Origin of the sequence: Enterococcus sp. DIV2449a (genome assembly GCF_051711225.1) — a bacterium.
GTDB classification, from domain to species: Bacteria; Bacillota; Bacilli; order Lactobacillales; family Enterococcaceae; genus Enterococcus_D; species Enterococcus_D casseliflavus.
Genome location: NZ_JBIOME010000001.1, coordinates 1,426,709 through 1,484,379, shown reverse-complemented (window position 1 = coordinate 1,484,379; position 57,671 = coordinate 1,426,709). Strand labels below are relative to the sequence as shown.

At 41.9% G+C, this 57,671-nt stretch carries 50 protein-coding genes (2 of these 50 running past the window's edge); 9 read left to right on the top strand and 41 right to left on the bottom strand.

Annotated features, from left to right (window positions below; genetic code table 11):
- From IGI76_RS06940 to IGI76_RS06925, 4 genes are all read right to left on the bottom strand, one after another.
- Positions 1-612 carry the 5' portion of a PhoH family protein gene (locus IGI76_RS06940; protein WP_005225842.1) on the bottom strand. 363 nt of this gene lie to the left of the window's left edge, so only the first 612 of its 975 coding nucleotides appear in the window; it begins with the start codon at positions 610-612; its stop codon lies off the left edge, out of view.
- A gap of 170 nt (positions 613-782) precedes the next feature.
- On the bottom strand, positions 783-1,232 hold the full coding sequence (locus tag IGI76_RS06935) for a GatB/YqeY domain-containing protein (protein WP_005225841.1): 450 nt from the start codon (positions 1,230-1,232) through the stop codon (positions 783-785).
- A gap of 33 nt (positions 1,233-1,265) precedes the next feature.
- A complete protein-coding gene (gene rpsU / locus IGI76_RS06930; RefSeq protein WP_002356740.1) occupies positions 1,266-1,442 on the bottom strand; it encodes a 30S ribosomal protein S21 in 177 nt (58 codons plus the stop codon).
- 160 nt (positions 1,443-1,602) lie between these two features.
- Positions 1,603-2,034, bottom strand: coding sequence for a Fur family transcriptional regulator (locus IGI76_RS06925; protein WP_005225833.1), 432 nt, complete (start codon positions 2,032-2,034; stop codon positions 1,603-1,605).
- A 95-nt stretch (positions 2,035-2,129) separates the two neighbouring features.
- Between IGI76_RS06925 and IGI76_RS06920 the strand changes: the two genes are divergently transcribed.
- Positions 2,130-3,017: a pyruvate, water dikinase regulatory protein gene (locus IGI76_RS06920; RefSeq protein WP_010748043.1), complete on the top strand. Its 888-nt coding sequence runs from the start codon at positions 2,130-2,132 to the stop codon at positions 3,015-3,017.
- A gap of 81 nt (positions 3,018-3,098) precedes the next feature.
- Here the strand turns inward: IGI76_RS06920 and thrB are convergent, their stop codons facing one another.
- From thrB to trxB, 6 genes are all read right to left on the bottom strand, one after another.
- Complete coding sequence (thrB, locus tag IGI76_RS06915; RefSeq protein WP_005225831.1) at positions 3,099-3,968, bottom strand: homoserine kinase; 870 nt, start codon at positions 3,966-3,968, stop codon at positions 3,099-3,101.
- Positions 3,965-5,023, bottom strand: coding sequence for a threonine synthase (thrC, locus tag IGI76_RS06910; protein ID WP_005225830.1), 1,059 nt, complete (start codon positions 5,021-5,023; stop codon positions 3,965-3,967). Before thrC ends, thrB begins: the two co-directional genes overlap by 4 nt.
- Positions 5,024-5,025: 2 nt before the next feature.
- Positions 5,026-6,276 carry a homoserine dehydrogenase gene (locus IGI76_RS06905; protein WP_194192897.1) on the bottom strand — a complete coding sequence of 417 codons (1,251 nt, stop codon included), beginning with the start codon at positions 6,274-6,276 and terminating at the stop codon, positions 5,026-5,028.
- 116 nt (positions 6,277-6,392) lie between these two features.
- Positions 6,393-6,686, bottom strand: a complete 294-nt coding sequence (locus IGI76_RS06900; protein WP_005225828.1) for an ArsR/SmtB family transcription factor — start codon at positions 6,684-6,686, stop codon at positions 6,393-6,395.
- Between the two features lie 245 nt (positions 6,687-6,931).
- A complete protein-coding gene (locus tag IGI76_RS06895; protein WP_086332447.1) occupies positions 6,932-8,659 on the bottom strand; it encodes a phospho-sugar mutase in 1,728 nt (575 codons plus the stop codon).
- 147 nt (positions 8,660-8,806) lie between these two features.
- Positions 8,807-9,739, bottom strand: coding sequence for a thioredoxin-disulfide reductase (gene trxB / locus IGI76_RS06890; RefSeq protein WP_015509534.1), 933 nt, complete (start codon positions 9,737-9,739; stop codon positions 8,807-8,809).
- A gap of 185 nt (positions 9,740-9,924) precedes the next feature.
- Here trxB and IGI76_RS06885 point away from each other — a divergent pair, with 185 nt between their 5' ends.
- Both IGI76_RS06885 and IGI76_RS06880 read left to right on the top strand, forming a co-directional pair.
- Entirely contained in the window at positions 9,925-11,310 is a 1,386-nt protein-coding gene (locus IGI76_RS06885; RefSeq protein ID WP_194192898.1) for an MATE family efflux transporter, read from the top strand.
- Positions 11,311-11,462: 152 nt separating this feature from the next.
- On the top strand, positions 11,463-11,933 hold the full coding sequence (locus tag IGI76_RS06880; protein WP_005225824.1) for a glutathione peroxidase: 471 nt from the start codon (positions 11,463-11,465) through the stop codon (positions 11,931-11,933).
- Positions 11,934-12,168: 235 nt separating this feature from the next.
- Here the strand turns inward: IGI76_RS06880 and IGI76_RS06875 are convergent, their stop codons facing one another.
- Both IGI76_RS06875 and IGI76_RS06870 read right to left on the bottom strand, forming a co-directional pair.
- On the bottom strand, positions 12,169-13,602 hold the full coding sequence (locus IGI76_RS06875; protein ID WP_008378424.1) for a 6-phospho-beta-glucosidase: 1,434 nt from the start codon (positions 13,600-13,602) through the stop codon (positions 12,169-12,171).
- Between the two features lie 20 nt (positions 13,603-13,622).
- Positions 13,623-15,014: a 6-phospho-beta-glucosidase gene (locus tag IGI76_RS06870; RefSeq protein WP_005225822.1), complete on the bottom strand. Its 1,392-nt coding sequence runs from the start codon at positions 15,012-15,014 to the stop codon at positions 13,623-13,625.
- A gap of 260 nt (positions 15,015-15,274) precedes the next feature.
- Here IGI76_RS06870 and IGI76_RS06865 point away from each other — a divergent pair, with 260 nt between their 5' ends.
- Entirely contained in the window at positions 15,275-16,195 is a 921-nt protein-coding gene (locus IGI76_RS06865) for a MurR/RpiR family transcriptional regulator (RefSeq protein WP_438781255.1), read from the top strand.
- Between the two features lie 79 nt (positions 16,196-16,274).
- Here IGI76_RS06865 and IGI76_RS06860 read toward each other — a convergent pair whose 3' ends face one another.
- The 9 genes from IGI76_RS06860 to IGI76_RS06820 form a co-directional block, all read right to left on the bottom strand.
- Positions 16,275-18,194 carry a beta-glucoside-specific PTS transporter subunit IIABC gene (locus tag IGI76_RS06860; RefSeq protein WP_194192899.1) on the bottom strand — a complete coding sequence of 640 codons (1,920 nt, stop codon included), beginning with the start codon at positions 18,192-18,194 and terminating at the stop codon, positions 16,275-16,277.
- Between the two features lie 196 nt (positions 18,195-18,390).
- Positions 18,391-19,233: a BglG family transcription antiterminator LicT gene (gene licT / locus IGI76_RS06855; RefSeq protein ID WP_194192900.1), complete on the bottom strand. Its 843-nt coding sequence runs from the start codon at positions 19,231-19,233 to the stop codon at positions 18,391-18,393.
- A gap of 305 nt (positions 19,234-19,538) precedes the next feature.
- On the bottom strand, positions 19,539-21,314 hold the full coding sequence (locus IGI76_RS06850; RefSeq protein ID WP_010748035.1) for an ABC transporter ATP-binding protein: 1,776 nt from the start codon (positions 21,312-21,314) through the stop codon (positions 19,539-19,541).
- Positions 21,314-23,062, bottom strand: coding sequence for an ABC transporter ATP-binding protein (locus tag IGI76_RS06845; protein ID WP_060792801.1), 1,749 nt, complete (start codon positions 23,060-23,062; stop codon positions 21,314-21,316). The genes IGI76_RS06850 and IGI76_RS06845 overlap by 1 nt, the downstream gene beginning before the upstream one ends.
- 200 nt (positions 23,063-23,262) lie before the next feature.
- Positions 23,263-23,484, bottom strand: coding sequence for a YneF family protein (locus IGI76_RS06840; protein ID WP_005225816.1), 222 nt, complete (start codon positions 23,482-23,484; stop codon positions 23,263-23,265).
- A 107-nt stretch (positions 23,485-23,591) separates the two neighbouring features.
- A complete protein-coding gene (locus IGI76_RS06835; RefSeq protein ID WP_010748033.1) occupies positions 23,592-24,395 on the bottom strand; it encodes an ABC transporter permease in 804 nt (267 codons plus the stop codon).
- A 2-nt stretch (positions 24,396-24,397) separates the two neighbouring features.
- The gene (locus IGI76_RS06830; RefSeq protein WP_194192901.1) at positions 24,398-25,306 is read right to left on the bottom strand and encodes an ABC transporter ATP-binding protein; all 909 of its coding nucleotides are present in this window, start codon (positions 25,304-25,306) and stop codon (positions 24,398-24,400) included.
- Positions 25,307-25,546: 240 nt separating this feature from the next.
- Positions 25,547-27,070, bottom strand: coding sequence for a helix-turn-helix domain-containing protein (locus tag IGI76_RS06825; RefSeq protein WP_194192902.1), 1,524 nt, complete (start codon positions 27,068-27,070; stop codon positions 25,547-25,549).
- 297 nt (positions 27,071-27,367) lie between these two features.
- On the bottom strand, positions 27,368-28,420 hold the full coding sequence (locus IGI76_RS06820) for an LPXTG cell wall anchor domain-containing protein (protein WP_194192903.1): 1,053 nt from the start codon (positions 28,418-28,420) through the stop codon (positions 27,368-27,370).
- A 303-nt stretch (positions 28,421-28,723) separates the two neighbouring features.
- Here IGI76_RS06820 and IGI76_RS06815 point away from each other — a divergent pair, with 303 nt between their 5' ends.
- The gene (locus tag IGI76_RS06815) at positions 28,724-29,851 is read left to right on the top strand and encodes a CdaR family transcriptional regulator (protein WP_194192904.1); all 1,128 of its coding nucleotides are present in this window, start codon (positions 28,724-28,726) and stop codon (positions 29,849-29,851) included.
- Between the two features lie 320 nt (positions 29,852-30,171).
- Here the strand turns inward: IGI76_RS06815 and garR are convergent, their stop codons facing one another.
- The 11 genes from garR to IGI76_RS06760 form a co-directional block, all read right to left on the bottom strand.
- Complete coding sequence (gene garR, locus IGI76_RS06810; protein ID WP_194192905.1) at positions 30,172-31,056, bottom strand: 2-hydroxy-3-oxopropionate reductase; 885 nt, start codon at positions 31,054-31,056, stop codon at positions 30,172-30,174.
- 12 nt (positions 31,057-31,068) lie between these two features.
- Positions 31,069-32,214 (bottom strand): glycerate kinase, encoded by a 1,146-nt coding sequence (locus IGI76_RS06805; protein WP_194192906.1) that lies wholly within the window; start codon positions 32,212-32,214, stop codon positions 31,069-31,071.
- A gap of 32 nt (positions 32,215-32,246) precedes the next feature.
- Positions 32,247-33,143, bottom strand: coding sequence for a dihydrodipicolinate synthase family protein (locus tag IGI76_RS06800; protein ID WP_194192907.1), 897 nt, complete (start codon positions 33,141-33,143; stop codon positions 32,247-32,249).
- 49 nt (positions 33,144-33,192) lie between these two features.
- On the bottom strand, positions 33,193-34,521 hold the full coding sequence (locus tag IGI76_RS06795; RefSeq protein WP_194192908.1) for an enolase C-terminal domain-like protein: 1,329 nt from the start codon (positions 34,519-34,521) through the stop codon (positions 33,193-33,195).
- A 120-nt stretch (positions 34,522-34,641) separates the two neighbouring features.
- Positions 34,642-35,952, bottom strand: a complete 1,311-nt coding sequence (locus tag IGI76_RS06790) for an SLC13 family permease (RefSeq protein ID WP_194192909.1) — start codon at positions 35,950-35,952, stop codon at positions 34,642-34,644.
- Between the two features lie 109 nt (positions 35,953-36,061).
- Entirely contained in the window at positions 36,062-37,414 is a 1,353-nt protein-coding gene (locus tag IGI76_RS06785; RefSeq protein WP_087627337.1) for an enolase C-terminal domain-like protein, read from the bottom strand.
- 689 nt (positions 37,415-38,103) lie between these two features.
- On the bottom strand, positions 38,104-39,705 hold the full coding sequence (locus IGI76_RS06780; protein WP_438781249.1) for an Ig-like domain-containing protein: 1,602 nt from the start codon (positions 39,703-39,705) through the stop codon (positions 38,104-38,106).
- Between the two features lie 305 nt (positions 39,706-40,010).
- The gene (locus tag IGI76_RS06775; RefSeq protein ID WP_194192911.1) at positions 40,011-42,098 is read right to left on the bottom strand and encodes an ABC transporter permease; all 2,088 of its coding nucleotides are present in this window, start codon (positions 42,096-42,098) and stop codon (positions 40,011-40,013) included.
- Positions 42,070-42,846, bottom strand: a complete 777-nt coding sequence (locus IGI76_RS06770; RefSeq protein WP_194192912.1) for an ABC transporter ATP-binding protein — start codon at positions 42,844-42,846, stop codon at positions 42,070-42,072. Before IGI76_RS06770 ends, IGI76_RS06775 begins: the two co-directional genes overlap by 29 nt.
- 89 nt (positions 42,847-42,935) lie before the next feature.
- Positions 42,936-43,883: a sensor histidine kinase gene (locus tag IGI76_RS06765; RefSeq protein WP_060792808.1), complete on the bottom strand. Its 948-nt coding sequence runs from the start codon at positions 43,881-43,883 to the stop codon at positions 42,936-42,938.
- Complete coding sequence (locus IGI76_RS06760) at positions 43,880-44,575, bottom strand: response regulator transcription factor (RefSeq protein ID WP_005225805.1); 696 nt, start codon at positions 44,573-44,575, stop codon at positions 43,880-43,882. The genes IGI76_RS06765 and IGI76_RS06760 overlap by 4 nt, the downstream gene beginning before the upstream one ends.
- 162 nt (positions 44,576-44,737) lie before the next feature.
- Between IGI76_RS06760 and IGI76_RS06755 the strand changes: the two genes are divergently transcribed.
- Positions 44,738-45,355: an FMN-dependent NADH-azoreductase gene (locus IGI76_RS06755; protein ID WP_005225804.1), complete on the top strand. Its 618-nt coding sequence runs from the start codon at positions 44,738-44,740 to the stop codon at positions 45,353-45,355.
- Between the two features lie 135 nt (positions 45,356-45,490).
- Here IGI76_RS06755 and IGI76_RS06750 read toward each other — a convergent pair whose 3' ends face one another.
- The 4 genes from IGI76_RS06750 to tyrS form a co-directional block, all read right to left on the bottom strand.
- Positions 45,491-45,877 carry a cytidine deaminase family protein gene (locus IGI76_RS06750; RefSeq protein WP_194192913.1) on the bottom strand — a complete coding sequence of 129 codons (387 nt, stop codon included), beginning with the start codon at positions 45,875-45,877 and terminating at the stop codon, positions 45,491-45,493.
- A 45-nt stretch (positions 45,878-45,922) separates the two neighbouring features.
- A complete protein-coding gene (locus IGI76_RS06745; RefSeq protein ID WP_194192914.1) occupies positions 45,923-46,816 on the bottom strand; it encodes a deoxyribonuclease IV in 894 nt (297 codons plus the stop codon).
- Positions 46,817-46,904: 88 nt separating this feature from the next.
- Positions 46,905-47,816: an AEC family transporter gene (locus tag IGI76_RS06740; protein WP_074535700.1), complete on the bottom strand. Its 912-nt coding sequence runs from the start codon at positions 47,814-47,816 to the stop codon at positions 46,905-46,907.
- A 69-nt stretch (positions 47,817-47,885) separates the two neighbouring features.
- Positions 47,886-49,148, bottom strand: a complete 1,263-nt coding sequence (gene tyrS / locus IGI76_RS06735; RefSeq protein WP_010748012.1) for a tyrosine--tRNA ligase — start codon at positions 49,146-49,148, stop codon at positions 47,886-47,888.
- Positions 49,149-49,410: 262 nt separating this feature from the next.
- Here tyrS and IGI76_RS06730 point away from each other — a divergent pair, with 262 nt between their 5' ends.
- Positions 49,411-51,855, top strand: coding sequence for a transglycosylase domain-containing protein (locus IGI76_RS06730; protein ID WP_074535699.1), 2,445 nt, complete (start codon positions 49,411-49,413; stop codon positions 51,853-51,855).
- Between the two features lie 144 nt (positions 51,856-51,999).
- Here IGI76_RS06730 and ccpA read toward each other — a convergent pair whose 3' ends face one another.
- Positions 52,000-52,998 carry a catabolite control protein A gene (gene ccpA, locus IGI76_RS06725; protein ID WP_005225798.1) on the bottom strand — a complete coding sequence of 333 codons (999 nt, stop codon included), beginning with the start codon at positions 52,996-52,998 and terminating at the stop codon, positions 52,000-52,002.
- A gap of 194 nt (positions 52,999-53,192) precedes the next feature.
- On the opposite strand from ccpA, the gene IGI76_RS06720 reads away from it, so the two are divergent.
- Both IGI76_RS06720 and IGI76_RS06715 read left to right on the top strand, forming a co-directional pair.
- Positions 53,193-54,293, top strand: coding sequence for a M24 family metallopeptidase (locus tag IGI76_RS06720; RefSeq protein WP_005225797.1), 1,101 nt, complete (start codon positions 53,193-53,195; stop codon positions 54,291-54,293).
- Between the two features lie 54 nt (positions 54,294-54,347).
- Positions 54,348-55,226 (top strand): NAD-dependent epimerase/dehydratase family protein, encoded by an 879-nt coding sequence (locus tag IGI76_RS06715; RefSeq protein WP_438781244.1) that lies wholly within the window; start codon positions 54,348-54,350, stop codon positions 55,224-55,226.
- 83 nt (positions 55,227-55,309) lie between these two features.
- Here the strand turns inward: IGI76_RS06715 and IGI76_RS06710 are convergent, their stop codons facing one another.
- The 4 genes from IGI76_RS06710 to IGI76_RS06695 form a co-directional block, all read right to left on the bottom strand.
- Positions 55,310-55,990, bottom strand: a complete 681-nt coding sequence (locus tag IGI76_RS06710; protein ID WP_194192917.1) for a YtxH domain-containing protein — start codon at positions 55,988-55,990, stop codon at positions 55,310-55,312.
- A 14-nt stretch (positions 55,991-56,004) separates the two neighbouring features.
- Positions 56,005-56,430, bottom strand: a complete 426-nt coding sequence (locus IGI76_RS06705; protein WP_005235398.1) for a DUF948 domain-containing protein — start codon at positions 56,428-56,430, stop codon at positions 56,005-56,007.
- Positions 56,431-56,590: 160 nt separating this feature from the next.
- Positions 56,591-57,508: a UTP--glucose-1-phosphate uridylyltransferase GalU gene (galU, locus tag IGI76_RS06700; protein WP_005225793.1), complete on the bottom strand. Its 918-nt coding sequence runs from the start codon at positions 57,506-57,508 to the stop codon at positions 56,591-56,593.
- A 17-nt stretch (positions 57,509-57,525) separates the two neighbouring features.
- On the bottom strand, positions 57,526-57,671 hold the 3' portion of the coding sequence (locus tag IGI76_RS06695; protein WP_194192918.1) for an NAD(P)H-dependent glycerol-3-phosphate dehydrogenase. 883 nt of this gene lie beyond the right edge of the window; 146 of the gene's 1,029 nt are visible here — the last part of the coding sequence; its start codon lies off the right edge, out of view; the stop codon is at positions 57,526-57,528.

Below are 57,671 nucleotides of genomic sequence, written 5' to 3'. Positions count from 1 at the left end.
CATCCCAAAAATTTGATACAACGCATCATAAACGGGGCGTAAGTAAGGATCGACTTTTTCTTTCAAGTCTCCTGGTAGGAAACCAAGATTTTCTCCTGCTTCAACCGCGGGCCGTGTCAAAATGATTTTTTGCACTTGGCCTTTCTTTAAAGCTGCAATTGCCATTACGACTGCTAAGAAGGTCTTTCCGGTTCCAGCGGGGCCGACACCAAAGACTACATCATGTTTACGGACGGCTTCGATATATTTTTTTTGCCCAGCATTTTTCGCTCGGATCGGTTTGCCGTTACGGTCTTTGATGATCTCTTCTTCATACATATCTTTGAAATAATCAAGACTGCCCTTATTCACCATATTCAACGCGGTGATCACATCGGGGGTACTGATATTGATGCCTCGTTTGATCAACTCTTGCAAAGCCCGAATCACGGATTGTGCCTTTTCAGCGGCTTCGGTTTCTCCTACGATTTGGATCAGCTCACCACGAGTGTGAATGACCGTTCCTGTGGAGTCTTCAATAATTTTGATGTTCTTATCGTGGGCACCTAATAATAAACGAACGTCATCGTTTTCACTAAGTGTTATCTCGATCGTTATTGTTTTGTCTGTCAAATATGTTACAGCTCCTTTTTTGGCGTTCTTATTAATAATAACATAAGATGGAAAAAAGAAAAATTACTTATCAAGTACAATAGTCGTTTCCCCTTGTCCTTATGCTTTTTTTAAGTTTTCGAAATCAGAAAAAAAGCCGCAAGCATGTCATCCATACTTGCGGCGTGAGCTTACATTTGATCCAATAATTCTTTAACGATCGCATTGACTTGATTGCCGTCTGCTTTGCCTTTAACTTGTGGCATTACAGCACCCATCACTTTTCCAAATTCTTTGGAAGAAGAAGCACCAGTCTTTTCAATCGCTCCAGCGACGATTTGGCGGATTTCCGCTTCATCGAGTTGTGCTGGCAAATATTTTTCAACAACTGCAATTTCAACTTTGACTTTCTCTGCTAGATCATTTCGGTCAGCTTTCTCAAACTCATTTAAAGAATCACGACGCTGTTTCATCTCACGAGACAAAACGGTCAACTCTTCTTCTTCATTCAAGTCAGAACCTTTTTTGATCTGCTCATTTTGAATTGATGCTTTCAACATGCGGATCACCTGCAAGGTTTCCTTGTCTTTGGCTTTCATCGCTGTCTTCATGTCATCATTCAGTGTACTTAGTAGTGTCACACTACCAGCTCCAATTCTCAAAACAGTAGAAAATTAGAATTTTTTGCGTTTTCTAGCTGCTTCAGATTTTTTCTTACGCTTTACGCTAGGTTTTTCGTAAAATTCACGTTTACGAGATTCCTGTAAAGTACCCGCTTTTGACACGGAACGTTTGAAGCGACGAAGAGCATCGTCAAGTGATTCGTTTTTGCGAACGACTGTTTTTGACATGTAAATTCCCTCCCTCCGAGCTTAAAAAGTAACCGTAGTTGTTATTGAAATAAAATCCCAAAAAACACGACTGTCCTTTAAAAATTATAGCTAACCCCTGAAAAAGTGTCAAGGCATTCTGTTAAAAAAGTCTTCGATCCCATCAAGTTTGTTTGGGTTTTCATTGACATTCTTCACAACGGCCCAAAATCTCGAAGCGATGTCCCTCGATCAAGCAGCCAGGAAGCTGTTCTTGGAAGAAGTCCATCGGGCAAATATGTAGTTCTTTTGTTTTGCCACAAACCGTGCAAATAAAGTGATGGTGATGATGGTCCTCTAATTCTGCACAGCAGTTATAGCGAAACTTCATCTCCCCGTTCAGCTCTGTTTCTTCTAAAATACCGATCTCAGAAAAATCATGCAGATTACGGTAGATCGTATCATAGCTCAAGCCAGGATACTTTTCTGACATGTATTCATGAATTTCCTTGGCTGGCAAATAGCGATTGCGTTTCACTAAATAGGTGATGATCGCTTCTCTTTTTTTGGTGTATTTAAAGCCATTTTCTTTCAATGTGGTCATGGCATGCTCAATAAGCGTTTGATTTTTCATCGTAGGCCCTCCTGATAAATCAAAATCATTCCGATTCTATCGATCTTAAGTATGGTATAATGAAATCAATAAAAAAGCAAGAGAGGATTTTTCTTATGAAGCCAACTGAACCTGAACAACCAGACTTGCAAGAAAAATTGCAAACCAGTGCCGCAGTGACGATGTTCGTGTTGTCGGACTCTGCCGGCGAAACGGCATCGAAGCTTGCACAAGCGACAATGGCCCAATACCCCAGCGTCGAATTCAACCTTTTTAGACGCACGTTCATCCACACAAAAGAGCATTTGATCAAAGCTTTGTCTGATGCAAAAAAACACAACGCCATTATTCTTCATACCTTGATCAAAGAAGAACTTGTGGATTTGACGAATCATTTTTGTGAAGAAGCTGACCTTTACCATTTCGACGTATTGACCCCTCCAGTAAGTGAAGTAGAACGACGAACTGGCGTAGCACCTTCACGAGAGCCAGGGGCTTTGCACCACTTGAACGAAAATTATTTCAAACGCATCAAAGCCATGGAATTTGCGGTTATGTACGATGATGGGAAAGACCCTCGTGGCTTCTTGGAAGCAGATGTCGTGTTACTAGGGGTTTCTCGGACGTCAAAAACGCCTTTGAGTCTATTTCTAGCAAACAAAAATTTAAAAGTTGCTAACCTGCCTTTAGTACCGCAAGCCCACATCCCAAAACAGCTCTGGGAAATCGATCCGAAAAAAATCGTCGGGCTAACAAACGATCCGAATGTGTTAAACAGTATTCGTAAAGAACGGATGCGCTCCTACGGCTTGAACCCAGATTCTGCGTATTCCGATATAGAAAAAATCAAAGCGGAGCTGACGTTTGCCAATGATCTTTATGAGAAATTAGGTTGTGTCGTGATCAATGTCGCTTCTCTTTCCATCGAAGAAACCGCCTCTATGATTTTAAATGCATTAAACTTAGAAGATCATAGTTATTACACGTCAGAAACGAAAGACTAACCTCGATGAAGCAATGAAAAACGGTGAGCAGAAAATCTTCTGCTCACCGTTTTTGGTCTTTGGCTCATTTATTATTCTCTTTTAAAACACTTGCAGCCCTTCACGATCGATTTGTAATTGTTCGATATACGCATTGCTCTCCAAGGCATGCAAAAGTTTTGAGATTCGTTCTGCCCGTTCCTCTGGGACGATCGCTAAGACCGTAGGACCTGCGCCGCTTAAGAAACAGCCATAGCCGCCTTCTTCTTCGCAGATTTGGCGAATGGTCGACAAGTGCGGCACAAGCTTTTCCCGATAGGCTTCATGAAAACGATCCTGTTGCATCAATTTTCCTGCAAGTGGCAGATTGCCATTGATGACCGCTGCGATCATCACGTTGGCGATCGCACTGGCTTCGACAGCTTGCTCGTGCGAAAGGGTCTGCGGCAAGACTTGACGACTTGCTTCAGTCAACAGTTCTTCATGAGGAATATAGGCAATGATCTCGCACTCTGGAAAATGATGCTTGACTAAATACGTATGCTTGTGCTGATGGTCGTAAGCAGCAACCGCAAAATCTCCATAAATCGCTGGTCCGACGTTGTCAGGATGCCCTTCGATGGCAGTTGCGATCTCAAGCTTTTGTGCTGCACTCAGATTCATGTGGGCCATGCGGTTGGCTAGTTCAATCCCGGCGACGATCACTGAGGAACTGCTGCCTAAGCCTCGTGCCAAAGGAATGTCCGAACTCATTCGGATTTTCAAAGGCTTCATGTTTGGTGCTAATTTCAATGCCACACGCAAAAGCAAGTTGGTTTCATCCGTTGGGATCTCTGAACCTAGCTCATGGATGATTTCCCACGTATCGTTTTCTTTTAAAACTTCAATGAACAAATACTTTGACAGGGCAATCCCGCAGGAATCAAAACCAGGCCCTAAGTTCGCACTGGTTGCAGGAACGCGGATCTTCATAGATTGGCAACTCCTTCACGAAGATGCTGACGCATTTCTTCTAAATCACTCATTTTATTGATCGTAACTTCCGTTGCTTTAATTGCTGTATCAGGATCTTTCAGCCCGTTTCCAGTAAAGACGGCAACGACAGTTTCACCTGGTTTGATTTTCCCTGCTTTCACGTGCTGGATGACACCAGCAAGCGATGCAGCAGAGCCTGGTTCAATAAACACACCATCTTGCGCAGCAATTTTACGGTAAGCATTCAAAATTTCCTCATCGGTTACTGCATCGATGTGTCCATTTGATTCATCACGAGCGGCTTCTGCCAACTGCCAGCTGGCTGGATTGCCGATCCGAATCGCTGTAGCGATCGTTTCTGGCTGTTCGATGACTTCCCCACGGACGATCGCAGCAGCACCTTCAGCTTCAAACCCATGCATTCTTGGCAACGCGGTGCCTTTTTTCTCATGCCATTCTTTGAACCCTTTCCAATATGCCGAGATATTCCCTGCATTACCGACAGGAATCGCAAGAACATCTGGTGCTTGTCCTAATTGTTCGCATACTTCAAAGGCAGCTGTTTTTTGTCCTTCTAAACGATAAGGATTGACTGAGTTTACTAGCGCCACGGCTTCGGTTTCTGCAATATCTCGTACTGCTTTCAATGCTTCATCAAAGTTTCCTGGGATCGAAATGATATCCGCTCCATAAACGATTGCTTGCGCCAATTTTCCCATAGCGATTTTGCCATCTGGAATAACAACATAGGCTTTGATCCCCGCTCTGGTCGCATAAGCTGCTGCTGCCGCACTGGTATTTCCTGTCGATGCACAGACGATTGCTTTGGCACCTTCTTCCACCGCTTTTGCCACCGCCATGACCATCCCTCGGTCTTTAAAAGAGCCTGTCGGATTCAGCCCTTCGTACTTTCCATACAATTGAATCCCTAATTCCTTGGAAAGGCTTGGTAAGGGAATCAACGGCGTGTTGCCTTCAGCCAGCGACAATGCTGGTGTATTTTCGTTGACTGGCAGATATTCCTTGTATTGATGCAATAATCCTTGATACATGTTTATTCCTCCATCACTTTCATTATTTGTATGTCTTGTGCATCGGTATAAGTTGCGAGTTTTTCTGTTAGCTCTTTTTCGCTCATTGGATTGGTGATTCCAGCTATTCGTTGCTCTGCTTCGTTGAACACCGTTTGCTCAAACGCAAACCATTCTGGAAGAGCGTTCCCTTTGATCTCTTGACTTGAAAAAGACACATAATGCCGGCTAGGAACTTCTTCTACAGATGCTAATGCTGTTTCTTTTTCAAAAGTTAGAAAAGGTTCAACGATCCCAAAGCTTTTATTTTTTGCTAAAACGGTCAAATCCGCTACCACGCTGGTGGCCGTCGGTCGTGATCCTGCTCCTGGTCCATAAACCATTGATTGATCGATGCCTTCACTCTCGATAAAAATGCCATTAAACTCGTTTTGGATTGTCGCTAACGCATGGTTTTTCGGCACTAATACAGGTCCAATTGACACAGTAAGGGAACCGTCAACTGTCTTTTGTGCTGCACCGATCAACTTCACTTCATAACCAAAGGCTTGTGCCTGCTTAATATCTGCCACAGCTAAGCCGCGGATGCCTTTTGTTGCCACATCAGCAACATGGATCGTTTTCCCAAAAGCAAATTTGGTCAGGATCACCATTTTATAGGCCGCATCGATACCGTCAACATCATTAGTAGGATCTGATTCGGCAAAACCTTTTGCTTGGGCTTGTGACAAAGCATCTTCATAGGTCATGCCATCTTCCGTCATTTTTGTCAGCATATAATTGGTCGTCCCATTGACGATACCAAAAATCCCTGTGATGGTATCAGGCAGATAGTGGGTGCTCAATGTACGCAAGATCGGAATGCCACCACCCACGCTGGCTTCATAATAAAGAGACACCCCGGCTTTTTCAGCGATTGCCAGCAGTTCAGGTCCATGGGTGGCAATCAAGTCTTTATTTGCCGTCACAACGTGCTTCTTATTTTCTAAAGCAGCTGAAATAAACGCTTTTGCCGGATCGATCTTCCCGATCAATTCCACAATTACGTCGATGGTCTCATCTTCAAACAACTCATTTGCCTCATTCGTCAACGCAAACCCGTACTTAGCCGCTAACGCAGACTTATCCTCGTAAGGCGAAGCTAATGCTTTCGTGATTTGCACACTGACTCCTGTGCGTGCCAGAATGGCTTCTTTTTGCTCTGCCAACACTTGGCATACCCCGCTGCCGACAACACCCATTCCTAATAATCCAATGTTCAATTGCTTACCCATAATGCCCCCTAACTGAAAACGTTATTAAAAACCGTTCATCTAATTTTAATATTTCCACTAGCATACCAAAAACAATAAGAAAAAACTAGGACTTTTGAGAAATTCTCGCCCTAGTTTTAACGGTGATGGATATGTTCGAATGTTTTTTGCAAAATATCCACAACATGTTTGTCATCAAGACTATAAAGGATGGTTTTTCCTTGTCTTTCCGACTTTACGATCCGATTATCTTTCAAAAGTTTCAGCTGATGAGAAACTGCTGATTGTTCCATATGTACTTGTTCTGCAATCGAAGTGACATTGCGCTCTCCTTCTTGAAGAGACAACAAAATTTTTAGTCTAGTGGGATCACTAAGCATTTTAAAAATCTGTGTTACTTGCTGAATTTCTTCTAGTTTCGGCGTAGTCATCGCGCCACATCCTCTCTTATTTCCTTTTGCATTTTAGCCCTTGATAGACAGCTTGTCAATCAATGCTCGACGATCAAGGAGAAGAAACGAGCTAAAAGACAAGAATAGATCCAAGCGTCAGAAAATTCCCTTTAGAAGCTTCGGTCCCTCAACCGCTGTTTGCTGGGGGAAGCGAACGCTTCTTTTTCTACCACTCGGATCATTCAGTCAATTGCAATTTTTGATTATGAAGACATCAGATGACTTTATTCACCTGTGATTTCTTCGATCGCTGCTTGCAGATCAGCAATTTTTTGTTCTGCTGCTTCTGCCGTTTCGCCTTTTACACCAATATAAAACTTGATTTTAGGTTCGGTCCCAGAAGGACGAACAGCAATCCAGCTTTCATCTTCCAAGGTGTATTTCAAAACATCAGAAGGCGGTGTGGTCATTTTTTGTTGGTGACCATCTAAGCCCACACGAGTCAACAATTTAAAGTCTTCTGTTTGCACGACAGGGGTTCCTGCGAAGACGGAAGGTGCTTTTTCACGGAAAGTCTTCATCAAGGCAGCAATCTTAGTTGCCCCTTCCATGCCGCTCATCGTTACAGAAATCGTTTTTTCTGCATAGTAGCCGTACTCTTCAAAAATATCTTGCAGACCATCATACAATGTTTTGTCTGATTGTTTGTAAAAAGCAGCCACTTCTGCTAATAAAACGAGCGCTTGGATCGCGTCCTTGTCCCGTACGAATGGTTTAACTAAGTAGCCATAGCTTTCTTCAAAGCCAAACATGAAAGTTTGAGAATGGTCTTTTTCAAATTGTTGGATTTTTTCGGCAATAAATTTAAAGCCAGTTAAAACATTGATCATATCAACATCGTAGGATTTAGCGATCGCTGTTGGCAATTCACTTGAAACGATCGATTTTAAGACTGCTGCATTTTCTGGCAATGTTCCAGCTGTTTTATGGGCTTCTAAAATGTAACGGATCATCAATGCACCTAACTGGTTACCTGTCAAGACTTGGTAGTTGCCATCTGGCATTCTTACTGCAGCCCCTAAGCGATCGGCATCTGGATCTGTTGCGATCAATAGGTCAGCACCTTCTTTTTCTCCTAAAGCAATCGCATATTCAAAGGCAGAGTGCTCTTCTGGATTCGGTGATTTTACTGTACTGAAGTTTGGATCAGCAACCGCTTGTGAGGGTTCAATAATGAATTGTTGGAAACCAGCTTGTTTCAACGCTTTCTCGCCAAGCATTCGCCCTGTTCCATGAAGTGGTGTATAGACAAGTTTCAAATCTTTGCCCACCGTATCGATCAATTCTTGATCGATCGTGACTTCTTTGATTTCTTTCAGATAGGCAGTATCGATTTCTTCGCCAATAATAGAGATCAAGCCGCTGTTTTTGGCTTCTTCTTCACTTAATACAGGGATCTCCAACGGATTTTCAATTTCCCGAACAAATTTTGTCAATGCATCCGCATCTGCTGGTGGCATTTGCCCACCATCTTCCCCATATACTTTGTAGCCATTGTATTCGGCTGGATTGTGAGAAGCAGTGATCATGATTCCAGTAAAGGTTTTTAAGTAACGCACAGCAAAAGATAATTCTGGCGTCGGACGTAAGCTTTCAAAGACAAAGGCTGGAATATCATGTTTTGCCAATGTTTTTGCTGCTTCCATCGCGAACTCAGGTGAAAAATGACGGGAATCATAGGCAATCGCTACGCCACGACGTCTTGTTTCGGGATCTTGTGTATCCATAAAGCGAGCCAAGCCTTCCGTTGCTTGACGAATCGTATAAATGTTCATCCGATTGATACCAGGTCCTAAAATCCCTCGCATGCCAGCAGTCCCAAATTCCAAAGGCATATAAAAAGCGTCTTCTAACATCGCAGGATCTGCTTCTAATGCGGTCAATTGTTCTTTTAATTGTGGATCTAAGTGTTCACTGTTTTTCCATTGATTAAATGTTTGTTCCCATGCCATAAAATAACCTCTCCTTTTTCCGTTAAAATGCTCTAAAATTAGTATAACACTACTTACAGATTTCTCAAAGAATAACCAAACGAAAAATAAAAAAAGCTGCTATCAAAAGTGATTGACACTTTAAAAATAACAGCTAATTCCATTAGATTATTTTGTTAATTGAGCATCCTTTTGTGTTTCAATAAAATCAAACACTTGTTGACCAGCAATACTGCCATCGCCGACTGCCGTTGTGATTTGACGCAAGCCTTTTTCACGAACATCGCCAATCGCGTAAACACCAGGAATTGAAGTTTCCATCTGATCATTTGTTAAGATCCAGCCAGCATCATTCGTAATACCGCTAGCTTTGAATGGTTCTGTCAACGGATCTAAACCAACATAGATAAAGACACCGCCAGCAGCTTCTTCTGTCACTTCATCCGTTTTTACGTTTCTGATTTGCACGCCAGTTACGACCATCTCATTGCCTTTGATTTCTTCCACAACAGAATCCCAAATAAAAGAGATTTTCTCGTTGGCAAATGCGCGGTCTTGGATTATTTTTTGTGCTCGTAATTCATCACGACGGTGAACGATCGTTACTTCAGAAGCAAATTGCGTTAAGTAGATAGCTTCTTCGACTGCTGAGTCGCCTCCACCAACAACGATCAAGCGTTTGTTACGGAAAAAGGCACCGTCACAAACCGCACAGTATGAAACTCCGCGTCCTGCGAATTCTTCTTCGCCTTTGACGCCTAACTTTCTATGTACACATCCTGTGGCAATGATGACTGTTTTCCCTTGATAGGTTTTGTCTTCGGTGGCAACTTCTTTGAACTCACCTTGATCCGTGATGCTTTGAACGATCCCATAGGCATTTTCAACACCAAATTTAATGGCACCTTCATACATTTTAAATGCTAATTCAGGGCCTAAGATTGATTCAAAGCCAGGATAGTTTTCAACCTCAGCCGTATTGTTCATTTGTCCGCCAGGTGCTCCTCGTTCAATCATTAGTACTGATAAATTCGATCTTGACGCATAAAGCGCTGCTGTCATCCCCGCAGGGCCTGCGCCGATGATAATTACATCATACATATATTTCCCTCCAATTTGGACTACCCATACTTTACTTTCAAAAGCAAATTCTTTCAACTCATCTGCTTACAAAAAATAATAAGATATTCCTGCTTTTACTTTTGAAAATTACATTGACTTTCTTTTCAATTTTTGTAAAATTTTCACGATACGTCTATTATATAGAAAATAAGGAGTCCTTACAATTGAATAAGAAAAAACTTTTAGGAAAATCAGACCGTGAACTGATTTTTCTCAGCTGGCCGATTTTTGTTGAGCTATTTTTGCGGGTCGTTATTGGGAATGTCAACGTTTGGATGATTTCTCATTATTCCGAGCCAGCAGTAGCGGCCGTCAGTGCTGCCAATCAACTATTGAATTTAACGGTCTTTATTTACGGTTTCATCACCGTGGGTACTCAGATCATTATCGCACAATTGATTGGTGCGAAAAAACGCGACCAGATACCGAAAGTCATCAATACCGCTCTTTTTGGGTCATTGTTCATCGGGATTTTGATCAGCTTGATGTTCCTTTTCGGCTCAACCTACCTTTTGCGATTCATGGGCTTAGATGCTGAATTAGTTGCTTTAGGTCATGGATACTTACAAGTGTATGGCGGAAGTCTGTTCCTTTCATCGATCACGGCGGTCATAATTGCTGTCATGCGTAGCCACAGTTTCACAAAACCTGCGTTATTGGTACCGATGTTTGCTAGTATCCTAGCCGTCATTGGCAATTACTTTGTCTTATATAGCCCCTTTGGTTTACCGAATTTCGGTGTGACTGGATTGGCATTTTCTAGCGTCTTTGGTAATTCGATTGGTTTAATTATTGCCGCCATGTTACTGAAGAAACATGTGAATTTTTCTGTTTTATCTGCCCGTTTCTCGAATGTCTCTTGGGGCGTGATGAAAAACATTTTGACTTACGGATTGCCTTCTTCTGGCGAGTCTCTTTCCTATCAAGGAGCGCAAGTCGTAGTGACGATGATCGTGGCTCAACTTGGCGCAAGTGTCTTGATTGCAAAATCTTACGTAACAGCTATCACCCAATTTGTTTATTTGATTGCCTCCGCATTGAGTCAAGGGAATCAAATCATGATTGGACGCAATGTCGGTGCGGGTGAATTCGATCGCGCGCATCAGCGAGGCATGCGCACGATGGTGATCGGGATCATCGCCTCGGTAACGATCTGCTTATTGACCTATCTATTTATTGAACCGATCATGGGGATTTTTACTTCCAATACCGAAGTAATCGAGATTGCTAAAGGTGTCTTTTTAGTAGAGATCGTCTTAGAAACAGCGCGTGCAGTCAATATGATCCTAGTTGGTTCATTAAATGCAAGTGGTGATGTGAAGTTCCCATTGATCTGCAGCCTAATTGTTCTATGGGTCATCAGCTTACCGTTTTCGTACTCACTTGCCATCGTCTTTAAATTTGGCTTGATCGGCGTTTGGATCGCTTATGCCATTGACGAAGCATTGCGCAGTGTCTTAATGATCTATCGCTGGCATTCTGGGGTATGGAAAACTAAATCTGTCGTTCATCCACAAGAAGCAGAACCAGAAGTCTTACCAGAAGCATAATAAGAGTCCAGTGGTCCCAACGGCCGCTGGATTTTTTGTTTTTTATAAGAAATAAAATGCGCCAAGAAGTTTGCTTGGTTTTTTTGAAGACTTTGCTCTATACTTATCTCAGAAACTATCGACTATGATTTACATTAAAAGGAGCGTTTGCTATGTCAATCTATGACTACCAAGCAACATTAGAAAACGGCGAAACTTATTCGCTAGCAAACTACGAAGGTCAACCGCTGGTGATCGTCAATACAGCTACAAAGTGCGGGTTGAGCCCGCAGTTCAAAGAATTACAAAGTCTTTATGAAACCTATAAAGACCAAGGGTTGGTCGTTCTAGGGTTTCCTTCTGACCAATTCAAACAAGAAGTCGGCTCAGCCGAAGAAGCCGCAGCCGCTTGCCGAACCACCTATGGTGTCGATTTTCCGATGCACAAGTTAACGGTGATCAATGGCAAAGATGCGGATCCCTTGTTTCGCTATTTGGAAGCAGAAGCACCGGGTACACTAGGCAAAGCCATTAAATGGAATTTCACGAAATTCTTGGTGGACCGCCAAGGTAAAGTCGTGGAGCGTTTTGCTCCACAAACTAATCCTCAAAAAATGATTCCAGAAATTGAAAAAGTTCTTTAAAAAAATGGATCAAGGCGACCTTAAGGACAAAACATGTCATTCTTAAGGTCGCCTTTTTTGTAATTGCTGCAACGCAAGCCTTTTACAACACTCTCATTGTCGGTTATCAATAATCTCGGAGCAGCCATTTCTACTTATAGAAATCATTCGTGACAATAGTTTTTAAAAAAACTTTAAAAAAACTGCAGTCGATCCACTTAGATTTCTCTAAGGGATCAACTGCAGCTTTTTATAATTAGTTATTCGATAAATCTTCACCGTTTGAAGCAATCACTTGTTTGTACCAATCAAATGATTTTTTCTTTGTTCGTTTCAAGGTGCCGTTTCCTTCATTGTCACGGTCCACATAAATGAAACCATAGCGTTTTTTCATTTCACCTGTTCCAGCTGAAACTAAATCGATACAACCCCAAGTCGTGTAACCCAATAAGTCGACACCATCTTGTTCAACCGCATCTTTCATTGCTTGAATATGCTCTGCCAAGTATTGGATCCGGTAGTCATCTTCCACATAGCCATCTGCATCTGGTGTATCCACAGCTCCTAAGCCATTTTCAACGATGAACAATGGTTTTTGGTAGCGATCATAAATGTCATTCATCGTGATCCGCAAACCAAGTGGATCAATCTGCCACCCCCACTCACTTGCTTCCAAGTATGGGTTTTTCACAGAAGCAAAAATATTGCCAGCCGTTTGTTCTAATAATTCAGCGTCCGTGGTTGATACGCGGGAAGAATAGTAAGAGAAGGAAATAAAGTCTACGGTGTGAGCTTTCAACAGCTCAAGGTCGCCTTCTTCCATTTTGATTTCGATCCCATTGCGTTCCATTTCTTTCAGCGCATATTGTGGATATTCCCCACGTGATTGAACATCAATAAAGAAATAGTTTTCGCGATCTGCTTTGCGTGATTCCCAGACATCTTCTGGTTTGCTTGTATATGGATAGTATGCGCCAGCAGCTAACATACAGCCTACTTTGTTCTCAGGATCGACTTCATGAGCGATTTTCGTTGCGATCGCAGAGGCCAATAGCTCATGGTGAGCCGCTTGGTATTTCACTTGCTCAACGTTATCGCCTTCTTCAAAGTAAAGACCTGCTCCCATAAATGGCGCATGGAGAATCATGTTGATTTCGTTGAAGGTCAACCAGTATTTTACTAATCCTTTGTAACGGTTGAAAATCACGTTACACAAGTTTTCATAGAATCCGACCAATTCACGAGAACGCCATGCCCCGTATTTTTCAACTAAATGCATTGGGCAATCAAAGTGAGTGATCGTTACTAATGGTTCGATCCCATATTTGTGGCATTCTTTGAAAAGATCTTCATAGAACTTCAAGCCGTCTTCATTTGGTTCAGTTTCATCCCCTTTAGGGAAAATCCGACTCCAAGCGATCGACAAACGGTAGGTTTTAAAGCCCATTTCGCCAAATAGCGCGATGTCTTCTTTGTAGCGATGATACATATCGATCGCTTCTTTTGCTGGGTAGAAATGTTCGTCATCAAAATCGAACATTTTCATTTGACCAGTAATGACTGGAAAACGATCTTTGCCGATCGGTACCACGTCAACGTTTGCCAAGCCGCGTCCGCCTTCTTGGTAGCCTCCTTCACATTGATTGGCAGCTGTTGCGCCGCCCCATAAAAAGTCTTTTCTAAATGCCATGTTTCTTTCCTACTTTCTCTTTATTTAACTAGTTCGCGATCAAGTTCGCGGGCTACTTCATCTTGTACTTCTACGCCTTCTTTTTCAAGACGTGCGATCGTTTCCTTAAATTTAGGCAAGTGATCTTTGTGGGCAATAAACAGTTCGTCCATGACACGTTTTGCCGTATCACCTGATGGAACCAATGGGTTGATGGTGAAGGCTTGTAATGCGATATTGTAATCCCCCGTCACAGCTGCTTCGATCGTTAATAATTCCATTGCTTTCATTACCTGTAACCAACCTTTTTCAGCTGTCGGTAACTCACCAAAGGCAACATTTCTAGCCCCTTGTCCGCCAACGTAAGCTGTTACTTCGACTACGCAATCGGCAGGAAGATCTGGAACGGCGCCTTCATTTTTGGTTGAAACGACGATTTGGGTATTTTTATTAGCATAAATGGAAGCAATCGTTTCACACGCTGCATCTGAGTAGTAAGCACCACCACGTTTTTGCAGCTGTTCTGGTTTATGATCCAATTCAGGATCTTTGTACAACTCAAACAATTCGGCTTCGGTTTGTTTCACTTGCTGTGCGCGTGTACCGACAGTCTTGTACTCTTCGATCGCATGATTCAACATTTCTTCTTGACGATAGTAATAACGGTGATACCCGCAAGGAATCATCTTCATTTGTTCCAGCTGTTCTTTGTAAAATGGTACATCAAAGATATTCTTCGGTAAGCCATTGTCTTCTTCATACATTTTATCAATAATGTCCATCGTAACGTCATTGCCGTGTGAGTCGGTAACTTTGTGCCAGTGGAAGTGGTTCAATCCTGCAAATTTGTAAATCAATTCGTCAGGTTCTTTGCCAAGCAACGCAGGTTCAACCATCGTTGCCATGACAGGCACGTTACACAACCCGATGACTTTGTCCCATTTTCCGTAACGCACGATTGCTTCAGTCACCATACCGCTTGGATTCGCAAAGTTGATCAACCAGGCATCGGGACACAAGCGTTTCATGTCTTCAACGATTTCAAGAATGATTGGAACCGTACGAAACGCTTTGAACATACCACCAGGGCCGTTGGTTTCTTGACCAATCATGCCGTAATAGGCAGGAATTCGTTCATCTTTGATACGGGCATTCAGCAATCCTACTCGGAATTGAGTCGTAACGAAATCAGCATCTTTTAACGCTTCTTCTCGATCCAATGTCATGTGGATTTTTACATCGTAGGGTGACGCATCCCACATCCGTTGTGCCATCGCACCAACGATTGCTAATTTTTCTTTTCCTGCTTCGATATCTACTAGCCAAATCTCACGAATCGGCAATTCTTCATAGCGTTTGATAAAGCCTTCCATTAACTCCGGGGTATAGCTGCTGCCGCCACCAATGGTTGCAATTTTAATTCCTTTTGTCATTGTATTGCTCCTTTGCTATTTTATTTACATTCTTATTATCATTCATAAAAACATTTGATTCAATGTAAATAGCCTATTTAGAAAAAGCGTTTGCAAATCTCGCTTCTTCTTGCAGATGTTTTGTAAAAAAGATTTACAAAGAGCATCAAATAAGGAATAATTAGGATGTAAACGATTCGCTAGGTACTGAATAAAAACAAATTTCTGTAAAAACCATTTACAAATAATCATAAAAAAATGTAAAAAGGAGCATATATACCATGTTGTTACAAGAAAAAATGCGCCAAATCAAACTAGCACCCGCCGAACGATCGTTGATTGATTATTTATTAGCCAATCCGACCGCGATGGCGGATCAAACCATCAAGGAATTATCTGAAAAAACCTATGTTCATCCTTCTACTTTTATTCGGATCGCAAAAAAATTAGGCTTCAATGGTTGGCTCGACTTAAAAACGGCTTTTGTGGAAGAGCAAACATATATGAGCAGCCATTTTACCGATGTGGATGCGAACTATCCCTTCTCTTCCCATGACGGGATTATGACCATTGCCAAAAAGTTGGCAAAGCTTGAACAAACAACGATCGAAGATACGCTTTCCTTGATCCATCATGATGAATTACAAAAAGCGAAACAATCGTTGCTCAATGCCAACCATATCAGGATTTTCGCCAGCAATGCCAACACCTTGATTTCTCAAGACTTTGTTTTGAAGATGCGGCGTTTAGGAAAAAGTATCCACGTCTGCGATACCTTCGGCGAAAGTGCCTATGAGGCATCCAACTGTACCTCCGATACGACCGCAATCTTGATTTCTTACACAGGTGAAAACAAAATGGTTAAAGAAATCGGTAAGATTCTCGCCGAACGGCAGGTCTCCATCATTGGGATGACTAGTATTGGCGAGAATGCGTTAGCGAAATTAAGCGATTGTGTCTTAAATATCACAACAAGAGAAAGGCTTTATTCAAAGATCGCGAATTTTACGATCAATACCTCAGTTTGCTACTTGCTAGATTTGTTGTATGCAGTCGTCTTTTCGGAGCACTATGAGAAAAATCTGCAGCATTTGATCGATATTGGGATGGCGTATGATAAGCGCCCCACTTCATCAACGATAATCGCTGAACCAACCTATGATAAAAACCTTCATTATAAAGACTCACTGTTTCCCAATTAAATGACTGTCAAAAAGCGATCGAGCCTTCACGACCGATCGCTTTTATCCTTATATAGCTGTTTTTGCAGGAAAATGTTTCCTAAACTAAAGCCGTGATCAAATCATCGGAACAACCAACTTCTCGTTTGTCAGACTCGATGATATCCAAATAATCCGCTGAGTTGGTCACTAGCACTGGGGTCTCAATATTGAATCCTGCTTTGATCAATGCATCTTTATCAAAGCTGATCAATTTTTGCCCACGAGTGACTTTATCGCCTTGCTTCACATGCGCTTCAAAGAACTCACCATTCAATTGAACAGTATCCAAACCAATATGGATCAAAAGTTCTAAACCATTCTCAGAAATCAACCCGATGGCATGTTTGGTTGGGAACAATGTCATCACAGTACCATCAAAAGGAGCCACGACTTCGCCTTTTGAAGGATGGATCAGGATACCTTTTCCTAGCACTCCTTGAGCAAAGGCTTCATCTTTGGCACTGCTTAGTGGCGCGATCGTTCCTTCCACTGGAGAAGTGATCACTTCTTTTCGAACAGTCATCGCTGGTTGTCCTTCTGCGATTTCTTCTTCCACTGCATCATCTTTCCAGAAAGCCATGGTCAAACCAAAGCCAATCGCTGCAGCGATCAAGATTCCGAAGACAGAGAACCACATGCCACTAGCGTCGCCTTCTGGAGTGATGTAGTTGAAAATGCCAAAGACCCCTAACCCACCAGAGGTGTAGCTCGTTGTTCCATTGATCATCAAGAAGGCACCTGCGACCGCACCACCAATCATTGAGTAGAAGAACGGCATTTTTTTCGGTAACGTGATTCCATAAATCGCTGGCTCCGTTACACCGAAAAGCCCTGAGATAATAGCTGGTGGACATAGTGCTTTCAGTTTTTTATCTTTCAGTTTAAAGTACATCGCCATCACTACGGCTGTTTGAGCAAAGCTGGCACCAAACGTAGCTACCAAAATCTGACTGTAGCCTAGTTGTGTCACTTGCATAATGTGTAGCGGAACAACTGACCAGTGAAGACCAAAAATAACCAATACTTGCCAGAAGAAACCTAGCAACAAGCCATAGGCAACTGGTGAGAAGTCCATCAACGCTTCAAATCCTGAGCTCAAAAGATCCGTCAACATACTGATTACAGGTCCAATCACCAAAAACCCAATTGGCAATGCCATCAAGAGAACCAAGAACGGCACTAAGAACGTTTGGACAACAGAAGGAATGATTTTTTTCGCAAATTTTTGAACTTGCGCAGCAAAGGCAATGATAAAGATGACCGGCACCACACTGCTAGTATACGTTGCGCCAACCCACGGAATTCCTAAAAACGTTTCGTACGCAGGCAAGCCTAACAAGCTATACGGTGCAACAGCTCCCTCGCCAGCGCTTGCAAGAAATGCGGCTTGCAAAGCAGATCCTTGAATCGTTGGGTAACAAAGCGCTGACCCGATCACGATTCCCACCATTGGATTTAAGCGAAACTTTTTCGCTGACGTATACCCTAAAATCACCGGCATAAACATGAAGATCGAATCGCCGATCGCATTGAACATCACATAGGTACCAGTCGTTGTTGTATAATCGATCAAGCCTGTTGTACCAATAAAAAGCAACAGTGCGTTTAGTCCTTTGATCATCCCCGCCGCACACAAAGCCCCTAAGAAGGGTTGGAAGCAGCCGCTCAAAATATCGATCAAACGATCAAACAAGTTGCCACCTGAAGCTGTTTCTTCAGCATCACCACTGATTCCTGCAACATCGATCACTTCTGCATAGACATCTGGCACATGGTTTCCGATAACCACCTGGTATTGACCGCCACTCTTCATGACCGTCACGACCCCATCCATGTTCTTTAAGACTTCATCATTTGCGACGCCTTCATCCTTTAATTTAAAACGCAGTCGTGTGATACAATGCGTCAAGCTATTGATGTTCTCTTTCCCACCGACATTTGCTACGATTTTTTCTGCTAATTCACGATATTTTCCCATTTTTGATTCCTCCAATTTTTTTTATTGAAGGTTTAGCCAACTGAATGTCACTATCCAAAATGTTTCGTCTTTGATATGCTACTTCTTAACTAGCGGTCCTAAAAATACGTTTAAATAAAAATCATTGCCAAAAAATTGTTCTTTCTTCTATATCTTGCACTGAGTAAAACTCCTTCTCCTTTCTTCTTTATTTCAATCAACGATTTTTTTGCACAAGTCTGGCAATATGAATCGTTAAATACAAACTTTCGTCACTGGACATTTGATACTGATACTGATTTTCTAATAGCTCAGCGATTTTTTGTACGCATTGATACGCATTTCGATACTTCACTTTGACCATAGTCAAAAGATCTTCATCGGTTTCATCCACATGAGTAGTATGGTTTTGCATTCTTGAAACAAAAAATTTCAAATGCGTAGTGAAGCGATAAAAATAAACGGACTCTTCATCAAAGGTTGTTTTGAAAAAATATTTAACAATGTTTATGATGTCTTGCATCGTTTGGGTTAGTTCAGCAATATTGCCTTGGTCACCATTCTCAGTTTGCGCATTGACGAGATGCAGAGCAATAAAGCCAGCTTCGTCATCTGGCATCTGAATCCCGTAATGTTCTTTGATTTTCTCTACTGTTTTGCAGCCTATTTGGTACTCATCGGGGAAAAAACGCTTGATATCCCACAATAAGACATTTTTGACCGTCATTCCTTTTTTCGATCGTTCAATGGCACAGTGCATGTGATCCGTCAAGGAGATGTAAATGGAATCATTGATTGGGGATGACAATTCTCGCCGAGCATACTCAATGATCTCATTGGACAATTCAAGATATTCCAGTGGTAAGTCAGCAAGCAGCTCTTGAAATTGAGATAAGATCGTCTGATTTTCTAAGCGATACACTTTATCGACCGTTTCTGAAGAAATTTCATCTCCCACTTTTTTCTTAAATGCAATCCCCCGCCCCATAACAATAATCTCGTTTTGACTTTGATCGGTAGTGATCACAACATTATTGTTTAACACTTTACTGATTTTCATGTCCTACCCCCACTTACTTTATCATTGCGGATATGGTTCATTGCTTGTCTTTATTGCTGAGCCAACAGTCAACACAGAAAAAACCTCATGAAAGCAGCGCAAATACCGCAGCTTCATCAGGTTTAGCTTGTTAAAAATCAACAATCACTATCCATTAGAACCAGTTTTATTATCTTTATCATAGCAAAGGTAGAAAGCGCTGTCAATCGTTGTTCGTTATTTTTATTTTCATCCCTTCTTTCTTTTTTCGTACAAAAAAACCTTAAAAACGAAAGTCTTTAAGGTTAGCGTTACTATCAAAACTATTAAACTTCACTTGCCTGCAAACGGTACATATCGGCATACAACCCTTTTTGAGCCAAAAGTTCATCATGGGTGCCTCGTTCGACGATCGAGCCTTTATCAAGCACCAAAATCAACTCGGCATCGCGGATGGTAGACAATCGATGGGCGATCGCGATCGTGGTTCGCCCTTGACGCATATTTGCCAACCCTTCTTGGATCAGTCCTTCTGTTTCAGTATCGATATTGGCAGTCGCCTCATCCAAGACTAGCACTTTCGGATCGGTCACCATGGTGCGGGCAAAGGAAATCAATTGCCGCTGCCCGCTTGAATAGCTGGCGCCCCGTTCAATCACTTTGGCGTGGTATTTACCAGGTAGTTTTTGAATAAAGGCATCTGCTTGAACAAATTTTGCTGCTGCTTCGATCTGTTCCTCACGAATGTCCTGATTCAATAAGCGGATATTGTCAGCGATGTCCCCATAAAACATGAAGGCGTCTTGCAATACGAGTCCGACTTTTTTCCGAAGCTCTTCCATCGTGAAGTCGCGGATATCTTGATCGTCGATCAAAATTTGCCCTTCCCCGAATTCATAAAAACGCATCAACACATTGATGATCGAGCTCTTGCCACTTCCTGTGTGACCAACTAAAGCCACGGTCTCACCTGGATAGGCGATGAAAGAAATATGATTCAATACGTTGTTTTTACCATCATAAGAAAAACTGACATCGCGAAATTCGATTTTTCCTTTAGTGATGGTTTGACTGGCATCGGGGTTTTGCTGCGGCGTGTATTCTTCGTTATCCATAATCTTTAGAATACGGCTGCCGGCGACCATCCCATCAGTAAAGACGCTGAGAAAATCCATCATCTGTGTCATGGGATTAAAAAATCCTTGAATATAGGTCGTAAAGGCGAAAATCAACCCGACTTCAATGGGCGATTCTAAGGCATCAAATCCAAAGACCGTCAATGACAAGGCGATCGCTAAGGCATACAACAAACTAATGATTGGTGATAATAGCAGCGCATTCGTGCGGATCATAGCGTATCTGGTTTTCAAATAATCATCGTTAGTCGCTTCGAATTCTTCATTCAGCCGCGCCTCTTGGCGGAATTGCTGAATGATCTGCATACCAGAAATTGATTCATTCAATTTCGTATTCAGTTGACTCAGTTTTTCCCGCATTTGACGATAGATACGAGAGCTGAATTTTTGATAATACCAGATGACTACCATTAGGATTGGCAGAAAAATCAAGTTCAGTAAAGCAATTTTGACGTTGATGCGAAACATGGCGGCAAAAGAAGAAACCACCGCAAAAATCCCTGTCAATACCATCAAGAAGACATACCAAAATTCATACAACGTTTCTGTGTCGTTGCTGACCCGTGAAACGATTGAACCCGCTGGCGTCTGATCGAAATAGCGCATCCCAAGACTATGCAATTTTTCAAATAATTTTGCTCGAATATATTGATAGGTTTTTAAAGAACCCATCGAATAAAGGAACCATTGGAAAAACCAAATCACAGCTTTTACCAACACCCCAAAGAAATACAATGCAGCAAAGAAATAAATGACTTGCTGGGTCGCCGTTTGATTGGTCAAATAATTATCCATAAAGGTTTGAATGATCAAAGGCAACAGGATATTGACGATCGATAGCACAAAAGCAAAAAAGATCGCTGCATAGAAGGTTTTTCGAAATGGCTTGGCAAAAAGAAACATTCGTTTGATGATGTTTTTTTGCTCTTTAAAGGGAATCGATTTACTCCATTCTGATTCTTGCATTAGGCTTCACTCCCTTCGATTTTGGCTTCTAGTTGCTGTTTGTCCCACATTTTTTTATACCAGCCATTTGCAGCTAATAATTGTTCATGGGTCCCGCGTTCACTGATTTTCCCATTGTCGATCACGAGAATTTCTTCTGCGTGCTTGACACTGCTTAGGCGGTGGGCAGCAATGATCGTTGTTTTATTCTGACGGAACGTCCGCAACTGTTGTAAAATAGCTTCTTCCGTTTTGGCATCTACTGCTGAAAGGGCGTCATCTAAAATCAACAATTCTGGATCAGTGATCAAAGCACGGGCAATGGATAACCGCTGTTTTTGTCCGCCAGAAAGAGAAACACCACGTTCCCCCACCATCGTTTCGTACCCTTCAGGAAACTGACTGATATCCTCGTGGATCACTGCCAATCCAGCAGCTGCTTCCACTTCTGCTTGAGAAGCCCGTGGTTGCGCAAAGCGGATATTGTCTCGAATCGTCATGGAAAATAAGAAATGATCTTGCGGAACATAACCGATCGACCCCAAAAGAGCATTCAAGGAGTATTGCTTGCTATCGATGCCCCCGAAGGTGATCGCTCCATCAAATGAATCATACTCTCGCAACAAAAGCTTCATCAAAGAGGTTTTTCCAGCACCAGTTTTCCCGACGACACCAAGTGTTTGCCCGGCAGGCAAAGTAAAGTGGATGTCTTGCAGGGCAAAATCATCTCCTTGATAGTGAAAATCATTGATTTGAACGTCAACCGTTCCTTGGGCTGGGGCATCGACCGCATCTTTGGCTTCAATGATATGGGTCTTGGCCGCCAACAATTCGGCAACCCGATCATAACTAGCATTGCCTCGTTCCAGCACATTAAACAGACGTCCGATGGCAAACATCGGCCAAACTAACATACCGATATAACTGATGAAGGATACCAATTGACCGATCGAGATGGTACCGTCCATAACATAATTGCCGCCGACGATGATCGTTAGCACATAGGAGATTCCGATGATGATCGTAATAAACGGATCAAACAAGGCATCCAGAAAATTGACTTTGCGGTTTTTGATTATGGCATGGTCGATTTTGGTTTGAAAATCAGCGATGTCCTCTTTTTCCTGTCCAAAGGTTTTGATGACTTTCATCCCAGTAATACTTTCTTGGGCTTTGTCGTTGATGGAAGAAAATGCTTCTTGCGAGTCACGAAACGCATCATGCAGTTTGCTACCAAGAACCCGTGCCATGACTGCTAAGAAAGGCAGCGGCAATAGAGCAATGATCGTTAACCGCCAGTCGATAAAGAGAACCATAGCAATGATGGTTGCCCCTCCCGAGATGAAGGAATCGGCAAAGGTCAAGATCCCTGCCCCTGCCACATTTTGGATGGCATTCAAGTCATTGGTGGCATGGGCCATCAAATCACCTGTCCGATGCTTTTGATAAAACAACTGATCCATCCTTGTAAAATGTGCAAATAGCTGTCTGCGTAACGTTTTTTCTAGCCGAGCGGCACTGCCCCAGATATGCGTTCGCCAGACAAAACGAAACACGTATTGAGCGATGGCTGAAGCAATCAAGATCATGACCCAAAAAAAGATCGTCTGCATCGAGATCTCTTTTTCCGCAATCTCATCGATGATGATCCCGATAACTTTGGGAGGTGCCAACTGTACCAAGGCGACTAAGACTAAAGAGCCTACGCCTAACAAATAATGTTTCTTTTCTTGTTTAAAAAACCAACCTAACTTCCTAAATATTGACATAACACTCTCCATTTCTTTATGACCTGTTGCCTAAATTTTGCGATTTTTCCGAATATTCATTGGATTCAGTTACAATTGCTACCCCGCTATTTACAGAACGTAAACAGAAAAAGCAGCCTGGGGACATTTTTTATCAGTTGGTACGTTTTACCGCAATAAAAAGCGAGCTGATAAAATCAGCCCGCTTCTTAGAAAAAACCCTACTTTTGGTTTTTCATTTGCTGCATCATCTGACGAATTTTTTTCTCAGAAGGTTTTTGACCCATTGACATCATCATCGAGCGAAGCATATCCTCATTAACGGGAGGATTTTTCTTTAGATAATCTTGCATATATTTACGCGCCAAAAAGAAGCCGCCGACAGCGCCTAGTAATGCTGCAACAACAGCGATCACGATTACGATTCCTATATTAATAGTCATTTGAAAACTCTCCTTTCTCTTGTACTCTCAATGAATCATTTTACTAGAAAAAAACACAAAAAGAAAGAGTGAAAGCTGGATTTATCCAAAAACTTTCACTCGTTTCCTCAACTTAATGCGACATCTCTTTTGTTGAATAACCAATTTGTTAAAAGGTAGATTAAAACACTGTAAACAAGGATCCCGATCGCCATTTCCCAATAGCCCAATCCCGGATCAAAGGCAGTCATCTGCATGTCAGGACTATTTAATAAACTCGGTATTTGCTCTTTAATATTCATAAAATTAAATGGATTCCACTTCAGCCATGGGTATTTTTCTTGCGCAAAAAGCATGATCGAGTTGATGATGCTGCTTCCAAACAACATGCCCAAGCCTAAGCCTACCGCCAAGCTTTGGGAGCGAATCACGGCTGAGATAAAGATGGTCAATGCAATATAAAAGACGATCAATAGTAAGTTGGTTCCCGCAAAAACAAGGGCAACGAGAATCGCCGCTAGCCCGTTGTAGCCAGTAGCAGCAAAAGGTGATTCAGCAGCTAAAAATAAATTGGCAGCTGCTAAACTACTGATCAGTAAAACAGCAGTCCCTAAAAGCGCAAATAAAAACGTGTTGATCGCTTTTGCTGCTAAGATTTGGCTTCTGGAAAAAGGCCGAATCAATAAGAACTTGATCGTTCCACGACTGAACTCTTCTGCCACTGAAGAAGCCGCCACAATCACTACAAATAAGTTTAAGAACGACGTCATATCGCTTAAAGAAGCAAATAAATCATTGGCTCCAATTTCTGGACTACCTAAGCGTACAACATAGGTCAAGCCAAACGTCATTAAAACCAATAAAAGCAGCATGATCCAAGTAGAACGCTTTTTGGTTAATTTGATCCATTCATTTTTTATCAATGTCAGCATGCTTACAAACCTCCTTCTTCGGTCCAAGCCAAGAATGTATCTTCTAAAGAAGATTGCTTTGTCCGTAGTTCTTTTAAGCCGATACCCGCCTTCACGATCGCTGCAGCGATTTCTGAACGCTGATCTGTTTGCAACGTGACGTGCAATTCGTCTTCTACATGCAAGACCTCGACGTCAAAGGAAGCTTTTAACAGTGCTTCTGTTTGCAAGTGATCATCGGTTTTGATGATCAACACATTTTTCTCTGCTTTCAACTCTGCCATTGCTACTTGATGGGTGACTTTTCCTTTTTGCACCACGATCAAATGATCCGCAATTTGCTCGATGTCGCTTAACTGATGACTGGAAACTAAAACAGAGACCCCTTTTGCTCGCAAAGAAAGAATCATTCCCCGAAACTCCCGCATGCCTTTAGGATCCAGACCATTCATCGGCTCATCTAAAACTAATAGATCTGGTTGATGGACCAGCGCCTGGGCAACACCTAAACGCTGACGCATCCCTAAAGAATAGGTTTTGACTTTTTGATGGATATGTCCTTCTAAATGCACCTGACGGATCAGGGCTTCTAGCTCAGAGGCTGTGCCTTTCTTCTTCGCCATACGCTGATACTGCATCAAATTCTCATAACCGGTCATATAATTATAAAACTCAGGATTCTCAACGATCGCTCCGACTGAGGCAATCGCTGTTTTAAAAGAAGAATCCAATAAATTTCCCATAATGGCAATCGATCCTGTGTTGTGCTTCATCAAGCCAACGATCATTCGGATGATCGTCGTCTTCCCAGCCCCATTGGGCCCTAATAAACCAACGACTTGTCCTTGGTCCACCACAAAGGAAACATCATCAATGATTCGTTTGGTTCCAATCAATTTGGAAACATTTTGCAGTGCTAATACTTCTGTCAAAGTTACCCCTTCTTCCTAACACCATTTCTGCAACGATTTTAAATAAAAAACGTTATGATAATATGTATACCATGCCATCTCTGTAAAAAAAAGTCAAGAAGCGAAAAAGGAACATCGATGCTCCTGTTTTTGCTTCTTGACAACTTCGTTTATCACTGATGCTTTTCACGTTTGCCCTATTGCTGCTAGTCAAAAGCTTGGCAAAATTATAAGTTCTATTTGCTCGATCTTATAGCTGGCTCACTCCGTTTGGGTGAATGCCAGTTGGGCGAACGCTGCCTTGTTCTTGGCACTTCTGATCTGTTTGATCACTTGCTTGAGCTGTTTCCACTCCTTTGCGCTTGGGTGACCATTCCAATAAAAGAGGTAAGGCTGTTCTTCCTCGGAAAATTCCTGATGGATCGGATAATCGCTGATCACCAAATCTGGTTTTTGAGACAGCGAATAATGGGCCATCGCTCGATGCGTGGCATTCATCAAGCGGTTCTTGATCCAAAGCTCTTGCGTTTTTCCGTATTTCGAATGGATCGAGAACGTGACCGGCTGTTCATATTTGATAAAAATAACTCTCAGTAACATACAGTATTGGAAAATCAAGCGATCATTCATTTGCAGTAATCTACGCAACTCTGGTAAAGAAACAGTCGCTTCCAAAAAAAACCGTTTCATGGTTGGATAAAGCACTGGAAAAGCGGCTTGCAGCTCTTGCTCGTCGGTTGTTTTGCCAAAACTATCGCTTTTTTGTCGCGTACCAAAACAGCCAGAGGCGGAATGGATCATGACCAGATTAACCAGTAAATAGTTTTTTTCGGCTTCTGTAAACGTCAACCGAAAATACACGGCTAGTTTTTCAACGAGCTGCGCTTCTTGCTGGTACTTTGGCTGAGTCAGCCACGAGATGTTGGCAGCATCGAGATCCTCCTCAAGATAGGTGTTCATTACGCCAAACATATAATACAAGAAGCTGCGTTCAACCTCCGAAATTTCAGAAAACGGCAGATGATTCCTGTTAAACAATGGGTTCAAAAAGACCTGATCAAACTGTTTTTTTTCAATTAATGGGTGCTCAAAGGTAAGTACTTCGTTTGGTAAAAACGAAAGCGGATGCTTTTGATGGATTCTTTGCACGGAGATAGCGAATAGATGAAGAAATTTATCGATATCGATTTTTCTCATATAAGAAGCATGGGTTTCAAACAACGCTTCAGCCTGCTCTTTCTCCTTGATCGATGCCAAGACTTGTGAGTCCTTCTCATCAAAAATTTGCCAATAGGTAAGATGATAAAAATAGCGGATCGCATATTCAGCTCCTGCCAAAGGATCACCTTTTTTTAAACTATAGGACAAATGATAATTCGCCAAAACATGATTCAACTCCTGCAATTTTCGTTGAATCGTGCGGGGACTGCTAAAGGTTTTGTGACTGAGTTGTTCAAGGGAATGATAATCTCCCTGAAAGAGTGCATCTAGCAAGATAAACCCAACGGTTCCCTGCAACAATACACTATAGGCTTGGCTCAATAGAAATCGTGGAGAAAAAGCAATCGACACTTCTTTTTCCAACCGATCATAGGTCAAAGTAAACTGAGGATAGCGTGCACGAAACACTTCTACTTGCTGAACGATCGACTGCATTTTGTTGGTTTTCCAATCGAAAGCACCTGAGAGCTCTTTAATTGTATAATCTTTCTTGTTCGTTTCGTAACAATAACTTAGAAACGCATAAATTTGTTTTTCTGTCGTATCCAAAAGTGCTTGTAACATGAAATTTCCCTCGCTTGTATAATCAGCAAACGCTGTTTTTATCCTAAATTTGTCATCTTACAAAATTGTAAGCTGGCAGTGTTTGGTGATCGTACCACCGTGCGCTCTTTTCTGTCAAATCACTTTTAACAAATTTTCCTTTCGTTATCTGTATATTTTCATAAAAAAAGTCTGACGCCTCAAAACGATCGTCAGACTTTTTGTTAAAAACGGTAAAACAAAACGTGATTGTGCTTTCTGGGGAAGAAATTTCCAATCGTGGGTTATCAATTCTCTCATTATCCTCGGCTTTTTTCTTTACTGTCTCTCATCAGAAAATAACTTTCGATTCAGCCAGAAAAGGAAGACAGTAAGGATAACTACGCCTAGACCAAAGAGTAAATAGCGAATACTCGTATTTTTGCTGCCGGTTTTCGGTAGTAAGGCTCCATTGACCTCCTTAGCACTGCTTGTCTCCGTACGTTGTTCCTGTTCCATTTTCACTGAAGACGATGCTTTAGCGAGTTGTTTGCCTGCGGGATCATCGGAGGAAACCCTTCGCTTGCTTGACTGACTTTGGTTAGGCGCTAATTTGTTTGGTTTCGTTTCTGAATCTGAAAGATCCTCAGATGCCGCTTCACTAACGGTCATTGTTCCTGTTGTTGCGGTGGTTTCTTGACTCCTAATTGTCTGACTCGATTCACTCTCACTAACTGGTTGGGTGTTGAAGTTTTCTGACTCACTTGCATTGTGACTACTTTCGATACTTTGAGAATCCTGACTTGTGTTTTCCGTAGTAGAAGTCCTTGGATCCGTCGATTGAGAGTCGCTAAATTTCGGTTCGATACTACTAAAGGAAGAGCCTGTTTCTTCAGACACCTTAGAGCTTGCGCTTATCTCAGAGTTCGTGCGCTCACTAGAGCTCGGGGGTGTTATTACCTGCCATTGACTAGGCTTCAAGTTTTCAGTAATCGTTGTTTCACCGTCATAAATCACAACTAAATCTACTTTATCCACACTTTTGATCTCATCGATGGCCATCTCAGCGTAGATCCTTAAGTAGTTTTCAACACCTGAAAACCAATCGACATTTGTTAGATACGTTTCACCAATCACCTTTTCACTGTGTCCATTGCCATCCCAACCATAAGTTAATCGGATACAAACGTTTTGTGAAGTCAGCGTTTTGTTCGGCCGTACCGGGATCGTAATGACTTTCAAGGCTTCATCATAGATCACTCGATTCGTTTGAACAGAAAACGATAAATTCCCTCCGGCTCGTTCTTTTGCTGAAGTATGATCGAAACCAAACACCAGCAGCAATAATCCCGCTAACAGCAAAATCAACACAATTCCAACCAGTTTTCTCATTTCCTCACTTCCTAAATGAATATTTCAAGATAACTTGATAAGGAAATTATAATAAATTCTCAGAGAAAACATGCGCCGAAAAAAAAAGGAAAGATCCAATAAAATGGCATCTTTAATTTCGAGTATTATATATAGAAAAGATATTTACCACCCTCTTCCGCATTTGAAACTCTCTCGAACTTTTACCACCGCCAATAAAACAGTTTATTATTTACCATTTAAATATATATTATATATAATATATGACCATTTTTATGCTAAAATTCAAGTATAAGCAAATCAACCTTTAGGAGTACGTGATCGATGGAATTAGAGCCAAAAGTAGCAAAATTGATTGTTAAAAGCTTAAAAGATATCATCAACCATGAAATCAATCTTTTTGATACCTCGGGTACGATCATAGCTAGTACAGATACCGTGCGGATTGGTACCAGTCATGAAGGCGCCCGTTTAGCAGCCAAAAATCAACAGACATTAACGATTGAACATGACAATCAATTTAAAGGAGCAAAAAAAGGAATCAATATCCCGGTCCTTTTTAATCAATCTGTTGTAGCAATTATTGGAATTACTGGCGAGCGTACAAAGGTAGAACCTTTGGGGAATATTATCAAAAAAATGACGGAGATTTTGATCCGAGAAAACTGGATTCAATTGACAAATTTCCATCAACGGCAAAACTACCACAGTCTAGCTACGATGCTGATCGCTCCTCAAAGAGATGATAGCTTGGCGGCTTATTTAGCCTCGCTCTTGGACATTGATTTGGAACGACCTCGCATCCTCGTGATAGGGAAATTCCTTTTTACTAGAGAAAAAAATAATCTGAATTATGAAAAACTGCTCCATACCATCCAATCGCATTTGCACATTTTTCCAGGTAGTTTCTTCTCGCTGATCAATCAAGAAATTTGCCTGTTTTTCGAAAAGCAGGAAGAAGCTTCGATGATCCCCCTACTGATGCAAATGCAAAAGGATATTTCTAAGCGTTTTGATCGTCAAATGTCCATTGGGATAGGCGGTTTAGCAGAAACCATCGATGAGTATTGGTCTAGTTATGAAAAGGCGCAAAAAACCGTCAATTGGTTGATCAATCAAAAAAGTGCGACCATCTCTTCTTATCAAGAAATGGATTATGGGTTGCTCTTTGTCGGGATTTCTGCAGAAGATAATAAACAATTGCAAAAGAAAGTGCTTGGCAGTCTGACAGTTGAGGAGATTGAGCAGTTCCAATTGATCTTTGAAACGTATAAACGCTACAATGGTAGTATTATGAAGTGTGCCGAGGCACTTTTTTTACACAAGAATACTTTTCAAAACAAACTGAATCGCATCACGGAAAAGACGGGCTACAATCCACGTAATTTGAGTGATTTTACTGTGTTGTCGGCTGCTTTTATGAGTTATCGCTTGTCTAATCTAGAGAGATGATTTGTTGAACAAGCAACTGCTTCTGCGTAACAAACTTCGCATTTAAAATCGATGGTATCATTTGTTGTTCAAGTCATCTGTTTCCAACCAGCGTGATCATCCATCGACAGCCTAACTCATAGCACCAGCAACGTTTCCCTGTTTTCTGTCTTCCAGTTGACGCAAAATTGTTTTTACACTGTATTTCTGAGTTTCAATACACATAACAAAAAGAGCGCTCCTCTGAGAAGAAACGCTCTTTTATTATGTCCTTTAGTTGTGAACAGCTCCGTGCTCTCTTTTCAATGAAAAGGAAAACAAATGACCTCGATTCGTTACTGTTAACCTTGCAATTTTAAATCATTGATCGTTTCATAATAGTTTGCGATTGCAGAATGATCACTTTTTTCTAATCCGTAGGCTTTCAGTGATTGCATAATCTCCATTGCAGATGCTGTAAATGGTGTAGAAACATTACTATCATGTGAGGTGTCTAATGCATTTTGCAAGTCCTTGATATGCAATTCGATACGGAAACCAGGATCGAAGTTGCCAGAAAAAATCTTTTCTGATTTTTGTTCCATGACTGTGCTTCCTGCCAAACCTGTGCGAATGGCTTGATAAACTGCTTCAGGAGAAACACCTGCTTTTTTGGCTAGACAATAAGCTTCAGAAATAGCTGCGATGTTGATTGCTACAATCATTTGATTGGCTAGTTTCGTAATATTTCCAGCCCCTACTTCACCGACTCGTGTCACAGAAGAAGCCATCGTCTTCAATAAAGCTTCATATTTCTCAAAAACTGCTTTTTCTCCGCCAACCATTACCGCAATCGTCCCATCAATGGCTTTTGGTTCTCCACCAGAGACAGGCGCATCAATAAAATGGACTCCTTGTTCTTTCAAACGAGCTGCAAAGTCTTGGCTGGCTTTTGGTGCAATTGAACTCATATCAATGACTGTTTTACCAGCTGACAAGCCTTCAGCGATCCCTCCAGGATTGAATAGTGCCGCTTCTACGTTTGGAGAATTCGGCAGCATCGTAATGATCACTTCTGCTGCTTCTGCCACCTTGGCGCCTGACTCGGCTGCATGTGCACCAGCTGAAACAACTTCATCGATTGCGGATTGGTTAAAATCAAACGCAATAACCTCATAGCCATTCTTTACTATATTTTTCACCATTGGTTTTCCCATGATTCCTAAACCGACAAATCCTACTTTCATCAATACCATCTCCTACTTTCGTTGATTTAATAAATATGCTCGGATCGCGGTTTCTCCAGCGATCACCACATTTTCCTCTACTTGTGTCATTGCTTCTTGCAAACTCATTGGTCGATGGATGATTGGCAAAATAAGGTCAATTCCAGCGGCATAAGCTGCCGAAACCTCTTTCTCCCGACTACCGACCACAGCAATCACCGGTTTATGGTGCTTTTTGGCTAGCTCGGCAATCCCCACAGGAACTTTGCCATTCAGCGATTGCTGGTCAAGCTTGCCTTCGCCAGTTATGACGAGAGCAGCTTGGGCAATTTTCTTTTCAATTTCTACTAAATCTAAGATCGTTTCAATACCGTTGCACGTTTTGGCTTGGCAAAACACTTGCAATGCAGCCCCTAGACCGCCTGCTGCCCCTGCACCTGGTGCGTCAGCAATATCAATCTGCATCTCTTTTTTGATCACAGAGGCATAATGTTTCATCCACTGATCATAGGTTTTCGTTTGGTCAATCGGAATGCCTTTTTGAGGACCATAGATAGCAATGGCACCTTTTTCACCGACTAACGGATTCGTTACATCCGATAAAATATTGATTTTTACATCCTTTAATCGTGGATCGATTTTAGAAATATCTATCGAAGCAAGCTTTGCTAATCCAGCTAATCCTCTCGGGATGTCCTTTCCTTGATCGTCGTAAAAGGAGACCCCTAATGCTCTTGCCATTCCAGTCCCGCCATCACTCGTTGCACTGCCGCCTATGCCAAGGTAGATCTCTTTTGCGCCTTCATCGAGGGCAGCCAAAAGCAACTCCCCTACCCCGTAAGTCGAAGCGTTTAAGGCATTCTCAGCATTTTGCTCGATTAAAGTAATCCCACTTGCTTCTGCCATTTCTAATACGACGATTTGATTAGGTAAAACACCATATTGCGCCTTCACAGGATTTCCCAATGGATTTTGAACAGTTATCCTTTTTCGTTTTCCTGCCAAGGCATCAACTAAAGCTTCGACTGTGCCTTCTCCACCATCGGCGACTGAAAATTTATCGATAGGATTATGGGGCAAAACCCGACGAATCCCTTTTTCTAACCACATTGAGATATCTTTACTGGAGGCACTTCCTTTGAAAGAATCTGCTGCAATCACAATTCGCTGTTCTTCCATGAATCCACCCCCTTTTCTATAGTTAGGCTTGATTATAAGAAACCCGCCTTCTTCATTTCATCAATCATCTTGTCTAAGACAACGCCCTTACTTGTTTCCGTCGGCAAGATCGAAGGTCCCACATTCAAGCCCATCAAGTTTGCCATATCTTTGGTAGCTGAAGGGAAACTTGCTGCATCTTGCGATAAACGGATTGGGTTCAGGGTAAATTGGTTCTTTAGCGCGCCTTGGAAATCACCAGATACGTACTGGTCATAAATACCGCAAACCAATTCAGGATAAATATTTGCCGTTGAACACACCCCGCCGACTGCTCCCACACAGAGTGAAGGATAAACAATGGTATCTTTTCCTGCAATCACTCGAAAGCCAACATCAGCATTCCGTCGAACCAGTTCGCTTAGAAAGGTCAAATCTCCGCTTGAATCTTTGATCCCTATGATATTCTCAACGGTATGCGCCAGCTTTTCGATCAATGGTTGACTCAACGAATACCCAGCTCTTGCTGGATTGTTATACAAAAGCACCATCGTATCGGAAACCGCGTCTGCGATTGCTTTAAAATGATTGTACAGTGCTTCTTCTGTGGGTTTGATGAACATTGGGTGTAAAACGGAAATACCAGCGATCGGCAATTTTGCTGCCTGTTTGGCAAGTGCCACCGCATGTTTCGTACGTATTGGGCCCATCCCAAAGAAAACAGGTACTTTTCCAGCGGCTTCATCTAAAATGATTTCTGTTGCTGCAAGCATTTCATCATGTTCGAACATATAAAACTCACTATTACTGCCAAAAGCCAAAATGCCATGAACACCATGATCGATCACATGCCGTACGATCTTTCGCAACTTAGTTTCGCAAATCATTTCTTCTTCATTCACTGGCGTGAGTAAAGGAACAATGATCCCTTTAATCTTTTCTTTTTCCATTATGGTCAATCCTCTCACTCAAAGCTTCGATTAATTTTTATTCGCTCGATTACTCTCTGACTAAAGCTGGTTTTTTATTGTCAAATGTCCAGCCAGGAATCAGATACTGCATGGCAATCGCATCATTGCGCGCCCCTAAGCCTTCTTTTAAATACAGTTGATGCGCTGCATCTAGCTTTTCTCGGTCAAGTTCCAGCCCAAGGCCATGGGAATTTCTTGGAATGGTAATTTCACCGTTTTTGATTTGATGCGGATTTTTGGTCAAGCCTTCGCCATCTTGCCAAATCCAGTGGGTATCTGCGGCATTTACTTCCCCAGGTGCTGCCGCTGCAGTATGAGCGACCATCGCCAAAGAAATATCAAAATGATTATTGGAATGCACACCCCAAGTCAAATCTAGGTCATGACATAACTGCGCCACACGCACACTGCCTTGCATCGTCCAAAAATGCGGATCTGCCAGCGGAATCGTCACACTATCTAAGCGAATCGCTGCTTTCATTTCTCGCCAATCCGTTGCTACCATATTCGTCGCCGTCGGCAATCCTGTTTTTCGGCGGAATTCTGCCATCGTTTCTCTACCAGAGAAGCGACCTTCTGCACCACAAGGATCTTCTACATACGCTAATACGCCGTGAAGGTCTTTGCAAAGCGCAATTGCATCATCTAGTAACCATCCGCCATTCGGATCAAGAGTAATCCGAGCATTGGGAAATTCTTTTTTCAACGCTTTGACGGTTTGTACTTCTTCTTGCCCTGATAACACGCCGCCTTTTAATTTAAAGTCCTCAAAACCATAGCGCTCATAGGCAGCCTTCGCTAACTTGACGATTGCTTCTGGAGTCATCGCTTCTTCACGACGTAGTGCTCCCCATGAATCATCGAGCGTATTGTCAGAAGCATAAGGCAAGTCTGTTTTGTTGCGATCTGCTACATAAAACAGATAACCTAAAAACTTCACTGATTCGCGCACTTGTCCTTCACCTAACAAAGCGGCAACGGGCACCTGCATGTGCTGTCCTAGTAAATCCAACAATGGTGCTTCAACAGCAGTCATAACATGAACCGTCGTTCGTAAATCAAATGTTTGGTTCCCGCGCCCACCAGCATCCAACTGCGCATAACGTTCGTGAATCTCTTTCACGATGTTTTTGTATTCGCCCAAAGTCCGACCCACAACTAATTCACGACAGTCTTCCAATGTCTGCCGAATTTTCTCACCACCTGGCACTTCTCCTAAACCTGTATTACCCGTTTCATCAGTTAAAATAACGATATTTCTAGTAAAGAAAGGGCCATGGGCTCCACTTAGATTTAATAGCATACTGTCATGTCCTGCTACAGGGACAACTTCCATTTTTACGATTTTTGGAATCATCAAAATCTCTCCTAGTCAAATTGTTAGTTTTTAATATACTGTTTTCCAAAAAAAGAATACAGAGTATCGAGTGCAGACTTTTCGTCGAAAAACAGTGAATTTATGTGCTAAAGAACATTTTTAAATAAAGATCCCCAATAAGATCCCTACTAGCGTCCATGCCAAGCTGATTCCCCAGAATTTAAAGAAGGAATAACGCAAGAATTTTCGTACATTGGTTTCCCCTAAATCACAAGCCATGATGATTTGTGGTTGGGCAATCAGTGAAGCAAACGCACCAATATTAAAGAATAATGTCAAGGCAACAATATCTGGAGCAACGCCATATTCTCCTGCTAAAGCTGCAATGATCGGAATGAGCGCAAAAAACCAAGTATCGTTGGTAAACAACAGCATCAATGGCGTGCTAAAGATAGCGATCGCAATATGAACATAGGGACCAACAGCTGCGGGAATAATATTCACGAGAACTTGAACCATCGCATCCATCATGCCCGTTCCTTGCAAGATCCCCACGACAACCCCAGAAAGCAAAACAATGGGCGCAATCGGATATGTTTTTGAAGCATATTTGCTGATCAATTGATTTTGATCTTTGAAGTTCGGATAGTTCACGCACAAAGCGATGATCAAACCAGCTGCGAAAATATAGTAAGAAGGCAGGTTTGAAAACGACAAAGCGATCACTAAGAGGATGGTCAAGATCAGATTGAACCAAAATAGCTTGGGACGAGCAAGCGGTCCATAGTTTTGCTCTTTCGCTAATGAATCAGCGATCCCATCAAACTTTTCTCCATTTGCCAGATGCTTTTTATGGACACCTAAACCTAAGAAATAACCAAGGATCATCGTTCCGACAAAGACAGTGATCCAAACAGGTAGCAAGGTGGTAAATAAGGTCATCGGTGCATTGGGTACATCCGGAAGCAGACTTGCAGCCCGTAAGATCCGTGCGTTCCATGGTGTGATCGATCCTAACATGATACCGACTGAGCAAAGAAAGACGAGTATCACCGGATCGATTTTCAACTTCTTAAATAGCGGCAAAAACAACGGGATCGCAATTAGATAGGTCGACATGACACTTCCATCTAATGTGGTGATCACAGAAATAAACACAGTCAAGCTGCAGAGAATCGGCGCTTTGATTTTTACTTTTTTCAAAAACTTGAATACCATAATATCGAAAACTGCTGCATCAGATATCAGAGAAAAATAAGGTAATGAAAACATGATCATCAAAAAGATGTCTCGTGTCATATCAAGACCGTCAGCGATATATCCTTCCGTCGCTGTCCAGCTTGCCCCGCTTAAAAAAGAAAATGCGACAGGTATCAATGCAAAACAGACAAGTATATTTATTTTATTTCTTAGTAATAAACCCGTGATCAATGTCATCATGACAAAGCCAAGAATAGCTAAATAGCTCATTTTTTATATCCCTCCGAATAATAGATCAGTCAAAGAGGAATATAGCCGAAACTTCAATCAAAAATTTCAGCTATATCTCTGACATCAAGTAGTCCTTCAAAAAATACCTTTAGCGCACAAAGCAAGGTTTTTTTGAGTCAAACTGCCAATCTTCAATAAAGTATTGCATCGCAATTGAATCATCACGATCACGGTATTTTGGGTCCATTGACTGGTACAATTGATGTGCTTCCAGCAATTTCTCCATATTGATTTCAATACCTAGGCCAGGTTTATCGGTGATTTTGATCACGCCATCTTGAATCAAGACAGTGTCATCGCAAAGTTCTTGTCCATCCTGCCAAATCCAGTGTGTATCGATTGGTGTAATATTTCCTGGTGCAGCTGCGGCACACTGTGCGAACGTTGCCAACGTAATATCAAAATGATTATTGGAGTGAGAACCCCAAGTCAATCCCCAGTCATTCAAAATTTGGGCCATGCGAACACTTCCGTTTAATGTCCAGAAATGCGGATCAGCCAAAACGATATCTACTGCTTTTGAATTTAATGCATGATAAAATTGTCGCCAGTTGGTCGCAATCATATTTGTTGCCACTTGATGTCTCGTGGCTGTTTTGAATTCATTCATGATCTCACGACTTGAAAAACCTGCTTCAGGACCACATGGATCCTCCACATAAGAAATCGTGTCTAGTTTGTCTTTGCAAAGCTCGATTGCCTCTGCTAACGACCAAGCACCATTAGGATCAATATTGATCCGCGCTTCTGGAAACGCCTCATGTAAAGCAACTACTGCTTCCATTTCCTCTGTTCCCTTCAGCACGCCACCTTTGACTTTGAAATTTTTGAACCCATAGCGTGCCTCAAGTGCTTTTGCTTGCTGCACCATTCCCTCTGGTGTTAATGTTTCCTGTCTTCTAATGCGCTCCCACTCATCTTTTGGCTCTTCCTCTATGCGATAAGGTAGATCGGTTTTCCCTGCATCGGCGATATAAAACAAATACCCCAACACTTCAACTTCATTACGCTGCTGACCATCACCTAATAATGCACACATCGGTTTATTTAGAAACTTGCCAAGCAGATCCAGCATCGCACATTCAACCGCTGCCTCCGCTTGGACGACAAATTTCAGATTTTTTAAATCCAACCCTTGAAGTCCTTCCCCATCGTTTCCTTTCATCGCCGCTGCATTTTTGCGAATCGTTGTAATCACATTACGATAATTGGCAATTTCTTGACCCACGACAAAAGGAATGTAACTCTCCAGCATTTTGGTGATGTCTTCACCGCCATGGATCTCACCAATGCCTCTATTCCCAGTTTCGTCTTCTAATACAACAATATTCCTCGTAAAATAAGGTGCATGACACCCGCTTAAGGTAAGGGTCGGACTGTCATAACCAGCAATCGGAAACACCTGCATCTTTGTCACTTTTGGAGAACCATTTTTACTCATATTCATTCCACCTTCTCTATTATTTTTGGTTTGTTCAGTTTGAAGAAAAAACATGATTCGTAATCAAAACGCTTTAGGTTTTTATAAATTGCTTCCTGTGCATACCACTGAACCCTTCTTCGCTCATTCTTGTTAACAAAATCACAATCCATTGGTCAGTAAATGTTTTTGAAGAATTCTGCTCATTTTTCGAGCAATCGAAACAAAAATCAGTTTCTTGAAAGAAGAGTCCGAAACACTAACTAGACTAAGGGAACTTCTGATAGTTCTCGCACATTTCCAGTCATATGTCGAAAAAGCGTCAGCGTATGGAAGCGGTTTATGATCATTAACTTGCTCTAAGAATACAAATATTCTTCGCGAATAAAAAGGGTATGTGAGATAGTTATCCGCATCGTTTCTGCTTGATAAATGTTACAGAAACCATTTTTAAGAATTCCAAAACAGCCAAATTTTTTCTGAAACCGGCGGGTTACGAGCGAAAAAAACGGTAGGTCACCCCATCGAGAAAATAGCAAAAAAAAACCGATAATGCCCTTGATGACCTCTTTCAGCAAAAAGAACTAAATTTTACTGAATCAGTCGATCAAAACACATGAACGGTTTTGTCGCTACTTTTTATTCTGTTTTCTGCTAACCCAAGTCCCCATTGGATAATTATGTTTGTTTTTGCCCATTGTAGACTTTTGTTATCTGTTGAAGGGTCTTTTCCCCATTGATTTTTTTAGCGTCACATAGGTAACGATAGACAGTATGACTATTCCTAAGAAAATCAACCGATCATTCAAGACTTCATCCGTCTGCGGGAGAAGCTTCTGCTTATTATGGTTGGCATCATCACTTCTTGCCGAGCTGGAAGAGTGACTTGACCCACTATTATTTAGCAAACCTTCCAGTGTATTGCTTGTACTACTTTCACTACTTGGTTCGGTAGTACTACTTGTACTGCTTTCGCTACTTGGTTCCGTGCTGCTACCTGTACTACTTTCGCTACTTGGTTCCGTGCTACTACTTGTACTGCTTTCGCTACTTGGTTCCGTGCTACTACTTGTATTGCTTTCACTACTTGGTTCGGTAGTACTACTTGTACTGCTTTCGCTACTTGGTTCCGTACTACTACTTGTACTGCTTTCGCTACTTGGTTCCGTGCTACTACTTGTATTGCTTTCACTACTTGGTTCGGTAGTACTACTTGTACTGCTTTCGCTACTTGGTTCCGTACTGCTACTTGTACTGCTTTCGCTACTTGGTTCCGTGCTACTACTAGTGCTGCTTTCGCTACTTGGTTCCGTACTACTTGTACTGCTTTCGCTACTTGGTTCCGTGCTGCTGGACTCTCCTGGTTCACCGGTTCCGCCACCACCGCCACCATAGCGTGGCGTATAGCCAGTAATACTGCTTGTTCTTGGCACATCATTGACCAAAGCATCAAGGATGCCCCGATTGGTATATTGTTCCAATGAACCATCCGTTTCTGTTTTGTAGGTAATGTAGACCCGTTCCTCTGTATCCCGCAAAGGAATTTCAAAGGAGCCGTCACTATTTAAAACGATCGGTACTTGCTCGACATACGTTGGGTTGGAAACGCTGGGTCCATAGACCACTCGAGCACTCGTACTAACTAAAGTCTGATGAGGACCTACAAAGTCAATAAACGTTCCATCTTTGATCGTCACTTGGTCCGTGTCAAACGAGTTGATATACACTCGCCAATCAATGATCCGTTTGGGTTGTTGCGTACCTAAATACAGTCCTTGTTTGGTGAGTAAGGCACCCTCCCCTGAATCATCCACTGCTTGAATAAAAATAGGCACCGATTGCGTCCCATTTGCCGTTTCAAAGTTGATGTTGTTGATCTGGTTTTCTATCACGTCATCACTGAACTTTGTCCAAAAATAAAAGTCCCCATGTACATTGGTATTTTGTTCGACAAATTCCGTGAAAACAAAGGTCAGCTGATTGCCAACTTGGGTAACATTGACCACTAAGTTGTTATTTTCATCGTATAAAGCATACGTATTATTAACGCCTTCAATCTCAGCTGGCAAGGTGACGGTCGCTTTGTCACCTGCTTTTAAATCACCTAAGTCCTCCAAACTCCAGGTCATATCTATTTTGAAGGAATCATCCTTTTCAATACTTGTGATGACCTCGTTGTGGCTATTAACGATCGATACATTTGTGATCAGCTTGGCACCCACATCGGTTTCCCCATAAACAACCCGCATACCAGCAAAAACAGGAATCAACAGCAGCAAGACAGCAAATGCTTTTCCTAAACGTTTGATCATTGGTTTCCTCCCTTAAGTGAGCGCTTAGCTAACCCTATCGGTCACAGCAATTACTGAGCTCGCCATGAATATTTTCAATAACAGTTGTCTTTTCGTTTCACGGTGAGAAAAATAGACTTCCAGTTGCCACATTCTTGCAGCGTATCAGCGACTGCCTAATAGAATCAGTGTTAACTAATTTTATCTGCTTTTCGGTGATTTACACAATTAAAACGCTTCATTGGTGAAAGAAAATAACAATGCAGCAAGCAAAAAAACCAAATCCCAATCTGTGTGGATTGAAAGGGATTTGGCTAAAAAATAAATCACTCTGTCGGATCGGCGATCCTATCAATTTGTTGGAAGTACCGATATTGACAAACAAAGTAAAAAACGATTTGGAAAATCAAAAAGAGACTAACGATCACACCATAGTATTGCCAAACAGGCAATTCTACTAAAATACGCAAAGCGGTCATTGCCACCGCAAAATGGATCATTGCCACGACTGTTGGCAAGAAGTACATCACTTGCAGCTGGCGTCTCAGAACGTTGTGACGCTCATTCGGCGACACGCCTAAAATATGCAAGGAACGATGGTACGCCCCATCTTTATCTAAATCTGCAAATAAACGGAAATAGATAATTGAAGCGGAGAAAATAAAGAAAACCGAACCTAGTAATACCGTGATCATTAAGATGATGCCATTTCCTTGACGATTTTCTTGGAAAACTTGGTATTTCGAGGTATAAAATGTGCGGACGGGTATGTCTTTTGTTGCTTCGGTCCACTCTTCATCTGTATACTCACCTTTGGCCACTAGCTCCTGACTAATTTCTTCGTATTGCTGATCGATCAAGGCATTTTCTTTATCTAATTTTCTATTAAATTCATAGACTAATTCAGGTGTTTCTGCCCATTCAGCGTAATCTAACCATGTAAATCCAGATTCATATCCGTCTCTCCATTCATTTAATTCAGCAATCCATTCATCATAAGATGCATCTGTCACTACGCCTAATCCATAATAATCAAGCGAAAGCATCGATGGACTATATACAAAGGTAACCTCTTTTTTTGTACCGATCTCCGCATTTAGCGAAATCGAATAATTTTTTTCCCGCTCACTCTTTGGAAGTGCCTGCAAAACTTTTCGACGAGAATAATTACTGCTGAGTATCATGACTTCTTCATCCGCAACTGTATCAGCTTCTTCTCCAATTTGAGTCATTAATTTTTGATAGTCACTTTCTCGCATGACTGGATAACTGTTGGTTGTGAAGTAAGGGTCATCTATCATTTCCGAATCATCTAAATCTACACTCACCCAAAGTACTGAAACGTTTTCCACGCGCGGGTGGTAGCCTTGATTTTCCAATTCTGTTTTTAGTTCTTCGACGATCTTATTTTCACTGCCTATTTCCGAATCGTACCACGGAAACACATAGGCTACACTGATTCCTTGGATCGAAGAAAAAGAAGAACTGCCGATCGCCAGCATCACGGAAATCCCAACGAATGCCACGGAGGTACTAATCGCGATTAAACTATACATCGCCGCATTGTCTCGCATGCGAAAGATCCATTCGCTGATAGTCAGCATCCGAGTCCCTCGTAAGAAGGTCGGGCGTTTTTTTAATCGTTTCAACAGAAATACGCTGAACTGATGGAATGACAAAATCGTGCCTGCAACAGTCAACAAGACTCCTAGCATAAGTGGCAGCATTGAGTAGGTTTGGTAGCTAAAATAAAAGACCGATCCATAGCCAACTAGTAACAGCACAATTCCTGAAAATGCCAATGCCCAATGACTTTTTGGCTCAGGACGTGGTTTTTCATTTTCCTTGATCAATGAGATGATCTGTTCTCCTTGCAAGGCCCGCGTACTGAAAAAGGAGATCAAGAGGAAAATAAAGACATAGATCCCAAAGGTCAATCCTAAACCTTCCATAGGAACCATAAATTTCAGTCCTTCTGTTAAGTACATGACATTTTGCGCAATCAGCAGCAACAATTTCGTCACTAAAATCCCCAACCCAATACCGGTCACTGTGGCGCCGGTTCCTAAAAGGGCATTTTCGACAAACAAAATCTTTCGCAGATCTTTTTCTTCGATCCCCAAAATCAAGTAGATCGCCAGATCACGTTTGCGTCGTTTCAAAAAGACCACAAATGTATACCATAAAAACAACAGCGACAGTAAGGCGATCACCACGAGTGCGACGGATAGACCAACCTTAGCTAAGCTTGAAAGTGTGTCGCTATTAGATAAGTTTTCTTCCAATTGCGGATGAAAGAGCAAAAGACTAAAGATATAAAACACCATCGCCGCAAAGGCGCTGCTGACGAAGTAGGCCGCATAAGTTCGAAAATTCCCCCGCAGATTACGAATGATCAACTGTCTGAAATTCATGACGGCGACCTCCTAAATGTGCTAGGACTTCAAGAATTTTTTGATAAAATTGCTGTTGATCAGCACCACGATAGACTTCGTTATACAGCTTTCCGTCTTTGATGAAAACGACCCGATCAGAAAAGCTGGCGGAATACGGATCATGGGTGACCATCATGGTAGTGACTTTGCGCTGTTTGTTCATCTGACTTAGTATTTCCATGACATCTCGTGCTGCCTTGGAATCAAGATTACCCGTCGGTTCGTCTGCTAAAAGCAATTCTGGTTGATGGATCAAAGCTCTAGCAATCGCAACTCGCTGCTGCTCTCCACCGGAAAGCTGATAGATGCGTTTGTCTTTTTTCTCATAGATCCCAAGTTCACGTAATAGCTGTTCCGAACGTTCTTTCATCTCAGGAACTGGCACCCGATCCAATGTCAATGGTAAAAGCACATTCTCAAGCACGCTCAATGGCGAAAGCAAATTGTAGTTTTGAAAAACAAAGCCTAGTTGCCGACGACGAAACTCCGCGAGTTTTTGCTTAGATAATTCTAGTGGCTGCTCTCCCTTGAGGATCACCGAACCTGAAGTCGGTTTATCCAATGTTGCCACCAAATTCAGCATGGTGGTCTTGCCACTGCCAGATGGACCCATAATGCTGATAAATTCTCCTTCTGGCACTTTGAGATCGATTTGTTGTAAAACCTCAACAGACACTTCCCCTGTATAGGTTTTCGATACATTTTTCAATTCTAGTAAAGCCATCATCTTCACTCCTTTGCTACCAGTTTAGCAGGCGGCACCGCAATCAGTTATCGATTTCATGATAGAAAGCTTACAAAATTGTAAGAAAGCCTTCACCTCCGAAATGTTAAGGTAACTGTCGTGCCTTGATTCTCCTTAGAGGCAAGCGATACATCGATATCTAATTGCGTACTGATCGTTTCAACTAAATAAAGACCGATCCCAGTTGCCTCTCCTGTTTGCCGCCCATTCTGACCTGTATAAAAGGGGCGAAAAACTCGCGGGAGATCCGCTGTTGCAATCCCGCAGCCTTCATCTGCGATCGTTAAGCTTCTAGAAAAAGGATCGATCTCAAAATAGACTTTACTGTCTGGCTTTGAGTACTTGATGGCGTTACTGATGAGTTGAAAGAGCAAAATACCTAGCCATTTTTTGTCTGTTGTCACCGTGATATCTGCTTCACTCATCAGCTTCGGATAGACTTCACTGCGAATAAAATTTCGCTTCTGGTCACCGATACTGTGTTTTAACAATTCCAACAATGAGGCTGATTCGATAACGAAGTCCTCCGTGAAATCTTCCAAGCGCACAAAATTCAGCGCAGTCGCCAAGCCACTTTTTAAGCGATCTGTTTCAGCCAAAAGATCATAGCTATCGACTTCTTCACTTTCAGCCATTAGCGCCAAAACTGAGACAGGTGTTTTCATTTGATGAACCCAGATATTCATGAAACGAATATGATTTTGATGGTGCTGATCTAATTCTGTCAGCCGCTCTTGCTCTTGCTGTTCATGGGCATCGAACTGCTTGCGCCATTGCTTGGAAAGGTAGCCATTGCTTCGGTGTGTCGCTCTTCCATGCTTGATATACTGATAAAACGCAGTATTGGAAAGGTAATCTACCAAATAAACAAGAACAATGAACAGCCCGAATAGAAGCAGACCATAACCAATTACGAGGTAATTTCGATAGCCATCCAACCAAATCACTAAAACGAACAATGAAATGGCTAGGAACGTAACGAGTAGTTTAGGTAAATGAACACTTGCATATGCTTTCATTCTTCCGTACCTATCACTGATAAAGCGTAGCCCTTTCCGCGAATCGTTTGGATCGGATCATTGATGCCCATTGCCGCCAGTTTTTTTCGCAAACGGCCGACATTGACAGAAAGCGTATTGTCATCAACGAAGCGCTCATCATCCCATAATAGATTTAAGATCCGTTCCCGTTTGACCATCTCTGGGTGTGCCGACATTAACAGGGTCAATAATTCTCCTTCTCGAACAGTCAGCCATTCACTCGCTTCACGATAGACCATCTTCAATGCTTCGGGATAGTAGATCAATTCGCCAGCTTTCAAACTTCTCGCCCGATCAGACTGTGCATAATCCCCGTAGACTCTACGAATGTGGCTTTTTACTTTTGCCAGCAGCAAATCATAAGAAAAAGGTTTGACTAGATAATCATCAGCACCATATTCTAGAGCCATCACTTGATCCATATTGCCGTCACGGGCGGAGATGAAGAGAATTGGAACCAACGAACGTTCCCTGATTTTTTGGCACCAATAAAACCCATCATAATAAGGTAGATTGACATCCAACAAAACCAAATCAGGTTGGATCATCAAGAATTCATCTAAAACCGCAGCGAAATTTTCTGGAACAAAGGTTTGATACGCATAGCGGGATAATTGATTTTCCATCATTTTGACTAACGATTTGTCATCTTCGACCACGAATATTTTCATAGGAACCCTCCTGTTTTCTCTAAAGTTTACCAAAACTGCATGAAAAAAACTGCAAAATTCCAGCTTTTTTAAAAAAAGTGTACTTATTTATTGTAAGCAAAATTATTTTATAGTATACTACGTTTTGTGATTAAAACTTACTTAAAGTAAAGGTGGAAAAAAATGAAAAATATTTTAGTTGTTAAAGCCAATAACCGTCCTGATGGAGTATCTGCAAAAATGTTTGATACGTTCGTTGAAAATCTTGATACCAACAATGTGGACGTTGTAACCTTTGATGTGTACGCACAACCAATGCCTTATATCGGTCAAACGTTATTTGAAGCATTTGGCAAACTTTCACAAGAACAAGAATTAAACCAAGAAGAACAAGAATTGATGACTGTCCGTCAAGACGTGATGAACAAATTCGCAGCAGCGGATACCATCGTTTTCGCTTTCCCAATGTGGAACTTAACGATTCCTGCTGCCTTGCACACATTCATCGACTACATCTTCCAAGCTGGCTTTACTTTCTCTTATAACGAAGATGGTTCAATGAACCAATTATTGAAAGACAAAGAAATCGTTCTATTGAATGCCCGTGGTGGTGTTTACTCAGGCGAAATGAGCGCAATGGAAAACGCTGTAACCTTTATGGAAAAAGTTTTCGGTGGTATGTTCGGCATGAACATCACAGAAGAAGTAATCATTGAAGGCCACAATGCAGATCCTTCTAAAACAGCAGAAATCATTGCTGAAGGTTTAGAACGCGTAGCAGCTGCTGCGAAAAAATTCTAATCATTGCTATTGATCAACTCCTCAACAAAGCGCTATTGCTTGTTGAGGAGTTTTTTTATCCAAAAACGTAGCTCGTCTATGGGATCGATAAAACAAAGAGGCCCCATAGAACACAGCGGTCTAAGGGGACTCTTTTTATTTTGATGCTTTCCAATCAAAAGGCAACAGCTCTTCTAGGGTCATGATTTTTCCTGCTGCGATCATGACCTGCGTGTTATGGTTGGCAGGATCCAGCTGGCTGATAAATTCACGGCAACGACCACAAGGTGGGATCGGCTCACCTGACGAATTGATTGCAACCATCTGTAACACCCGCTGCTGACCATCGGTGATCATTTGCGCAGCCGCAGCCTGTTCGGCGCAAAAACCCATAGAACAGCTGGTATCGATACAAATCCCTGTATAAATCTGTCCATCTGCAGTAGCCAGAGCTGCCGCAACACTCCCTGCTTCTGCAAATTGAGAGAGCTGTCTGAATCCCAGTTTTTGTTTCGCGGCATCGATCAGCAACTGAAAGTCCATTTTTCTTCCTCCAATAATAAGCTGGCTCATGGTTAAATGAACCGTTTACGCACCCGCCATAATTTTCGTCAATAGCTCAGGATCAAAGGTCTTTTCCCGCAGCATCGCGATTTCATAGCCATAAGGGGCTTTTTTATTCTTTTTGTCTTCGCCGACATAGGGTGTTTCCAAAATTTTCGGTAACGCTGATAATTGCTCATGATGAACGATCTTATTCAAGGCTTCAAAGCCGATTGTGCCAAAACCAATATTCGCATGTCGGTCTTTGTGGCTGCCCTGTGGATTTTTTGAATCATTGACATGGATGACCTTCAAGCGATCCAACCCGATGATTTTGTCAAACTCGTTTAACACGCCGTCAAAGTCTTCTTTGACATTGTAGCCAGCATCGTTCGTGTGACAAGTATCTAGTGTAACGGATAATTTTTCATTTAAGGTGACACCCTCGATAATTGCTGCCAATTCTTCAAAGCTGCGACCAATCTCGGTGCCTTTACCTGCCATTGTTTCTAATGCGATCTGGGCAGTTTGATTTTTTTCAAGGACCTCGTTCAAGCCTTTAATGATCTGCTTGATCCCAGCTTCTGGTCCTGCACCGACATGGGCACCGGGGTGCAATGTGATTTGAGTTGCACCTAAAGCTTGGGCTCGTTGGATTTCTTCTTGTAAGAACGAAACAGCAAAGCCAAAGTTTTCTGGTTTGATGGTATTGCCTAAATTAATGATGTAAGGGGCATGGACGACGATATTCGAAATTCCTTTTTCCGTCATAAAATCTTGTCCAGCTGCGATCTGCATTTCTTCGATCGGTTTGCGCCGCGTGTTTTGCGGAGCTCCGGTATAGATCATAAACGTAGTAGCTTGATAGCTAGCTGCCTCTTCTGCTGCTCCTAAAAGCATTTTTTTGCCGCTCATTGAAACGTGTGAACCAATCAACATTTTTCTTTTCCTCCTAAATCTAGTCTTCTCTATTATCGATAAAAGCGCCTTGTAAAGCGATTATTTTGCTCATTGCCGTATTTTTTTATCAAGCGAGTCCAAATAACATCAGAACACCCGTCATTAGCGGCATACTTATCAAAAAGCTAATGGAAGAAACGAACCCCACCGCTTCCTCCTCCATTCCAGCAATCACGGAATTAATGACACCGAATAAAGGAATTGGAGCAAACACTAACAAACAAAGAACTGGCTTTAATAAAACTGGGATTGGTAAAACATAGAAAGCTGCGAACAGCACGAAGGCCAGTCCGTACCGCAAGCTTAAAATTTTGATCACTGTTTGGGTGGTGTGCTTCGGTAAGCGGAAATCCAAAAATAAGCCAATCATAAACATGGACAAAAACGTATTTGCGATCCCGATTGGTTGGACAAGCGCCAATGCCGCTTCGGGAATCCTCCAATCCGCACTGCGGATAATCAGCATCACTAGATAAATAGTAAACGTTGGCGAACGCAGGAGATTCAAAAAGATTTTCCCTGGTTCAAACGTCGTCCGCTTTCCAATCAAGAATTCGATGAAAATCGTCGTTCCCCCTGCCAACATGATACTGTTCCCCATATCAAACAGCGAAATCAACGGAATCCCTAAAGGATAAAAGCTTTGGGCAAAAGGAATCGCAAAATTGCCGATATTAAAGCCTGAACCGCAGTACATCGCAAACTGCTGCAGCGTGTTCGATTCTTTTTTGGTCAAGAAAAATGCGAAGAGGATCTGAACGATCGTAATGATCAACGCGATCACAATCAAACTAAGCGCACTGACTTGTACTTGCATTGAAGCTAAATTCAAAATGATTGCTGCCGGTAACGTCACATTCAAAATAATTTTGGATAAGATCGAGCCATCCGCTTTTGAAAGGACATTTAGCCGCTTAAGAAAATACCCTAAGAAGATCATGGCAAATAAACCGGTGGCATTCAACACTATATTTCCCATTCCAACAAAAACCCTTCCTCTACAAAAATTTGAAAAAAGCGAACCAACAAGGCGGTTCGCTTTTTGCGATTAAAATGTTAATAAGAAATATTTTTTCTTGCCACGACGAATCACGACGTATTTTCCACCGATCCGATCACTTGCTTGGAGCTCGTACGTTAGGTCTTGGACGCGTTCCCCATTGATGTAGATGGCACCATTTTGAACGTCTTCTCTTGCTTGACGTTTTGATGGTTCGATTTTAGCAGTCGTCAACACTTCAACGATGTTCAAAGAATCATCTGCTGTTACCTGATGGCTTGGCACCCCTTTGAAGCCTTGTTCGATCTCTTCAGCGTTCAATTCTTTGATATTGCCGCTGAATAAACTTGCTGAGATACGTACGGCTTGTTCATAAGCCTCTGCCCCATGAACCAAAGTAGTGACTTCTTTTGCCAAGGCTTTTTGTGCTGCTCGAGATTCTGGTGCAGCGTTAAATTCTGCTTCGATCGCAGCGATTTCTTCTAATGATAAGAAGGTGAAATATTTCAAGAATTTGACTGCATCACGATCATCCGTATTGATCCAGAATTGGTAGAACTCGTAAGGCGTCGTTTTCTTGGCATCTAGCCAAACCGCATTGCCTTCTGTTTTCCCAAATTTCGTTCCATCTGCTTTTGTGATCAATGGCATAGTCAAACCGAACCCTTGGACTTCACGCTCACGACGTAATAATTCGATCCCAGAGGTGATATTGCCCCATTGATCGCTACCGCCTAATTGCAACAAGCAACCGTGGTTGTCGTAAAGATTCAAAAAGTCATAGGCTTGTAATAGCTGGTATGCAAATTCCGTGTAGGAGATCCCAGTTTCGATCCGACGTTTGACACTTTCTTTGCTCATCATGTAATTGATGGTAAAGTTTTTCCCAGTGTCGCGCAAGAAATCAATCAGTTTCAATTCCCCTAGCCACTCATAGTTATTGGCAATGATGGCAGGATTTTCTTGGTCATCAAAATCAATGAAGCGAGATAATTGGCTCTTGATACTTTGTGACCATTCTAAAACGGTATCTAGTGTGTTTAATTGACGTTCTTGATCTTTAAAGGATGGGTCACCGATCATTCCTGTACCACCGCCTACTAATGCGATCGGCACATGTCCGTTTTGTTGGAAACGGCGCAACATCAAAATAGGCAATAAATGACCAATATGCAGGCTATCTGCGGTAGGATCAAAGCCGATATATAGTTTCACAGACTCTTCATTTAATTGTTTGGTCAAGGCTGCTTCGTCTGTGGTCTGATGAACTAATCCGCGTTGCTTTAGCTCTTCAAAAAAGTCTGTACTCATTCTTTCTCCTCCTAATAATTGCTTCATTGTTCATCTTAACTGAAAAAGAGGTCAATGAAAAGTCTTTCTCTCAAAGTCCTTTACCAAAAAAGAAACTTTTAGGCAAATCCGTTCATTTTCCTTTATTATCGCTGGTTCAATACAAACACCAACTGGCATTTTCTCGCACACTTCTTTCGATAACAGATAGGGTGCTACCCAAGCGCCTTGTTTTTTGCTATAATTACACGGAATCTATTCTAATTTATTGAGGTGACTCTTTTTGTCCCAGAAAACGAAAAATCAAAAGAATACAGAAAACAAAAATAGAGGCTGGTTCTATTTCAACATCAGTCTTAGGGTTTTACATGCCTTGTTCTTAGTTGCTATTTCTTTGCTGGTTCTAGGCGGTTCTTTAGCCTTAGGGATCGGTGCCGGCTACTTTGCTTTTCTTGTGGAAGATACCGCAGCTCCTTCTAAAGATGAGTTACAAAAAGAATTGACCGACATCACAGAGACTTCTCAACTCGCATACGCTGATGGCAGCAAAATCGCAACGATTCGCTCGGATCTAATGCGAACGTCGGTTAATTCCGATCAAATTTCAGATTATTTGAAAAAAGCGATCATCGCAACAGAGGATGAATATTTTAATATTCATAATGGGGTCGTACCAAAAGCAGTCGTGCGGGCATTATTATCAGAAGCGACAGGCTTTGGCGGCAGCGGGGGTTCCACTTTGACCCAGCAGCTGGTAAAACAACAAATCCTTTCCAGTGAAACGACCTTTAAACGCAAAGCCAATGAGATTTTATTAGCCATGGAAGTGGAAAAATTTTTCGATAAAGATGAGATCGTCACTATGTATTTAAACATCTCCCCTTTTGGTCGAAACAATAAAGGGCAAAATATCGCAGGTGTGCAAGAAGCGGCGCAAGGAATTTTTGGCGTCAACGCAGCTGACCTGTCTTTACCGCAAGCAGCCTTTATTGCGGGTCTGCCACAAAGCCCGATCGTCTACAGCCCTTATACAAATACGGGTGAGATCAAGGAAAACTTGACCGCTGGCTTAGAACGAAAAGACTTCGTGCTCTTCAGTATGTATCGTAACCACGATATCACGAAAGAAGAATACGAAGAGGCGCTTAATTATGACTTGAAACAAGACTTCAAAAAACAAGAAGCCATTGAACAAACGGATCAAAGCTTCCTTTATTACACTGTGTTAAATGAAGCAAAAGACATTATTGCCAAACAGCTGGCAGATGAAGATGATGTCAGTGACGAAGAATACGCCAAAGAGGAAACCTATCAAAAATACTTCGAATTGGCGCAGCAAAAACTTGTTAATGGCGGCTATACCGTCACATCAACGATCGATAAAGATATTTATAATGCGATGCAAGATGCCGTCGACAAATACGGCTATATGCTAGACAACTGGGGTGACTCCACCATCGAAGTCGGCAATGTCATGATGGACAACGCCACTGGGAAAGTACTAGGCTTTATTGGCGGTCGTAACTATGCTGACAATCAATTCAACCATGCCTTTGATGCCAAACGCCAAGCAGGTTCAAGTATCAAACCCATGCTGGTTTACGGACCGGCGATCGAAAGTGGCTTAATGGGCTCTGAATCGATGGTTTCTGACTATGCCGCAAAATGGCGGACAGGAGAAAACGCCGGTGAGCCGATCGTCAATGCCACAAACCGTGGAACCAATACTTTTATGTCGATTCGTGAATCATTGGAGGTTTCCAGTAATATCGCAGCGACAAATATTTTCCAAGATCTTTGGGAAAAAGAAGGCGATCATTTTTATGCCTACACAAATTATTTAAGCAAAATGGGCTATCCCGAAGATAATAGCTGGGCGTATGAATCAGCGCCGTTAGGGGTTACAGATGTCACAGTCTTGAATCAAACGAATGGCTTCCAAACATTTGCCAATAATGGTGTTTATCAGCAAGGCTATATCATCGAATCAATCAAAGACAATGAAGGCGAAGTGCTTTACCAGCATGAAGCCAAACCTGTCCAAGTCTTTTCAGAAGCGACGGCTTCCATCATGACCGACATGATGCGTAGTGTCATCGATGAGCAAAAAACCAGTTCCTTTAAATCGGTTATCAGCGGATTGGATTGGAACCTCGGAAATGCCGATTGGGTCGGAAAAACTGGTTCCACCAACAACTGGTCGGACTCTTGGCTAGTCGTCTCCACCCCATCGATCACCATCAGCAGCTGGTCAGGTCGAGATGACAATAAAGGGACCGATAGCGCTGCAGGAACTCGGACAGCCAACTATATGGCTTACTTGATCAATCGTATTTATCAAACAAACCAAGAAGTCTTTGGTGTGAATCAGAAGTTTGAACTTTCTAGTGATGTCAAAAAAGCTCAAGTTTCCAAGTTTACTGGTACCCAACCAGGAGGAACCGTGCGAGTCGATAATCGAACCTATACCAATCCAAGCAGTACCGTTACTTCGTATTGGGCCACTGGCGGACCAGATACGGTCGATTTCAAATTTGGACTCGGTGGTTCAGATGCAAACTATGCTGACTATTGGAAAAAAGCATCTTCTAGCCGTTCAACCAATCGTTCGTCGAATACATCATCGAATAACGGATCCAACAATGTTACACCTACGGCAAATGATGAGGATGACGATGAGGAACAGCAAGACAATAATCAACAAAATACTAACAATGATGATGACTGATCAGCCTTGTGCTGATCAGTTTTTTTATGCAAAAAAAAAGTGTGAGGAGAAAATCCATAGATTTTCTCCTCACACGAACGATCGTTGAAGCAAAAAGTGGAACAACAAGGCGTTGTTCCACTTATCGTTTGATCAAATCGTTGCTTATTTCGTAGAGCTTTTTTCTGAAATACCGTAAGGCAAGACGATCGTTTTTTGTTCTACATCTTCTTTGTTCATCATTTTTGTCAATAGACGCATCGCAACGGCACCCATATCATACAATGGTTGCGTCACACTTGATAAGCGTGGACGAGCTGCTTCAGCCAATAATGAATTGTTGCTGGTGATGATCTCGAAATCTTCAGGAACTTTAACACCTTTGTCTAACAAACCATCTAAGACGCCGATGGCTAACTCATCGTCTGTGACATAAGCTGCTGTTGCACCACTGTTGATGATGCGATCAACTAAGGCTAAGCCTTCTTTAAAGCTGTATGGTGATTCAAAGATCAACCCTTCAGAATATTCAAGGTTGTTTTCTTTCAAGGCTTCTTTATAGCCTTTCAAGCGGTTTTGGCCATTGATTGGATCGATCAAAGCACCGCTGACAAAAGCGATTTTTTGATTGTTTTTCGCCAATAATGAAACAGCATCTTTGGCAGCTGCTGTGTAATCGATATTGACACTTCCTACTTGTTCATCAGGATCGATCGAACCAGCTAAAACGACTGGTGTTTTTGAGCGAGAGAATTCTCCGCGAATCTCATCCGTGATGCGATGACCCATGAAGATAACGCCGTCCACTTGTTTTGCTAACAAGTTGTTCAAAACGTTGACTTCTTTCATCGTATCGCCATCAGAGTTGGCTAAGATGATATTGTATTTATACATGGTCGCTACATCATCGATCCCACGAGCAAGTGATGAGAAGAACATATTGCTGACATCAGGAATGATGACACCAACAGTCGTGGTCTTTTTACTTGCCAACCCTCGAGCAACTGCGTTTGGACGATAATCCAAGCGGTCGATCACTTCCAGCACTTTCTTACGAGTTGCTGGTTTTACATTTGGATTTCCGTTGACTACCCGTGAAACAGTTGCCATCGATACATTCGCTTCCCGTGCAACATCATAAATCGTAATTGTTTGTTTTTCCATGATATATCTCCCTTATTCTATTTTCAGAAAATCTTATTTACATTTCTTTGTTAGGATAGCAAATTTTTTCCGTATTTGCAACCGTTTTAATTTTGTTTTCATGAAAACTTAGCAATTTCCTACTTTCCCCGCCCCTATTCTCTTCTAAAGCATGATAAAATAGAAAAAGAATACTTGAAAGAAGGTTTTTTCAAATGAATGATAAAAAAATCAATGAGTTAAATGGCTGGTTGAAAACCAATGGCGCAGATGTTGCCTATATTTCTAATCCAGCAACAATCGCTTATTTTTCAGGTTTTAAAAGTGAACCTCATGAACGGGTCCTTGCTTTGTTTGTCGCACCTGGAAAAGATCCCTTTCTTTTCACACCAGCTCTGGAAGTAGAAGAAGCAAAAAATAGTGGCTGGCCCTTTGACATTATCGGTTATCTCGATAGCGAAGACCCTTGGGCGAAAATCTGTCAGGAACTGACCTCTCGTTACCAAGTTTCTTCCTTGGCACTAGAAAAAAATGACCTTTCCGTCGAGCGCTATGAAGCATTGAAACGGTTTTTGCCACAGACCGATTTTTCTTTAGATGTGACTCCGGTCATTCAAAAAATGCAGTTAACCAAAACGGCTGCTGAAATTGACACCTTGCTAGAAGCTGGCAACTGGGCAGATGTTGCTTTTGAGATTGGGTTTGCTGCCATCAAAGAAGGCGTCAGCGAAATGGCAATCGTGGCGGAAATTGAGTACGAGTTGAAAAAACGTGGGGTTTCCCATATGTCCTTCGATACGACGGTGTTAGCTGGTGCCAATGCAGCAAGTCCTCATGGCGTACCTGGTGACCGCAAAGTGACTGCCAATGAACTTGTCTTGTTTGACCTAGGGGTCGTTTGGAAAGGATATTGCAGTGATGCAACCAGAACGGTTGCCTATAAAGAACCGACTGCATTACAAAGAAAAATTTATGACATCGTTCTTGAAGCAGAACTAGCAGCGCAAGCAGCGGTCAAACCTGGGATTACCGCTGGAGAATTAGACAAGATTGCTCGTGATGTGATTACTGGCTATGGCTACGGCGACTACTTCAACCATCGTCTAGGTCACGGCATCGGGACCACGGTTCATGAGTTCCCCTCTTTGATCACTGGCAATGATTTAGTGATCGAAGAAGGCATGTGCTTCTCTATCGAACCGGGCATTTATTTACCAGATCAGGTCGGTGTCCGCATTGAAGACTGTGTGTATGTCACAGCAGATGGCTGTGTACCTTTTACCAAAACAGCAAAAGAATTATTGATCTTATCTTGATTTTCCTAATGAAACGGCGCAACATGTTGGCATTACATGAAAAGGAGTGTTCTTATGAGTAAAAAAGTGTTGGTTTTAGGCGGCACGCGTTTTTTCGGTAAATATTTGGTCCAATCACTAATTGATCAAGGATTGGACGTGACGATCGCTACCCGAGGGAACACGAAAGATTCCTTTGGCGTTCAAGTCAACAGAATCATCTTCGATCGCACGGACGAAGAAAGTATCAAAACGGCATTAACAAAAGAAACCTATGATGTCATTTACGACAATATTGCTTATACTTCCAACGACATTGAGATTCTACTGCGTCATGTCACACCGAAGCGTTACATCGTTACTAGCTCAATGTCTGCGTACCATGAATTACACTTCGATTTGATTGAAGCGGATTTTGACCCTGCTAAAGAACCCTTCAGACTGGTCAGCTCTGAGGAGGCCGATTATGCACAAGGCAAACGAACCGTGGAAGAGATCTTGACCCAAAAATACAGTCAGATCCCGTCCGTTTTTGTCCGCTTTCCTTATGTGATCGGTGCAGATGATTACACAAAACGTTTTACCTTTTACATTGACCATCTGATAAAGCAAAAGCCAATGGCTGTCGATAATCTAACGCATCAAATGGGCTTTGTGGATGCCCAAGAGGCTGGTAAATTTTTAGCGTTTTTAGGTACCAGCTCTTTCACAGGACCAATCAACGGTGCGTCAAAAGGCACGATTTCTTTAGAAGAAGTGCTGCAATACGTATCGAAAAAAACCGGTCTTTCCCCGCTCTTTTCAGAAACAGGCGATCAAGGCCCTTATAATGGTACACCTGCTTATTCGATCAATGTTGGCCTCGCTGAGGAAATTGGCTTTCCATTCAGTCACCTGCAGGATTGGCTCTATCAACTTTGCGATTGGGAAATCACCCAAGCATCAAACGAATAACTACTGAAATCACAAAAAAACGTTCGCCGATTTAACTGGCGAACGTTTTTATCTTTTGAAGTAATCAAATTTTGTATCCTTACTTATGCTTCAGGATTGTTTTTTTCTAATGTGTCTTTTAATTCTTCTTTCGCATCTTCTAAGTCAGCTTTGGCATCTTTTGTTTCTGCTTTCGCTGTTTTTTTGGCATCATCTGCTGCTTTTCCAGCTTCTTTTTTCAAATCAGCTGCGGCTGCTTGACCGTCTTTTTTGGCTTCCTCAACGACAGGTTTTGCTTCTTGTGCCCCTTCTTTGACGGTTTGTTTCATATCCGCTGCAGAAGATTTTGCATCAATGATGATATCTTGCACCGTGTCATCAGCGTCTACTTTGGCATCTTTCGCTGATTCTTTGACCTCGTTCGCTGATTTTTTGAAGCGTTCTGATAGATCACCTGCTTGTTTCTTTAACTCTTCAACGGTTTCTTCTGATGAACCAGCTGCTGTTTCTTTTAAGTCATCGACTTTCGCTGTTATAGAACCGGTGAAGTCAGATGCTTGCTCGCTTAGTTTTGCCGCTTTGTCTTTAGCGATATCGACAAGATCCGTACTTCTTTCTTTGGCTAAATCACCATAATCAGATGCTTTATCTAATAAATCGTCTGCTTGTTTTGCTAATTTATTTCTTAATGTTTTACCAGATTCTGGCGCCAACAAAAGTGCTGCTGCTGCTGCCGCTGTTCCTCCGATGATTGCTCCTAATAAAAATCCGCCTTTTTTACTCATTGAAAGTCCTCCTTTTATTTTTGGTTATTTTTGTCTTTGAAAAATTTCATGGCTGTTTGACCGACTTTTCCAGCTACCGTTGCTTTGGCAGTGGTCCGGCCAAGACTACCCACGCGCGTAATTAAATTTTTTCCAGAAACATTTAGTTCTGAAACACTGGTACTTAGATCTGCAACTGCTGTGAACAAAGGATCGATGGTTGCGACTTTTCCGTTCACATCTTGTAAAAGCTCATTCGTTTTTACCAAAAGACCTTCAACCTCTTTTGAAAGAATATCAACGTCTTTGGTAATGACACGGATGGTTGTGTTTGCTTCTTCGACCGTTTTGTCTACTTTGGTCATTGTCTTGCTGACTTGCATCAACAAACGAACGACGAAAATGACCAATACGACAAATGCAATCGCAGCAATCAATGCAGCTAGTTCTCCTCCTGACATAGAATGGCTCCTTTCCCCATTTACTTATATTAAGAATAGCATTTCACTGCACTTTCTACAAATAAAAGACTGCATTTTTAAGAAAATTATCCGCTTTCAACAGGAAATAATAAAAAAACAAAGCAATTTCATCAGAAATCGCCTTGTTTAGGAGTTTTTGTTATTTTTTTGACGCTTTCGGTGCTTCTTTGACTTCTTTTTGAGCCGGAGCTAGTTCTTTTCCTAACTCGATCAAATACTCTTTCAAGCTGTCTTTGACTTCAGGGTGCACTAGACCATACTCGATACTTGTTTTTAAGAAACCGAATTTGTCTCCAACATCGTAACGCTTGCCGGTAAATTGATGAGCAAACACGCGTTGGGTTTTATTTAATGTGTCGATGGCATCCGTCAATTGGATCTCGCCACCAGCACCTGGTTCTTGATTGGCTAAAATATCAAAAATTTCAGGGGTCAGCAAGTAGCGGCCAATAATTGCTAAATCACTTGGCGCATTTTCTGGCGCTGGTTTTTCAACAAAGTTTTTGACATTGAACAAGCCTTTTTCAACTTCCATACCAGGATCAATGATCCCGTATTTTGATGTATCTTCATGAGGAACATCCATGACAGCGATCGTTGATGCATGCGTTTTTTCATAATTATCGATCAACTGTTTCGTCAATGGTACTTGATCTTCCATCAAGTCATCACCTAGCATAACTACAAACGGTTCGTTTCCGACAAATGCCCGAGCCTGTAATACGGCATGGCCTAATCCTTTCGGATGAGATTGGCGAATGAAGTGAAGATTTACGTCAGTTGTTTCTTCCACTAATTTCAAAAGCTCCGTCTTGCCTTTTTCTTTTAGATTCATCTCTAATTCTAAATTGGCATCGAAATGGTCTTCGATTGGACGCTTTGCTTTCCCTGTTACGATCAAAATATCTTCGATCCCCGATTGTAAAGCTTCTTCCACGATAAACTGAATCGTTGGTTTGTCAACGATCGGCAACATTTCCTTTGCCATTGCCTTTGTAGCTGGTAAAAATCGGGTACCCAGACCGGCTGCTGGGATAACTGCTTTTTTGACATTCATGTGACTCGCTCCTTTAATCATAATGATTGATCTACCGAAAATTCGTTTTCTTCTTTGCCGTCTCGCAGCATAATATCTTTCGCTGCTTGCTTGATGTCTTTGCCTTCATACAAGACCGAATAAATCGTTTCTGTGATTGGCATTTCCACCGACAAAGCTTCTG

What these genes read in the sequence shown, in the direction of transcription:
- rpsU (WP_002356740.1), bottom strand. Translation starts at nt 1,442, where the DNA reads ATGTCAAAAACAGTCGTTCGCAAAAACGAATCACTTGACGATGCTCTT.
- IGI76_RS06925 (WP_005225833.1), bottom strand. Translation starts at nt 2,034, where the DNA reads ATGAAAAATCAAACGCTTATTGAGCATGCCATGACCACATTGAAAGAA.
- IGI76_RS06920 (WP_010748043.1), top strand. Translation starts at nt 2,130, where the DNA reads ATGAAGCCAACTGAACCTGAACAACCAGACTTGCAAGAAAAATTGCAA.
- thrB (WP_005225831.1), bottom strand. Translation starts at nt 3,968, where the DNA reads ATGAAGATCCGCGTTCCTGCAACCAGTGCGAACTTAGGGCCTGGTTTT.
- thrC (WP_005225830.1), bottom strand. Translation starts at nt 5,023, where the DNA reads ATGTATCAAGGATTATTGCATCAATACAAGGAATATCTGCCAGTCAAC.
- IGI76_RS06905 (WP_194192897.1), bottom strand. Translation starts at nt 6,276, where the DNA reads ATGGGTAAGCAATTGAACATTGGATTATTAGGAATGGGTGTTGTCGGC.
- IGI76_RS06900 (WP_005225828.1), bottom strand. Translation starts at nt 6,686, where the DNA reads ATGACTACGCCGAAACTAGAAGAAATTCAGCAAGTAACACAGATTTTT.
- IGI76_RS06895 (WP_086332447.1), bottom strand. Translation starts at nt 8,659, where the DNA reads ATGGCATGGGAACAAACATTTAATCAATGGAAAAACAGTGAACACTTA.
- trxB (WP_015509534.1), bottom strand. Translation starts at nt 9,739, where the DNA reads ATGTATGATGTAATTATCATCGGCGCAGGCCCTGCGGGGATGACAGCA.
- IGI76_RS06880 (WP_005225824.1), top strand. Translation starts at nt 11,463, where the DNA reads ATGTCAATCTATGACTACCAAGCAACATTAGAAAACGGCGAAACTTAT.
- IGI76_RS06875 (WP_008378424.1), bottom strand. Translation starts at nt 13,602, where the DNA reads ATGGCATTTAGAAAAGACTTTTTATGGGGCGGCGCAACAGCTGCCAAT.
- IGI76_RS06870 (WP_005225822.1), bottom strand. Translation starts at nt 15,014, where the DNA reads ATGACAAAAGGAATTAAAATTGCAACCATTGGTGGCGGCAGCAGCTAT.
- IGI76_RS06865 (WP_438781255.1), top strand. Translation starts at nt 15,275, where the DNA reads ATGTTGTTACAAGAAAAAATGCGCCAAATCAAACTAGCACCCGCCGAA.
- IGI76_RS06860 (WP_194192899.1), bottom strand. Translation starts at nt 18,194, where the DNA reads ATGGGAAAATATCGTGAATTAGCAGAAAAAATCGTAGCAAATGTCGGT.
- licT (WP_194192900.1), bottom strand. Translation starts at nt 19,233, where the DNA reads ATGAAAATCAGTAAAGTGTTAAACAATAATGTTGTGATCACTACCGAT.
- IGI76_RS06850 (WP_010748035.1), bottom strand. Translation starts at nt 21,314, where the DNA reads ATGCAAGAATCAGAATGGAGTAAATCGATTCCCTTTAAAGAGCAAAAA.
- IGI76_RS06845 (WP_060792801.1), bottom strand. Translation starts at nt 23,062, where the DNA reads ATGTCAATATTTAGGAAGTTAGGTTGGTTTTTTAAACAAGAAAAGAAA.
- IGI76_RS06840 (WP_005225816.1), bottom strand. Translation starts at nt 23,484, where the DNA reads ATGACTATTAATATAGGAATCGTAATCGTGATCGCTGTTGTTGCAGCA.
- IGI76_RS06835 (WP_010748033.1), bottom strand. Translation starts at nt 24,395, where the DNA reads ATGCTGACATTGATAAAAAATGAATGGATCAAATTAACCAAAAAGCGT.
- IGI76_RS06825 (WP_194192902.1), bottom strand. Translation starts at nt 27,070, where the DNA reads ATGTTACAAGCACTTTTGGATACGACAGAAAAACAAATTTATGCGTTT.
- IGI76_RS06820 (WP_194192903.1), bottom strand. Translation starts at nt 28,420, where the DNA reads ATGAGAAAACTGGTTGGAATTGTGTTGATTTTGCTGTTAGCGGGATTA.
- IGI76_RS06815 (WP_194192904.1), top strand. Translation starts at nt 28,724, where the DNA reads ATGGAATTAGAGCCAAAAGTAGCAAAATTGATTGTTAAAAGCTTAAAA.
- garR (WP_194192905.1), bottom strand. Translation starts at nt 31,056, where the DNA reads ATGAAAGTAGGATTTGTCGGTTTAGGAATCATGGGAAAACCAATGGTG.
- IGI76_RS06805 (WP_194192906.1), bottom strand. Translation starts at nt 32,214, where the DNA reads ATGGAAGAACAGCGAATTGTGATTGCAGCAGATTCTTTCAAAGGAAGT.
- IGI76_RS06800 (WP_194192907.1), bottom strand. Translation starts at nt 33,143, where the DNA reads ATGGAAAAAGAAAAGATTAAAGGGATCATTGTTCCTTTACTCACGCCA.
- IGI76_RS06795 (WP_194192908.1), bottom strand. Translation starts at nt 34,521, where the DNA reads ATGATTCCAAAAATCGTAAAAATGGAAGTTGTCCCTGTAGCAGGACAT.
- IGI76_RS06790 (WP_194192909.1), bottom strand. Translation starts at nt 35,952, where the DNA reads ATGAGCTATTTAGCTATTCTTGGCTTTGTCATGATGACATTGATCACG.
- IGI76_RS06785 (WP_087627337.1), bottom strand. Translation starts at nt 37,414, where the DNA reads ATGAGTAAAAATGGTTCTCCAAAAGTGACAAAGATGCAGGTGTTTCCG.
- IGI76_RS06780 (WP_438781249.1), bottom strand. Translation starts at nt 39,705, where the DNA reads ATGATCAAACGTTTAGGAAAAGCATTTGCTGTCTTGCTGCTGTTGATT.
- IGI76_RS06775 (WP_194192911.1), bottom strand. Translation starts at nt 42,098, where the DNA reads ATGAATTTCAGACAGTTGATCATTCGTAATCTGCGGGGGAATTTTCGA.
- IGI76_RS06770 (WP_194192912.1), bottom strand. Translation starts at nt 42,846, where the DNA reads ATGATGGCTTTACTAGAATTGAAAAATGTATCGAAAACCTATACAGGG.
- IGI76_RS06765 (WP_060792808.1), bottom strand. Translation starts at nt 43,883, where the DNA reads ATGAAAGCATATGCAAGTGTTCATTTACCTAAACTACTCGTTACGTTC.
- IGI76_RS06760 (WP_005225805.1), bottom strand. Translation starts at nt 44,575, where the DNA reads ATGAAAATATTCGTGGTCGAAGATGACAAATCGTTAGTCAAAATGATG.
- IGI76_RS06755 (WP_005225804.1), top strand. Translation starts at nt 44,738, where the DNA reads ATGAAAAATATTTTAGTTGTTAAAGCCAATAACCGTCCTGATGGAGTA.
- IGI76_RS06750 (WP_194192913.1), bottom strand. Translation starts at nt 45,877, where the DNA reads ATGGACTTTCAGTTGCTGATCGATGCCGCGAAACAAAAACTGGGATTC.
- IGI76_RS06745 (WP_194192914.1), bottom strand. Translation starts at nt 46,816, where the DNA reads ATGTTGATTGGTTCACACGTTTCAATGAGCGGCAAAAAAATGCTTTTA.
- IGI76_RS06740 (WP_074535700.1), bottom strand. Translation starts at nt 47,816, where the DNA reads ATGGGAAATATAGTGTTGAATGCCACCGGTTTATTTGCCATGATCTTC.
- tyrS (WP_010748012.1), bottom strand. Translation starts at nt 49,148, where the DNA reads ATGAGTACAGACTTTTTTGAAGAGCTAAAGCAACGCGGATTAGTTCAT.
- ccpA (WP_005225798.1), bottom strand. Translation starts at nt 52,998, where the DNA reads ATGGAAAAACAAACAATTACGATTTATGATGTTGCACGGGAAGCGAAT.
- IGI76_RS06720 (WP_005225797.1), top strand. Translation starts at nt 53,193, where the DNA reads ATGAATGATAAAAAAATCAATGAGTTAAATGGCTGGTTGAAAACCAAT.
- IGI76_RS06715 (WP_438781244.1), top strand. Translation starts at nt 54,348, where the DNA reads ATGAGTAAAAAAGTGTTGGTTTTAGGCGGCACGCGTTTTTTCGGTAAA.
- IGI76_RS06710 (WP_194192917.1), bottom strand. Translation starts at nt 55,990, where the DNA reads ATGAGTAAAAAAGGCGGATTTTTATTAGGAGCAATCATCGGAGGAACA.
- IGI76_RS06705 (WP_005235398.1), bottom strand. Translation starts at nt 56,430, where the DNA reads ATGTCAGGAGGAGAACTAGCTGCATTGATTGCTGCGATTGCATTTGTC.
- galU (WP_005225793.1), bottom strand. Translation starts at nt 57,508, where the DNA reads ATGAATGTCAAAAAAGCAGTTATCCCAGCAGCCGGTCTGGGTACCCGA.